The following is a 56,937-nucleotide window of genomic DNA, read 5'->3' on the forward strand; positions in this document are numbered from 1 at the left end:
CAGCCGTCCTCGCCGTCCTGCTGATCAACGGCTCCCTGACGGCATGGTGGTTCTTCCTGTTGGTCTCGCTGACCTTCTTCGTGGCGTCCGCGGGAGCGAGCTCGGCCTACCTGACGGTGAGCGAGGTCTTCCCCATGGAGACCCGAGCCCTGTCCATCTCGCTGTTCTTCGCGATCGGCACGGCCGTGGGCGGAATCACCGGCCCGCTGCTGTTCGGCCACCTGATTCACAGTGGCGATGTGGACCTGGTGGCCATCGGCTTCCTCGTCGGAGCGGCAGCCATGGCGCTGGGCGGGCTGGCCGAGGTCTTCTTCGGCGTCCGGGCCGAACAACAGTCCCTGGAGAACATCGCCCGGCCGCTCACCGCTGAGGAAGCCGAGGCAACCTGGCGCAACGAGCCCGCGCCACAGGACGCACGAGACCGTCTCCGCCCCGCGCATGTCCGGCAGGCCGCGCACGAGCGGGAACTGCGGATATCCGACCGCACCTCCCGCCGCCGGGAGCGGGAGCGCGCCGGAGCCCGCCGCTACCGCCCGGGCACCGGACCGGGCAGCACCCTGTACTCGCCGGGGATGGCCGGCACCGCGGGCACGGCAAGCCGTACGTCCGCCATGACCGAACAACGCCTCGACGACGAGATCGAACAGATCACCCACGCGCTCCAGGAGGCCGGCCCGATGAGCCGCGACCGACTCGAACAGGCCGTGGGCGGCCGTTCCTGGGGCCCCGGACGCTTCCGCGGTGCCCTGCGTGAATCCGTGCGGGAGTCCCGGGCCAGGAGCCTTGCGAACGGCAGCTATGCGCCGACGGCCGGACCCGGTCGGCCCGACAGCGCACTGGGCGACCCCACATGACCAGCGCGGTGACCGGAGCGGGCAGAAGGAAGGCAGCGATGAAATACGACGGATTCCTCGCCCATGTACGCGAGCGAGGCGAATACAACGACCAGGACGAAGCCGCGGACGTCACCAACGCCGTGCTGGAAGTACTGGCCCAACGGATCAGCCCGGGAGAGGTCAAGGACCTCGCATCCCAGCTGCCCGGCCCGCTGGGACAGGTTCTGGTCCATGCCACGCCGCAGCAGGCGCGGAGCTTCGGGATCGAAGAGTTCTACCGCCGGGTCGCCGAGCGCATCCATGCCCGGCCGCGTACGGCGCAGTGGGATGCCAGCGCGGTCCTGACCACCGTTGCCGACGCTGTCACCGGCGGAGAACTGAACCAGATCATCAGCCAACTCCCCTCCAGTTACGCGGTCCTGTTCGGCAAAGCCGACCTCGCGGACTGAGCCCGTGCGCCCAGAACGAAAGGCCCACGAGAATCAAAGACGTCGAGGAGGCTTTCGAGTGGCTCAAAGAACGGCGTAAGCAGTCGCACGCGCCACTGCGGGCCGTGGCCAGCACCGCCCGTCCCGGTCGCCACTCACAGCAGGAGGTCGAAGACGGCTCGAGCCTCGTCCCAGTGCTGGGTCTGTGGGTTTTTGAGGTCGGGGTGGAGGATCTTGAAGCTCTGGGCAAGGGCCAGGCTGAGTCCGCCGATGATGTCCGGATAGGCCGCCTCGGTCTCGTCATCGGGCGTGCGGTCCAGAGCGGGATGGGTGGCGAGCTGTTCCAGGATCGGCTTGAGTTCTACTTCCTGGTCGATCTTCCGGAAGTGGTGAATGCTCTCCTGCAGGCCTTTCGTGATCGGTAGGTCACAGGTCCGGATGATGTCGCGCCCGTTGGCCTTGGCAGTGGCTTGGGCGACGGTCAGCAGATCGTAGAGCTTGGCGTCGACGAAGTCGCTGTAGCGCTTGAGATCGTTCTTGTCGACGTCCAGCCCTGCGGCCGCACGGAAGAACCTCTCGAACCTGGCGATGGACATCACGGTCATGACGGCAACCTCCCGCTGCGGGTGCCGAGGTGACTCCCGGCCCCCTGGGCTTCTCAGTCAGCTTGGCCGACGGGGGCGCGCGAGCGCATGCGTATGTCGGGCCCAATCAGCCTCCCTGTATTGCCCTGCCAGGCCCAGGCGTCCGACCGGCCCGGGGTTGTCGCACGGGCGTGCGGACCGACAGAAGGGCGAACACCGCGTCGCGGAGCGCCCCATGCAACGGGTCTCCAGATGTCGCTGCCGATGGGGCCGTACGTCGCGGTGGGGAACATGCTGGAGAGGGCTGGGGAGAGGCCGGTGAACAGCCGCCAGGGCCGGTTGGAGCGGACCAGCCCGCCTACCTGCCGCCTCTACGCCGGGCAGGACGCAGTGCTGTGCCTCGCAGGCGTTCTGGATTTTCCCGCGTGGCAGGGCTCCGGCTCCCGGGCCGGACACCGAAGCGGTGTGGTCGGTGGCGCGGGGTGCGGTGCGTGCCGGGGGTGGGGCCTAGCGGGTCTTCGCGGTGGCGCACGCGATCGCGGCCCGGTGGTGGGAGCAGGCCCTGTGCTGGGAAGGCTGGGAGATTTGGCCGTACAGCCTGTACCCGCTGGCGGAGGCCAGCGTGTCACGCGGCGTCGACGTTACCTCGGCGGCGTCTATGGGCACCTGGGAGCACGGGGCAGCCGACGAGAGGGTCCAGTCATGCGGGTGTCGTCTCAGGGCATTACGGTCGTGGCTCTCCTGGCGGATCCGGACGCGCCGACGGAGATCGCGCAGCGCATGGCCCGGACACTTTCTGCTCGGCTCGCCGACAAGTCGGGCCAGGGACGACGGTTCGACGTCAAGGTGGTCAGTGAGCCTTTCACCGCAGGGACCGAGGACCCGCCCACCTTGATGCACCGGATCATGGACCGCGGGAGTGCGGAGAACTGGGACATCGTCGTGGCCCTCACCGACCTTCCGCTGCACTCACACGGGCGCAAGCTCGCTGTCAATCTGAATCACGAACACGGCTTGGCGCTGCTCTCTCTTCCTTCACTGGGGGGCCTGCGGCTGCAGACGAGGGCCCGGCGGGCCGTCGAAGAAGCCGTGCTTGGCTTGGCGGGTCGGCAAACCACTGAGGCTGATGGACCTCCGCGAAGTCAGCCGCTTCTGGGGCAGACCGACGATCTTCGGTACGTCGTCAGCGGGCCGCGCGGTTACCTGCGGGTGCTCGTCGGTATGGTCCGCGCCAACCGGCCGTGGCGGTTGGTGCCGGGCTTGTCGAAAGCCCTGGCGGCCGCACTCGCCACAGGAGCAGTCGCCACCGTGAACTCCACCGTCTGGAGCCTGGCTGAGACCCTGAGCGTGCCACGCCTCGTGATCGCCACGGTCGGATCTGTCGCGCTCATGATCGGCTGGCTGATCATAGACGCGGAGCTGTGGCATCAATCAGCAGAGAGCTCGCCGGAGGCGAGGCAGAGGGCGCGGCTCTACAACGCCTCGACGGTCGTGACCGTGGGTATCGGGGTGCTCGTCTGCTACGTGGGTTTGATGGTCATCAACTTGGTGTGGGCGCTCTTCATCCTCAACGACCAAGCGTTCGCTTCCGTGACACGAACCCCACTGCACGCCGAGGAGTTCTTGACGCTGTCCTGGTTCGTCGCTTCGGTCGCCACCGTGGGCGGCGCGCTGGGATCAGGCTTGGAGAGCGACGATGCGATCCGGGCAGCCGCCTACTCCAAGCGTGAACAGGAACGTCGTCACATGCTCCAAGGCCACGGTGACCAGCCCTCGAAGTGAACCGATACCGGCACAACCAGCAGCGCGATGTGCGCCGACGGGTCGATCATGGCGATGACGGGGCGGGTGTTGTCCCGGTAGGGCAGGTCCGTCGCCCCTTCTTGAGCCGGTACGCGGCCGCTGAGGCTGAACGGCCGGTGCTGGGGGTGTGATCGTCGGTCGCCGATGTATGCGAGAGCGTGCCGGTTTGTCGGTGGACGTTGGTCCGGGCGCGCGTCCGAGCGCGGTGCCGTCAGGAGGCGGTGGCGCGGCCGACGCGCCCTGGCAGGGCGTTCCGGCTAGCCCCACATGGGTGAGGTGGCTGCGGACCTTCAGGGAGGTCGTGCGATCCGGGCTCACGATCGAGGAGACGCGGCTGGAGCCCCTGCTCGCGCTGCGCACGGCTGCTGGGGTGGCGATCGTCATCGGGCCGGCGCTGTGGCTGGTTTCCCCTGTGTACGCCGCGTCCGCCGCCCTCGGTGCCTACTCCGCGGGTGCGGCCACCTTCCAGCGCACCTGGCGTCCGCGCAAGGTGATCGCGCTCGGCGCGGGCGCGGGTCTGGCGTTCAGCACCTTCGCGGGCTACCTGGCAGCGGGGCGACTCGTGACGTTCCTCCCACTGCTGACCGTATGGGCCTTTGCCGCGGGAATGGCGTGGGCCGTCGGATCGACCGCTGGGATCGTCGCAGCGACGACGGTCGGCAGCATGCTGGTGACCATCACCCTGCCCACGAGCGTCGGGCGAGCCCTGGAGCACGCCGGGGTCATCGCACTCGGGGGAGTGGCGCAGGCCGTGCTGATCTTGCTGTTCCCGGAACGGGACGTCGGCTCCGCTCGCGAGGAGCAACGGGTGCGGGCGGCCGTGGCTGCGGAAGATGACGGATCAGGACCCGCGCACCGGCATGGGTGACGGCTACGGCGACGGGGAACGCCACGTCTCCTGGAGCGGGAAGTGGTCTCCCGGCCGTGTCGAGCGCCGCCACACGTACACCGCTGTCGCCACGGCAGGAACCTGCGGGCCGTCCTGGCACCGAACTGGTCTTCGATGCCGGCTCTCCAAGCCTTCACCGTCCGGTCGCCGCCAGTGCGGTTCGTGTGCTCCCCTGCCTGATCTCCGTGCCCTGCCCGGACCGGGCTGAAGACCGATGCACCAGCCTCGCTTTTTGGTACTTTTGTTAATAACGCCTTAAATCTCGCTAGTCAGCAGGCGAACTATGAGGCCACGGGTGCCAACCCGATCGAGGACGACGAGTGCCAGACGGGGGCTGACTCTCCGTACAGTCATCGCCAGCAGTGTGGTCGCCTTGCTGCTCGGCGTGACTTTCGCCGTGCTCCTGCAGGCAGTGAGCGATGTCCGCTCGTCGACGGACGCGCGTAAGCACGTCCGGGCATCGCTCGTCCAGGCGGGTGCACTGGAGAAGACCATCCTCGACATCGAGACCGGCCAGCGGGGCTTTGTCATCACCCGACAGGAGCTGTTTCTGCAGCCATGGACGGCGGGGCGGGCCGCCTTCCCCGGGCAGGCCCGGGAACTCCTGCGGCTCTCCGACGCGCCTGGGCAGCAGGGCATCGCCAGGACGATCGTCCTGGACGGGCAGTCCTTCATCGATGACTATTCCGTTCCTCTCGTCGAATCCGTACGCCGGGGAGATCCCTCCGCGTCGAGCATCGCCACGACGCATGACGGGCGGCGGCGCATCGACTCGTTGAGGACCCTGTTCGACACCTACGACCAGGTTTCCCGAGTCACCCTCGCGGTACGTGAGGACGCCGCCGCCACCAGTCTCCGACAGGCCGCCGCCGGAGCAGCGGCGGGGCTCGCGGGGTCGGTGCTCCTCATCGCGGCCTTCACCTGGTACCAGTCACGCGCAATCGTCCGGCCCATCCGCAGAGCAGCAGGCGAGGCCCGCCGGCTGGCCGACGGCGACCTCACCACCCGCATGCCGGAAAGCGGGGCGGGGGAGATCCGCGACCTCGCAGTCGCGTTCAACACCATGGCGAGTTCACTGGAGACGAGCCTCGAACGCACGGAGATGGCTCGCGCACGCCTCGAACTTTTGTACGGATCCAGTGTGGCCGTAGGTACCACCCTCGACGTGGAGCGGACAGCGCAGGAACTGGCGCAGGTGGCAGCCGCCCGATTCGCCGACTACGTCACCGTCGACCTGGCGGAGCCGGTTCTCCAGGGCGACGAGCCATCGCCGGACGAGCTCACAGAGCTGCGCCGGGTGGCCGTGAGGGGCATCCGCGACGACGCCCCGCTCTACCCGCCCGGCTCGACCATCGCACTGGCTCCCGATACGCCCCACGCCCGCAGCCTCGCCAGTGGGCAGGCAATCAGTGAACCCGACCTGTGCACCGCGACCCACTGGCGCGCCCAGGACCCGGACGGCGCCAAGAAGCTGCTCGAATTCGGCATGCGCTCGTCGCTCTCGGTACCGCTGCGGGCCCGGGGCGTACTGATGGGAGTGGTCACCTTTTGGCGCTCGGAACGGTCCGACTCGTTCGAGGCCGATGAGCTGTCCTACGCGGAGGAAGTGGTCGCCAAGGGCGCCGTGGCCATCGACAACGCACGCCGCTACACCCGCGAACGCGCCACCGCGCTGGCCCTGCAACACAGCCTCCTGCCACAGCGGCTGCCCGGACAGGCGGCTCTGGAGGTCGCCTCCCGCTATCTGCCGGCCGGCTCGCGGGCAGGCGTCGGGGGCGACTGGTTCGACGTGATCCCGCTGTCCGGCACCCGGGTCGCCCTGGTCGTGGGTGATGTCGTCGGCCACGGCATCCATGCCGCCGCCACCATGGGGCGGCTGCGTACGGCGGTACGCACCCTGGCTGACGTCGACCTCCCGCCCGACGAGCTGCTCACCCACCTCGATGACCTGGTCATCCACCTCACCGGTGAGGAACAGGCCGGAATTGCCGAAGGCGACAAGGCGGCCGCCGGCGAACTCGGCGCGACCTGCCTGTACGCCATCTACGACCCCATCTCGCGGCTCTGTGTCCTGGCCTCCGCCGGCCATCCGATGCCCTTCGTCGTCGCGCCCGACGGCTGCGTCGAGTTGGTCACCGGCTCCACCGGGCCACCGCTCGGGGTCGGCAGTCTGCCCTTCGAGTCCATCGAGCTGGAACTGACCGCGGGCAGCGTGCTCGCCCTCTACACGGACGGCTTGATCGAGTCCCGCGACCATGACCTCGACCATGGGCTTGAGCGGCTGCGCCAGGCACTGTCCCTGCCCGCGGAGTCGCTGGAGATCACCTGCGACACCGTGATCAACTCCCTGCTTCCCGACCCCGAGCGGCCCGCCGACGACGTTGCCCTGCTCCTCGCCGGCACCCGTGCCATGTCCCCGGACCAGGTCGCCACCTGGGACATCCCCGCCGACAACGCGCGAGTGGTGGACGCCAGGGAACTGGCCGTCGGCCAGCTCGAAACGTGGGGGCTTCAGGAAGCGCAGTTCGTCACGGAGTTGGTGGTCAGCGAGCTGGTCACCAATGCCATCCGCTACGGGGCCGCCCCCATCCAACTGCGCTTGATCCGCGACCGCACCCTCATCTGCGAGGTCTCCGACGCCAGCAGCACCGCGCCCCATTTGCGGCGGGCGCGGGTCTTCGACGAGGGTGGCCGGGGCCTGCTCCTGGTTGCCCAGCTGACCCAGGGATGGGGCACCCGACAGACCACGACGGGCAAGGTCATCTGGTGCGAGCAGGTGCTGGGCGACGATTAACTCCCCTTATATGTAGGCAGTTTCGTCAAGTGGGCAGGCATGGCCGGCCTCTTCCGGGCGGGAGAGGCTGTGAGGTGGGATGCCGGTGGGGGCTGTCCGGGGTGTGCGAGACGTGGCGCCGAAGCGCGGTCAGCCTGATATGCGCGGGTTGGTTACCGCATGACCGAATGTGTTTCGCGAACGGATTCGCGCCCCCAAAATCGCTCCATCGCAACGATAGGTCGGCAGGCGTCGCATGCGACAGGTCGTGACACGGCGGTTGACGGCTCCTGCCTGCACCTGTCGCGGTCCATCGGACAGGGATGCGCGCCGGGCGCTCACGTCTGCCCGGCCCGCCTCACCAGCAATCGGCCCCCGAGCGTTCCCAACACCCGTCCGGTGCGGGCAAAGTGCCGGTCTCACCACTGATCCTGCGGCCGGGGCCGCCCGCGATGAACGTCCCAAGCCGCGTCGGATCGGGCAATTGCATGACCTGCTGTGCTCGGCCTTGGCTGCCGCGACCTTCGTCTCGGCCGGCCGCGTGCCGACCTGGCTTTATCCGCAAGAACGGACAGCACTTCGACAGTGGTCCAGGAGGTGTCTTGCCGTCGGAACTGGCTCGGAATATCCACGGGTTCTGACAGCGCCGGGCCTTCCTGGCGGGCCGAGCGCGGCGGTGGTCAACGCCAGTCGTCGATCACATACGCGTCGGGGTGGCTGTACCCGGGTTCGTTGGGCCTGTGCATGGTCACGCCCTGCAACCAGGTGCGGAACCCGCGGTCGATCATGAGCCGGTAGGCATCCGGGCGGCCCAGGTTCATGCCGGCGTCCAGTTGCCCCAGCCCGCGCTCGGCGGCCAGCCGCTCGCATGCGTCGAGCAGTCGCTCGAACCGGTCGGCGGCCTCCGGACCAGGGCGTACGGCGCCGAATTTGACGAAGCACACGTCCGCGCCGGCCTCCGACCCGGCTCCGCAGTGGCAGACGGCCAGGCCGTCGAGCTCGGAGCCGGCGCCATGGAGCAAGATGGTGTCACCGAGTCCCTGCGCGTGCGCGGCCACGATCTCGCGTTCCAGGCTCAGGCCCTCGTACACGGCTCCTGTCAGTTCGCGACAGAGGCTCAGCGCGTCGGGCCGCTCGGCGGCGGGCAGTTCGCCGTAGAGCACTCTGCCGGGGACCGCGGCACCGTCTGTGACCTGCTTCTTCATGATGGCTGTGAGGAATCGGGGCCAGAAGCCGTACCGGCGGTAGAGCTCAAGATGCTTGGGACTGTGCGCGAAGGTGAACAGGCCGAGGTGGCGGTTCCCCCAGGCGTCGAAGCAGTCCATGACCGGCTCCATCAGACGCCTGCCGATGCCCTTGTCCCACAGATCCGGACGTACGGTCAGCGGTCCGAAAAACCCGACGCTGCCCCAGTTGGCGGCGAAGTTCGATCCCACTACTTCGCCCTCGACCGTCGCCGCGAATGCCGCCTGCGGATCGGCCGCCCAGCGGGTGCGGACGTAGTCGACGGTCCCGAAAGGATCAGGGGCCCCCAGGAAGGTCCCGAAGGCGAGCCCGCAGATCTCATCGGCCCGATCCAGGTCTGCCTCATCCAGCGGGCGGACTGATACCGGGGTCGCGCCACTCTTGCGCTCTGCTGCTGGTGGGCCCATCACTCTCTCCCTTCTACCCCCGTTCCATCGCACCACGGAGGTGCGCTGCAGGCGAGGTGAACGGTCCCGCGACACCCCCCGAGGATCGAGAACCAAGCTGCTCTACCTTGCCTTTCCGCGGGAACGGCAGCAGGTGGTCGGCGCCGGCGACCACCATGGCCGCCTGGACCGTCCTCTCCGACTCCACGCAGCTTCTTGTCCGGCCTTGAAGGGGGCCGGGATCGCCCCCACCCCCGGCCGCTTGTCCACGAACTGGTCCGGCTTCCGGCGCTCCCAGGCAGAGGGGCTCTTGGCCTGCGGTTTCTTCGAGTGCTCTATCCTTCCTGCCCTGCGAGCGTGTCCAGGATTTCTGCGACAGGGATGGGATCCAGAGGGCCGACGTGTGACGCCTCGGGAAAGTCGTGCACGCGGAAGCTGTTGCCGGGCGTGAAAGCGTCGGCTTCCGCGATCATTCTGTCCTGGAGCGCGGTGGCGATCGTCCGGTCCCTGCCGAAACGCAGGTAGCTGCGGGGAATGCGTCCCCAGCTACCAGCCCGGCCGACCGCTCGGCCCGCATAAGCGGCGACGGGCTCGTCGGTCTGCATGCCGGCCAATAGCCGGCGGAATTCCGCGTCGGAGTAGTCCGCGCAGATCATCTCCTTGAGAAGGGCCAACTCACGGCTGTCACCTGTCCGGAAGTTCAGTCGTAGTACACCGAGCCGGTCCGGGTCACCCACCGTCAGCTCGACCGGGCTGACGGCGTTCGCGTTCTCGGGTGCCGCCGTGCAGGCGTCCGCTGTGGGCAGGGCGCGGCTGGGACAGAAGGCCGCCATGTAGCAAATGTGGTGGAGCAGGTGCGGGACGGCGTCGCCGACACGGCTGACCGATACGCCACCCAGGCTGTGCCCGACCAGCACCACCGGGCCGTTCCGTGCCGCCCGGCGCACGATGCCCGTTACGCGCGCCTCGTAGTCCTCCAGCCCGAGGCCCTTCAGCGGGGAAGGCTCGACCGCCATCGCTTTGAGGTCCTGCCGCTGATACGACTCCGGGACGAAAGCCTCCGCGCCATGCCGCGGCTGGTCCACCATGACGACGCGGTGACCGCGCAACGTCAGCTCCCGCGCGATCGGCATCCAGAACGCGCCGGCGCTGTGGGTACCGTGCACCAGCACGTAGGTGGTGAGCCCGTGACGCGGGTCCGCTGCGGCCGACGAGGTTCCGAGCCCGGTAGCCAGTGCCATGCCCCCCACCGCGAGTCCCAGGCCACGCAGTGCCGTCCGCCGGGTGGCACCTGTTCGTTCTTCGTTCGTCGGATTCATCATGAGCACGACGCTATGAAAGGCCCACTCGGCCCGCCAGCGGCCCAGCACCACCACAGAGGTAGACCCAACACCCCCTTCCAGTACAGCCGTTCCGCGTGGTCTGGAAGCGTGGAACTCCCGTGATCACGGACAGAGAGCCATCTCCGTTTCGGCATCGCGCCAGGTAGCGGCGAGCAATCCGGACAGCAGGTGATGATCACCTCAGACGGGCGGCTCTGAAATTGCGCTGCTGGTACCGCGAGGTCCCATTTTCTCGCGAACATTCATGAGACCTCGCACCGCGACTCGTTGCCCAAATGTCCTTGGACAGTGAAGCCAGTCGCCCCGTTATCCAATCGGGCGTTTGACACCGAACCTAGGCGTCCACACCTCGCGCCGCCCCGACCGGCCGGTACGGCCGATGGCCGGTAACGGCCGGTCGGGGCGGTTGTGCATCTGCCGGCCACCGCCATCAAGAAGGGCCCGGCTCTGTCCTTGATGAGCGGCGTGCTGTGGCCGCTACCGCCTACCTACCGTCTCTGCCCTGGGGGCGGGGCTGGCCTGTGGCTAGCGCAGATGCCGGGTGAAGAACCGGGCCGCGGCGTCCCCCGCGAACTGCGGGACGCCGGTGTGCCCACCGAGATTGGCCTCCAGGGACTTCTCGTTGGAGCCGAAGGCGTCAAACAGGTCCAGGGCCGCCTGCCGGTCGTTCCCTTCGTCGTCCCACTGCAGCAGGACATGCAGCGGAATGGTGACCTGTCGTGCCTCCTCGAATATGGCGCGAGGCACGAAACTCCCGGCGAACAGGACGGCGGCCGAAATACGCGGCTCGACCACCGCCAGCCGGGTGCCGATGGAGATCACTCCACCCGAGTACCCGACGGGGCCGCCGATCTCGGGCAGCGAGAGGAGGGCGTCCAGTGCGGCCTGCCATTCCGGGACGGCCTTTTCGACCAGCGGGAGGATGAGGGCGTCGACGATCTCGTCGCTGACAGGTTCGCCGGCCTCCATCGCCCGACGGAGGTCGGCGCGGGCCTGCTCGGCCGCGGGCCAACGGGGCCGGTCGCCGCTTCCGGGGAGCTCGATGGTCGCCGTGGCGAAGCCATCCGCTGCGGAGTGCCGGGCCCGGCCCGCCAGTCGGGGGTACAGCTTGCGCAGTCCGAGGGGAGGGTGGCCGAGGAGAATCAGCGGCGCCGGTGCGGATGCGGATCCGGGCGTCCACAGGATGCCGGGGATCTCACCGAGGGTGAATTCGCGCTCAATGACGCCGTCATCGAGGTGCTGCTCAGAAGTGAAATGCATGGTCGTGCCTTTCGGGAGTGCACTGGAACGGCGCTCCCGGACGACGACCTATCGCCCGACCGTGACCCCGGAGGAGAGCACCCATGTCGATACGTTCACGGGTACCACCTCCTTGTTCTCTCGCACGGCCTCCGGAAAGCTAGCAGCGGCCGCCGTGGTTCGCCAAACGGTTTCTTGCGGAGGCTCCGTGACCGGATGCCACGGAGCCACTCACCTAAAGACCCAGGCCGTGTGGTCAAGGGCCGCCTCGGGCCTGTGCGGTTGAGGTGTGGCGTAGGCCGGACAGGAAGAGGAGCCCTGTAGGGACCGGTTTGGCCCTGTCCTGGGACAGCTGCGGCGATGCCGCAGTCATGAGCCTCCGTAGTGGGCCGGGCGCGTCCCGGGCTCCCATGGCAGGTCACCCGGTCGCCAACACCAGCGCGGCCACCACGGCGACGGCTGCAACGGCGCGATCGCGAACTGCCCGATGTCGCCCGGGATGGACTCATGATCGGCATCAACTGGAGCGGGCCACGCCTGGTCGGCTGGAGCTTCACCCCCATGGAAGTTCTCAACCGGCTGGCTGCGGCCAGCTAGCCCACGGCATCGTTCGCCAGAGCGCGCAGTCGCCGCCAGCAGATGAGTGTGCATCCGAGGGCGAGGAAGGCTTCGTGGATGTCGTCGCGTATCTCCCAGCGGTTCCGTAGTCGGCGGCACCAGTACAGGTGGGCGAACGCGCGCTCCACGCCCGTGGTCATCGAACCCGCGGCACTGCTCGGCAAAGCCTCATAGGACGCGGCGTGCGCAGCGCATGGCCGGGCGCCTGGCCACACGACCCGTACATCACAGCAGTCGGCGCCACGTTCACTGCCGACGGCATCAGCCCGGGCCGGATGGTGTCCTTGGGCGCTGCCCACCCAGGCCAACACGCCACCCGGCGCGGGCAGTTGCGGATGTCCGCGATCGCAGCCTTGGGCCGCGGCCGCTGCACCGGACCGGTCGGCACCTCCTGGCACTGGAGCGACGACACCGGCTGGCGCTACGCCCTCACCGGCCCTTCCGGCCGCACGCTCCTGCACACCATCCGCTCGGTGACGTGGCTGCCGGTGTATGCCGCCCCGACAGCCCTCGCGGAGATTGCCGAACGTCTCACCGCGGGCAGGCGGCCCGGCGCGGCCGGGGGAGCGGGGCCCCTGGAGTGGGAGGGTGCCGCACAGATCCGGCAGAGAGTTGACGCGTTCCGCACGCCGTTCGAGGCCGGAAGATTGAGAACGAGCTCACGGGTGGTCGCACCGAGGTCTCTCGGCTCGTGAGCGGGCGGTTGCGGGTCAGCGGTGCGGGGTTGGTCTGGTTTGGGCTGCTGGGTGGGGTTTGCCGCGCCAGTCCAGTATCAGGACCGTGGCGTCGTCCTTGAGATTGCCGTAGCAGGCATCGCGCACCGCGGCGGTGAGGCTTCGGACGGCTTCTCGCGGGTGCAGCGCGCGGGTGTCGTGAATGACCGCGGCCAGGTCGACGGCGCCCGCACCGCGCTCCTGCATGCCGTCGGTGAGCAGAACCAGGCGGTCTCCGGGCAGCAGTTGGAGTTCCTGCAGGCGATAGGCGCTGGGGGCTGCCACGCCGAAGGGCAGGTTGACGGCGAGCTCGACCTCTTCCACGGCGCCTTCGCGGAGCCGCAGGGGGCGGGGGTGGCCGGCGTTGACCAGTTCACACAGGCCAGTGTCGAGGTCGACGCAGAACAGCTGTCCGGTGGCCAGGCCGCGGCTGTGGTCGAGCAGGGCCTGGTGGGCACGGTGGGCCTGCTTGAGGGCGTCACAGCCGCTGCGGCGGGCCTGGCGCAGCGCTCCGACCAGCAACGTGGCGAGCAGGGCGGAGTTGGTGTCGTGGCCCATGGCGTCGGTGATGGACAGGTGCAACGTGTCGCGGTCGAGCGTGTAGTCATAGGTGTCGCCGCCGATGTCGTCGGCCGGTATCAGCCCGGCGGCGAGGGTGAATTCGGCGGCCTCGCAGCAGGGGGCCGAGGGGAGGAGCTGGTGCTGGATCTCCGCGGCCAGGCTGGTCCGGGTGGTGCGCCGACCCAGGTGGTACAGGTCGGTGAAGCGGCGGTCCGTGACGATGATGTAGGCCAGCGCGTGGGCCGCGTGGCGGACCTGCCGCAGCACGGTGTCGTCGGCGGCCTGCAGGGTCACTTCCAGGACGCCGATGCGGTCGCCCCGGTTGGTGACCGGCGTGATGACGCGTCGGCCGCCCTGCTCGTCCGCTTCCACGTGCTGGCGCTGGCTCTGCAGGACGCGGTCGTAGACGCTTCCCTGCAACTCGATCGGCTCGCCGGGTTCCTCGGCGGCACCATCGGCCGCGATCAGACGTACCAGCCGCTCGCCGATCAGGTCGACGAACAGGAAAGAGACGCACTCCGCGCCGAACCGCTTCTGCAGGTCGTGCGCCACCACCTCGACGGACTCACCGGGCGGGGCGGCCTCAGCAGCGGCCAGCAGTTCGCCCAATTCGAGATCCTTGCTCTCCACAGCAACCTCCCATCGGTTGCCGCATCTTCTTCCCCACATCCCCGCAACATCACGTCCTGCGCCCGTTTTGCCTGGTCAAGACCGTCCAGCGGATACCTGGAACGTGAGGCGGCGTCACGTCGCGGCCGACTGCGTTTCCTCGAGCGCATGGGTTGATGCGACCGCTTTCGCCTTTGTCGTGAGCTTCCAGGCGGGGGTCGGGGCCAGCCGCATCGGCAGGTTGGATGCCCGTCCGGATTCCGTGCTTCGGCCGTGGGGGCGCGTCCGAGGTTCGATGTCCAGGCGAGGTTATCTGCGCCATGACACTCAAAAATCTATGTTGGCCGGAGTAGACATTGGGTGGTGGCCGTGGTTATGGTTCTCTCGTAGCCAGGTCGAGCAAGTCCGGCAGAGATGAACTGCCGGATGTAGTACACGTAGTTCGCAGGACGGTGCGGTGGTGGAGTTCCGGAGCCAAGCCTTGGCAGGACGGTGACGGGACTGACGGCCGGACCGGGCGGCCCGAGGAGTTGAGGGGCCGCCATAAGTAGGACGCAGTACACGCAGTTGCTTTTCCCGTAGGTGCAGTGGGCAGTACCAGCAGTGGTCAGTGGGTTCTCGGTAAAGGCGTCGGGCTGCGGGCGCGCGTGCCGGGAGGTTCGGCAGCGGGGTTCTAAGCCGGAGCGGTTGCAGGATGGGCGACGGGGCTGGCTGCCGGACAGAGTGGCGCTTTTTGAGGCCACCAGTAGTCGCGTTACAAGTGGTTCGCGTCAGTAGTGGTTCGTAGTTCCGAGGGAAGAACGGAGGAGCCCCGCGCCATCAGGATCGCCCGGGCGGAAGAGTGGAGTCCGGGTGCGACAGGACATCGATAGGTAGGTGGTCTCCGGTCACGCATACGCGATCCCCGTACTTCGCGCCCTCTCCCGGGCGGCCGTACGGACTCAAGTAGGCCGGTGCAGCACGAGGGCCGGCAGATGGTGTAGCAGTTCCTTCGGGGCCCTGGTGCCAGACGGCACCAGGGCCCCTCAATGCGTTGCACAGAGAGGTGAGATGACAGCAGACGACTCCTTCGGCCGTCTCGATGACGACGACTACCCCGCCTACACCATGGGGCGAGCCGCCGAGCTGCTCGGCACCACCCCCAGCTTCCTCCGCGCCGTCGGCCAAGCCCGGCTGATCACCCCGCTCCGCTCCGAAGGCGGCCACCGCCGCTACTCCCGATACCAGCTGCGGATCGCGGCCAGGGCGCGGGAGCTCGTCGACCAGGGCACTCCGATCGAGGCGGCCTGCCGCATCGTCATCCTCGAAGACCAGCTCGAAGAAGCCCAGCGCATCAACGCCGAGAGCCACCGCGCAGCCTCCGGGCCGTATCCGTCGACAGTGGCCTGAGGCGAGCGTGCCCGCCGGCCTCGGCGGACATACGCCCGCACGGCCCTACTTCGAGGTCGTCACTTGGCGATCCGGTAGATCGGCGCGCAGGACCTCGCGATGCCCGCGCCGGTGTGGTGCCGCTCGCGGTGTACGACGACGGCGGGGCGGACGGGGGCACCACCCGGGCGCGCGGCAGCCGGAGCGCGCCGCCGCTCCCGAGTTCGGTCACTGTTTTCGGTCACTGTTTCGATCGCCATGCCCGCCCGTCGCCTGCGGTGGCCGGAGAGTCCGCCGCAGGTCGCGTTGATCACGGTAGAGGCTCTGCCGCAGTAAATCCGACATTTACAGCGGCAGCCCTGCGGAAGTGTGGGCGTCACAGATTGCAACGACGCTTACCGACAGCTACTTGTCGGATGGCGGCAAGTTGTACGAGAACAGGGCTGAATCGCGCTCTGCGGCCGGAGCGAGTCAGGATCAGCGTCCGTTCATGCGCAGCACAGTGACAGCTCTGACCGTCGTGTAGCCACGCCATTCGAGTGATGCGGCGGCCGAGTAGCTGGTGAAGTCGACTGCCCATCCGCCGTCCTGTCGCTGCCCGAGTTCCAGCCGGTCAAGGTCGTCCGACACAGCGTGGGGGTCGAGCAGGCCGCGGATCGGTCGCCCGGGCTCGGGCGCGTAGTCGAGAGGATGAAGTGTCTCGCCCTCGGCCCCGCCGACGACGGCGAGTGCCCCGTTCTTTGGGACGAACTGTCCGAGGTGGTCGAGCAGATCACTCGCCTCTGGGTGGGTGTCGACTGCGATGTCGAGGAACTGGAGCGCGAAGGAGAGGACGTACGCAAAGGGCGCTTCGTCGATCCGACGAATCGCGTCGAAGCAGTACCGTGTCGCCGTCGCAAGCCATGGATGGTCTCGTACGGCTTCATCCCAGCGCGCGGCGCGATACGCCTGCGTCGCCACCGCGGCCGTGATTTGCAGCGATGTCTCCGAGGGATCCGCTTGCACCCAAAACGGGGCGCACGCCACGGGGTCGCTGATCGGGAGCGCGAACGGCAGCCCGCCATCGGGCAGAGTCACGGAGTCGAGCCAGTCGAGGAGGGCTGCCGTGTGCGGCAAAGTTGCAGGGCCGGCGTCAGCGAGCGCTTCGAGCGCGTGCTGGGCGCCTCCCGGCTGGCTCTCCGGTGTGCGAAGGTCCGGTTCGAGTCCCCATCCGTAGCCGCCATCAAGGTTTCGGTAGGCGTCGAGTCCGTGGATGATGGCCTGCCGAGCCGCGTCGCTGTCGGTGGTGACGGCCTCAAAGCGACGCTGATCGAGAACTCGTGCGTGCGAGGCCATGAACGCTCTCGCGCGATGCTGGCTGATGCTCATACGAGAACCCTGTCATCCGTCGGCTACGTCAGGCTTGGATGAAACGGCCAGCCGAGGGGAACGTGCCTGAAGCCAGAAAGGTCGAGCGTTGATCACGAAGGGCCGTAGTCTGCGGCCCTTGGTCCTGCGAGCGTGGGGCAGGGTGGCGACCATGTCCACGGCCTCAGCTTCAGCGGCACTCAGCACAGGGGGCTCTCGGCTTTGGTGAGTTCCAGGCTCGCCTGCCACAGGCGCAGTCGGTCCTCTCTGTCGTATGCCTGGGAATGGGCGCGTGCGTCGCGGGTGCGGTCGTAGAAGCGCCCCGTGGTGCCGGCGAGTGCCGGATCGGTGACGAGCCGGCGGGTGGCGGTCACTCCTTCTTCCAGCGTGTCGATGCTGTGTCCGATCTCGGTGAGGACGATCTTGGTCGGCATGTAGGTGGCGGGGTGGAGGCTGTTGACCGTGACCTCGTCGGCGGCCAGGCGTGCGGCGAGTTCGAAGCCGGACATGATCTGGGCGAGTTTGCTCTGACCGTAGGCTCGGAGGCCGTCGTAGTCGTGCTCCAGCATCAGATTCTCGAAGTCGAGCAAATGTTGGCCGATGGAGGCGACGTTGACGATGCGGGCCGGCGCTGACGCGCGCAGCTGTGGCAGGAGTTCGAGGGTGAGCAGGAAGCCGGCGAGGTAGTTGACGGCGAAGCGCAGCTCGTAGCCGTCGGCGCTGGTGCGGCGGGTGCGGCCGTCCGGTTGTCCGCTGCCGATGCCGGCGTTGTTCACCAGTACGTCGAGTCGGTCCACCGATGCGCGAATCTCAGTGGCCATGCGGCGGACCTGGTCGAGGTCGGCGAGGTCCGCGGTCACGGTTCGGGGCCTGGATACGCCGCGGGCCGTGAACTGGTCTGTGATGCGGTCGAGTTTGGCCTGGTTGCGGCCGTGCAGGATCAGATCGGCGCCGTCGGCTGCCAGGCGTTCGGCCAGGGCCAGGCCGAGGCCGTCGGTGGCGCCGGTGATGAGGATGGTGCGGGGAAGCGTCATTGCTGGTCTCCCAGGTCGATCGCTGTGTTGGTCGGGGGTTGTGCGGCCTGCGTGAGGGTGGCCGTGATGTCCTCGACGAGGTCGTCGCCCATGGGCTCGTGCGTGGCCAGGAGGCGGTACCACAAGGTGCCGAACACGATGTCCAGGACGGTGGACGCAGCTGGACGGGGCGGCAGGTCGCCCCGTGTGCGGGCCCGATCGAGGACGACCTGGAGCGCGTCGCGCCGGCGCTGCAGAAAGGCGCTGCGGAAGAGCTGGCCGAACTCCTCGTTGATCTGGGCCTCCGCCATCAAGACGCGCAGGATGTCGGCGACGCGCTGCTGGCGGCCGAGCCGGAAGGTGTCCTCCAGGAAGGCCTGTACGTCGTCGGCATAGGAGCCGTGGTCGGCGTTCGTGACGTACAGATCGGCTTTCACCGCGAGTGCTTCGAGGAGAACGTGGGCCCTGGAGGGCCACCAGCGGTAGATCGTCTGTTTGCCGCATCCGGCGCGGTGCGCGATTCCTTCGATCGTCAAGCCCGCATAGCCGACCTCGCCGACCAGTTCGAACGCCGCGACCAGGATCGCCATCCGGCTCTCCTCGCTGCGCTTGCGTCCAGGACGGGACTCCGAAGGGGGTTGCTTATCCATGACCATGGAGCCTACCTTAATTCGAGACGCAGCGGTTCGAAATGAGGAGATGTCATGTCCCAGCGCTTGGCGAAGTCGCCCAGAATGCCCGCAGGTCGCAGGCGGCTGCGGCACCGTGGACGCAAGTTCTGGCCCGTCACTCCCCCCGTGGTGACGGGCCAGTCCTTTCGTATGCCCCGTCGGGCCGGGGGAGGACCTCGCGCAGATCGGCGTACAGGCGCAGCCGTACGCCCGGCTGACCGGGGTCATGGCAAGCTGCCTCAGCTGGCGAGGTTGCCCACAGGCTGGCGATCGCGCCCGGACGGCGAACGCCGTCTCGTCGTCGTGGGCGGCAACGTCGACGACGACCAGGCCGGGTTGGGCGACATGTGCTGCGAGGATCGGTCTCACGTACCTCGGCGGCGGTCGTCAGGGGCGGCAGCCCCGCACCTTCCCAGCGGAGGGGTCAGCAGCTTGACGCGCCAGAGGTATCGACGTGACCGTGGCCGATCGCGACCAGCGCGCGGTCCAGGACCTCCTGGACCTGGCCGAGGGCCGAGATCGTGGTCACCAGGCCCTGAGCTTGGTAGTGGTCGACGACCGGCGCCGTTTCACTGCGATAGACCTCCAGTCGCTTACGAACGGTTGTCTCGCGGTCGTCATCTCGCTGGTACAGCTCACCCCCGCAGACGTCGCAGGCTCCGTCCACTTCAGGAGGGCTGTAGTGGACGTGGAAGATGTGTTCGCGGTCCTGACGGCACAGCCGTCGTCCAGCGATCCGCCTGACCACCTGGGCCTCGGGAATCTCCAGGTCTAGCACGGCATCCAGCCTCGACTTCGAGTCAGCCAGGATGCCGTCCAGTGCCTCCGCCTGGGCAAGATTGCGGGGGAAGCCGTCCAGCAGGAATCCGCGATCGGTGTCCGGGTGCGCAAGGCGTTCTTTGATCACTTCGATTGTGACCTCGTCCGGTGCCAGAAGGCCGGCGCGTATGTACGCGCGGGCGTTCTGCCCGAGCTCGGTGCCCTGGCCGATGTGCTCTCGGAACAGGTCACCGGTGGAGATGTGCTGGATCGACAGATGCGCGGCAAGGCGCGCTGCCTGCGTGCCCTTGCCAGCTCCGGGCGGCCCGATCAGGAGGATGCGCATCGATGAGGTGTCCCTTCGTCATGCGTGGCCATCAAGCCGTCTCTGTGACACACGATCGCCGCGCACCGATGTCATTGCCCATCCGGTAGGCCACCCCCTGGCGGTGGGGATAACCGCACCATGGGGCATCGCCGCGTTGAGGTTGATGCTCCTCCAGTCTCGTTCCCTGATTGTTCGTGACAGAGCCGGGTCCAGGCCGAAACGATGAGCACCGTTCCGGTGGCCGATCAGGGTTCAGAAACACGTACTGAGGGCACGCAGACTCACCGGTGACTCCGCTTCGAAGTGGCGCGGGGACCAAAAGCCAGCCACGGACCAAACACTCAATTAATGCTCAATGGGCGTTCTGCGGATGCTCGGAAAGCTCCTGGATCACCAGACGCTTCGCGGGGCGGAACGTCGATGATCCAGATGTTGCGCTGTCGGTCGGCCATGAATGCCGAAAGTGCGAGGAGGAGTGCTCCCGCTGCGACGATGAGAGCGACCAGGAGTGCGCCGTCGACGCCTTGAGCGTCTGCGAGCCTGCCGGAGACGGCTTGTCCGGCAGCTGTTCCGAGGGGGCCGCCAGCGCACAGGATGGTCATGGCGACCGCGGCCCGTTCGGCGGGGGCGAGACGTTCGGTCAGCGCATACAAGCTGATCATGTAGGGCGCGACGGTGAAGCTCGCGACCGCCACCGCGGCGGGGAGGGACACCAGTTGGGCGCCGATGAAGAGGACCAGCATGCCCGCGCAGAGGATCGCAGCGAACGAGACGTAGCGGGCGCGCAGAGAGAACTTCTGCGGGAGCCAGGCGCAGGCGGCGCCGGCAAGGGCGCTGCCGATGCCGAACTCGGCGTAGACGAGTCCGGAAGCCGCCACGAGGACCGTCGCCGAGGCCGAGACCAGATGGCCATACTCATTTCCGCGATTAGCACCGGCGTCCCGAAAGCACTGACCGAGATCATTACCCCTGTCGAGCGACGCGACCGGCCAACCGTGGGCTTACGACGATGCACGGGCCGGACGCGAGATCGACGTAGCACTCGACGCGGACATCGACGCTCTGCGTGACCTCCTGCTCGACAAGCTTGGCGGTCGCCCCGTCGAAGCGGTGTTCGTCGTCGATCAGCACCCGCTGGCCTTCGGCGAGGACGGCGACGTTCGCTGTGTTCCAGGCGACGCCGAGGGCTTCGGCAACGCGAGCGATGGTTAGGTGCTGGACGACGATCGCTTCCAGGGCCCACCTCAGCCCGCGCCGAGACAGCTTCGCCCTGGGCTCGGCGGCGAGGGAGGTGTCTTGACGCCACACGTGGCCGCAGCTGGTGCAGCGGTAGCGACGCACCATGACCAGTAGTGTCGTTGGTCGCCCAGCCCATTGGCTCGTGGGCCAACTTGCGAGTCACGGTGTCTCGTGGGACGCCCTCGCAGCCGCATCGAAGGCAGCGCCGGTCCGGCTCGACGACTCGGCACGCGAGTACAGCACGGTCGGCTTCGAGCCGTTGACCGGTGGCTTCGAGGCCGAGTTCGTTGAGCCGGGTGAACGTGGTCAGGTCGGGATTGGCGAAGAAGTCAGACAAGTCGGATGCGCTTGGTTGGCTGCGACCTTTGAGTCACCCCGCCGCCGGCTGAACCGAGTCTGGGTCGCGCACGAGTACTCGGACGCGGTGGTCACGCTGAGCGGCCTGTTCGAGGAGGTATACGCGAGCAGATCAGTCACGAGCGGTACTCCACGGTCGATTCGGGGCTCAGGCGGCGGTCGTACCGTCGGCGATCGTGGCGGCGAGCTCGCGGGCGCAGTGGTGAGCGCTGGCCATGGATTCCTCGTGCCTCGGCAGCAGCGCGGCCAGAGCCGGGGCGTGGGGCACCATCGTCAGCTCGGGGATCACGGTGGTGACGTCGAGGCCGAGCATGTCCTCACGGCCGAGCACGGCCTCGAGAGTGGGCACGACGTAGTCCAAGCCGTGCTTGGGTGCGCCGGGACCGTAGCCGCCGCCCCGCGCCGAAATCACCACCGCTGGACGACCGGCAGCCGGCGAGGGAGCCTCGAAGTCCATGGTGCGGCCGAAGACCATGATCTGGTCCAGCCACGCCTTGAACACCGACGGCATCGTCAGGTTGTACATCGGGACGGTGAAGAGATAGGCGCTCGCGCCGAGGAACTCCTCGATCAACGCGTCCTGCATCGCGGCCGCCTCGGCCTCCTCGGGCGTGTACTGAGCGGGGGCGGTGGCGCGGGCGGTGATGCCGGCCGCGGATAGATGAGGCACGGGCGAAGTAGCCAGGTCGCGGTGAGCGACGTCGCCGCTCCAGCCCTCGAGGAAGGACTGCGCGACCTGGCGTGAGACCGAGGCCTCGCCGAGCGAGGAGGAGTCGATGTGAAGCAGGTACGACATGAGTTGGGTCCTTTCGGAGTGGTTGCGAGCGCGCTCCAGTGATCCGAGAGCGGGCGCGCACGAGGGGCTGTTGTCGTGGATTGGCGTGTGGTCGCCCCGAGGGTGTTACATACTGGTAGTGCGGTTGCACACCAGATGAGAGGTTGTCGAGATGGCGTCAGCGCGACAGATCGCAGGTCCATGCCAGACATGGCCGGAGAACAGCGCCTTCATTCGCGAGGTACTTGACCGCATCGGCGACAAGTGGACCGTGCTGATCATCAGCACCCTGAACGCCGGTCCGTTGCGCTACTCCGACTTGCAGGCGAGCATCCCGGGGATCTCTCAGCGGATGCTGACCCAGACACTCAAGCACCTCGAGCGCGATGGGCTGATCACCCGGACCGCATACCCCGAGGTCCCTCCAAGGGTGGAGTACGAGCTCACCAAGCTGGGCCGGTCGCTGATGGAAGCGGTCATCGCGATGGCCGGCTGGGCCGCCGCCCACCACCGCGAGATCGCCGCCAACCGGGCGGCCAGCGAGCTGACCGGAGTCGGCCGAAGCAAGGCCGCAGTCAGCGCGTAGACGAACCGCGGCGGCCGTGGTGGCTCACCGCTCCGCAGCGCCGGGCGCGTCGCCCGCGGCCGTCTCGTCGAGAGCCTCAGCGCCGCCTGTCTCGTCGATGGGGTCGATGTGGCAGACCCCGGTGTCGGTCTCGCACAACCCGCCGGCAGGGACCGCCACGATCTGGAGGCACCCCTTCGGCTCGCTCACGACGCACGCTCGCTCGGGACAGGCCCGGCCACCTGCTCCAGCAGCTGGCCGTAGACCGGAACCTTCTGGGCACCCGGGGCAGCGACCCGGTGGTCCAGCACAACGAACGGGACACCGGTCGCGCCCAGCTCCACACCTTCGGTCCGGTCAGCGCGTACGCGGTCGGCGTACTCACCGCTCGCGAGGATCGCGTGCACTCGCCGGCCGTCCAGCCCGACCGACTCCGCGACCCCGGCCAGGGCGTCAGGGGCGTAAGGGTTGAGGGCGCCGACGAAGAAGCCGTCCTGGACCGTCGAGAAGAACTCGAAGCCCAGCCCCTCGTCGTTGGCGTACTGCACCACGCGGTGCAGGTCGGAGGTGTTGGCACTGAGACGGTCCAGCGTGAACTCGAGGCCCTCCTTGCGGGCGATCGCCTGGATCTGCCGCTCTGCTGCCATGAAGTGGGCGGCGGTTCCGCCGTGGGCACGAATGAAGGCTTCCTCGATCGTCTCCGGCTGCTTCGGCGCGGCCGGGTTCAGCTCGAAGGACCGCATCACGACCTTGAACCGATCCGCGTCCGGGCGCTGCTCGATCGCGGTCCGGAGCCGGTGCTTAGCGACATAGCACCACGGGCAACCCAGATCGGACCAGACCTCGATGACGACCTGAGCCCCCTCGGGGTGCGTTTCCTGCTCAACCATCTTCCTTCTTCACCTCACTAGTAGTGCGTAACACCATCATGAGTGAGTAAGGGAGAGCTTACAAAAGGCACTTTCAAGTGCGTGGGCATCGCCCGATGGGTGTTCGAACGAGGTCAGTGACCAGCCGTACACGAAGCATGGATTCCGCGGTGACGCGATGTCCGTCGAGCACACGAAGTACGGAATCGGCACGGTGCTCGAAGTCCAGGGTGCGGGGCCGCGCGCCTTCGTCCTCGTGTCCTTCGGCGCAAAGAGAGACATCAAGCGGCTGCATGGCTGTGCCGGTTGTTGGGGATGTCGTTTGTCGCTGAGTTGCGATGTCACTTGGAGCCATGCGGCTTGATCGATGTCGCCGAGTTTTAGTGTCGCTCGGATGTTTGGTTGTCATCTCTGTGCGTCGGGCTCCGAGCCATACGATGCTGATCGTGACGCGCTTCGATGAGGTCAGGGCATCGTTCTGGAAACACGACGACTACGGAGTCCAGCCGCCCTTGACGGATGAGATGGTTCAAGATGCCGAACGCCTTCTCGGCATCTCGCTTCCTGCCTCGCTACTGACGCTTTTGCGGGTGCAGAACGGCGGTGCGGTGGCGGATCGCTGGAACCCGTTTCCCACTCGGGTGCCGACATCGTGGAGCGAGAACCACGTGCCGTTCGGTGACCTGATGGGGATCGGCCGACGCGAGCGGATGACATCGCTTCTGGACACGCCATATCTGGTTGAGGAGTGGGACCTTCCGGCGCCGATTGTCCTTCTCTCCGGCGACGGGCACTGCTGGGTCGCGCTCGACTACCGGGCCTGCGGCCGGCAAGGCGATCCCTCGGTCACGTGGTTCGACACCGATGCGGAAAGCGACCTCGTCCTCGCTCCGGACTTCGAGTCGTTCATCGAAGGGCTCACATCAACCGATGGGCTCGACTCGAGCGTTCAGCTGGTCTGAGGCTGCTGGCCAGGGGCCTGTCCGGCTCTGGCTTTGGTCTGGGCCAGGCGGTAGGAGTCCGTGCCGGTCTCGATGATGGCCGCGTCGAAGGTGAGCCGGTCGACGATGGCCGTGCAGAGCCTCGGATCACTGAACGTCTTCGTCCATCCGCCGAAGCTCTCGTTGGAGGCGATGGCGACGCTGTTCTTCTCCTCGCGCTCGGTCAGGACCTGGAACAGCAGCTCGGCGCCCCTGCGATCAAGCTCCAATACCCTAATTCGTCAATACAGAGGAGATCGACGCGTCCGTAGCGGGCGATCGTCTTGGTCAGCAGCCGCTCGTCCGCCGCCTCGACGAGCTCGTTCACCAGTTTCGTGGCGAGGGTGTAGCGGACGCGGTAGCCCTTCATCGCGGCCTCCGTGCCCAGCGCGATCAGCAGATGCGATTTGCCGGTGCCGGAGTCGCCGATCAGGCAGAGGGGCTGTCCCTTCCTGACCCACTCGCAGGTCGCGAGGGTGTTGATCGTGGCCGCGTCGACGTTGGGGTTGGCGTCGAAGTCGAACGCCCGCAGTGACTTCTCGCGCGGGAACGCGGCGGCCTTGATGCGCCGTTCCGAGCGGCGGCGGGCCCTATTGTCGCACTCGGCCAGCAGCAGTTCGGCGAGGAATCCCTTGTAGGACATCTGATCGCGCTTCGCCGCCTCGGCGAGGTCGGGGAACTGGCCCCGGATAGTGGGCAGCCGCGCATCCGGCATGCCTGATCGATGGCGGTGTCCGCGGCCTGTTCGGTCAGGCCGTGCTGGCGTTGGGCACTCACGTCGCTTCTCCCTCGGTGGCAGGGGCACCGCCTGGGCGGCGGTGTCGTAACAACTGGTCGTAAGGGGCCACCGAGGGCAGCGGCCGGGTGTCGGACGGCAGGTGCGCCATCCGCCAGTCGGACAGGAAGGTGACCGTCGCCCGCTGCCGCCCAGACGGCTCGGGCAAAGAGACGTGGGCGGGAGCGGAGGCCGCCAGTTCGTCGGCCTCAGCGGCCTTGCGGGCCTCCAGGGCGACCGCGTCCGCGGTCAACGCGCCGGCCCGCAGGGCCGTCGCCAGCCCGGCGACGATGTGTTCGTGGCTCATGTGACGCCCCAGCAGCAGGACCTCGATCAGGGCCTTGGTGCCGTCCTTGTCGCCGTGGGCCGCCCGGGCTGCCGCCCACCAGTCGTCATGGACCGGCGTGAACTTCCCTGCGGACTTGGCCTGTTCGAGGGCAGTGGCGCCGGGTAAGGCACCGGGCTTGCGGATCAGTGCCTCCAGATAGTGGTCCAGCTCCAGGCGCAAGCCGGCTTTCGTGCTCAGCCGCTCGTGGCGGGCGACCTCGGTGCCCTGGTCGTAGACGATGAGGTGATTGGCATGCAGCATCACCCGCACCGTCCTGCCGATCAGCCGGACCGGAACCGAGTAGCGGTTGGTCTGGACGGCGATCTGGCTGTAGCGGTCCACCCGCGGCGTGAACAGCCGCCCGGTTTCGAACAGCTCGGTCGGCAACGGCTTCAGCAACGGCGCCTCGACGGCGAAGTACTCGCCCACCGTCCTCGCCCGCGAACGGATCCTGCGGCCTTCGTCCTGAAGATCCCACCGGTCGACCATCTCGTTCAGCTCGGCCAGCGAGGCGACCTCGGGAACGGGGACGAAGTGGTTGCGCCGGAAGTACCCGATCTGCCCCTCGACACCACCCTTCTCATGGGCGCCTTCAAGTCCTGGCCTGCAGTAAAAGCTCTCAATGCCCCAGTGCGTGCGAAACGCGGTCCACCGCTCGCTCTCCTGGCGCAGCCGGGCGAACCCGAGCACCTGGGCGACCGCGGCCTTCAGGTTGTCGTAACGGACCTTGCCGCGAGGGGCACCGCCCAGCACGGACAGCGCGTGGACGTGGCCCTCGAAGAACGCTTCCTGGCCGCAGGACGCGAACACTCTTCTCTGCACTTCGGTATTCGCGGTGTGCTTCGGATTCTCTGATGGGGTGTGACCGCCGTGAGCTTCGACGGGTCCGACGAAATCGAGCTGCGGCCCACCGGGTGAGAAGGCACCATGGCATGGTGCCTGACCTGCTGTGGGATGACGTCAAGAACTTCTTCGACCCCGACTTGATGGGTTCGCTGCCGGACGTGAGTATCGATGGCACCTCCGTCGATGACTGGCAGGCGGTGCTCGACTTGGTGCGCTCGCGGGGTTGGGCGTGCGAGTACTCCGAAGACGGTGCCGTGGTGCGGCTTCCGCGGGCCGAGGTGATGTTGGCTCGGGGCGTTGAGGCCAGTGTGATGTTGAGGATCTGGCCAGTACCGGGAGTAATGGCAATCTTTCGCCCCTATGTGGCCGACTCGATCGACTTCGACGTGGACCTTCGGGAGCTCCAGGGCCAGGTGCAACTGAACGTGTTGTGCGGCTTCCTGCGGGCGATCGGACGTTCCTTGGACAAATCTGTAGTGCTCGCGCCGGAGACTGACCCCGGGCACCCGGTGCTCGGCTTCGATGTCGGGGCGGACCGTGTGGTGTTGCTGGCTGACCCGCACTTCACCTGGGAGCGGTCCCCGTCGTGCTGAACCCGGCGTCGTCCGCAGGCCGGGAGTCGGCGGGGCGGCGAACTGCATAGGCTGCAGCGGTGATCGTCCGATGCGTCAAAATCATCCAGCCCGGGACCTCGACGGTAGTGAGCGAGCATCCAGGCGTGCGGATCGGCGAGGAGTACCCGGTCCTCGAAGTGTCCGCCGCCCGGCCCCACGTCCTGTTCCGCCCTCCTGACCGCAGTGCGCGGCGAGACGAGATCGACTCCCCTGGACTGTGGGACTCGGCCATGTTCGAGATCGTGTCCGATCGGATGCCGACCTGTTGGGTCACCGCACTGAACAACGGCAGGCTGACCCTGGCACCGCAGGAGTGGCAGCGACCCGGTTTCTGGGAGGACTTCTTCGATCACCTGCCGGACGCGGTCGCCGAATATGACCGGCTCAAGGCCCAGATCATCGCGGAGGCGTGAGGACCTAACCAAGGGCAGCGACCCCGTCCTCACCTCGGCCGACCTGGGCTCGCAGACGTTCGGCCTGCTGTTTCTTGTCGGCGATGTGCCGCAGGCTCTCCTGCAGGCCGGCGACCTCGCCGAGCCACTGCATCCGCTGGGCCTCTCCCAGGCGCTGGCGGGTGTTGGTCTCGATCTCCAGCAGCCGGGGCTCCTGGGCCAGGTCCAGCCGGAGTATGGGGCACCTGACACAGGCGTTTTCATGCTGGCAAGGGGTCCCGTAGGGCCGGTCGCAGGTGCCGAGTGCGACCTTGCGCAAGCTGAAGTGGTCACGGAAGTCCCGCCACTCGGTGTCGCTGGGCTCGCGGTACTCCTCGCTGGGCCGGTGCGTTCGACGCTGGTCGACGAACTGCCGGTAGCGGCGGATCACTTCCTCGGGATAGACAGCGACGTAAGCCTGAGTGGTGTTGAGATCAAGATGACCAAGGAGCTTCGCGGCAATGTGGATCGGCAGGCCGCCGTTGACGGTCTCCGTCGAGAAGATTCTGCGGAAGTCGTGCGGCGTGAACCTCAGCGGTGTCCCGTCGACGTCGACGATGCCGGCCCGCAGTGCAAGCTCGGTGAGGAACTCGCGGATCCGGTTGGGGGAGATGACCTGCAGCCGGTGCTGGGAAGGACATTGGAACAGGTGCGGCATCGGTGGGCCGAAGACCCGCTCGTAGCCGTCGTACCGGGTCAGCAGCGGCACCCGCTCGCCCGTGCCCTTGATGCGGCGAATGATCCGGGCGAGCACCGCGACCAGGTCCGGGTCGGCGGGGATGACGCGCTCACGGTCGGTCTTGGACGGGCTGATCTGCAGCAGCGGCACCGTCTCCCCAGTCGGCGCCTGGTACTGACGCAGACTCAGGTGGGTGAGCTCCAGCAGTTCCTCGATCCTGGCCCCGGTGCGTCGCAGAACCTCGATGCTCGCCCAGGTCCAGAACGCGTTGTTCTCCTCGCATTCGGCATCGAACCGCGGCCCCGGTTCACCGACGGGGGCGAGGAACAGCGCGGTGGGACGCCAATGGCTGCCGTCCCTGCCAGTGCGTCGATACTGCGAGCCCTCAACGGTGAACTCCTCACCAGGCTTCGCGGAGCGGGCTGCCTGCAGCAGCAGCGTGGCACGTTGCAGCCGGGCCTCGGCAGCGCGGACGAGCTGCGGCAGGACGGGGACCAGGGTGCGGGTGCGCTGCTGCATCCGCGCCTGCCTGTGCCGGGTCTCCTTGATGTAGCCGCGGATGTCGGCCTCGCTGATCGGGCAGGGTGCCGCCCAGGCCGCCCAGCGGACAGGGTCCTCCATCGACCACTGCGAGAGGTCCAGGTAGAAGGAGCGGACGGCCAGGAACACAGCGTGGGCGGTGCGGCGCGGTCGCCCGTCGGGCAGGACCCGGACGCGTTGCTTCCACGCCTGGGCGACCTCGTCAGGCAGGTTGAGCGAGGAGATCGTGGGGTGGTGGCGTTGCAGGTCGCCCCAGAACAGGTCGGCCAGCAGCTGGGCGTGGTTGACCAGGGAGCCGTAGTCCAGGACGGCGGATCGCTCGGCAAGGTAGTGGACGAGCACGTCGCGGACCGCGCCGTTGGCAATCGGATGGCGGTCGATCAGCTCGGCGGGGGTGAGCTGGCCGCGGGCCTGGGCCTCACGCAAGGTCGGTGGCGAGTCCTTCAGACCGCCGACGGCATGAAGGATGTCGTAGGCGAGGGGCAGGGCCGTCACTGTGCGGCCGTTGTCGCGACGGGCCCGGGCGTAGTCGGTGAGGTCCTCCAGGTCGAAGGTCAGCAGGTCCTTGCCGGTGACGATGCTCATGCGCGTGAGCACGTTCAGGGCCTCGGTTGCGTGCCCGTCGCAGCGCTGTCCGCCGACTATCCGTCCCAGTTCGGCGAACAGCGCCGGCTGGTTGTGGCGACGGTAGGCGTCGTAGACGCCCAGGAGGCGGCTGCCGAAGAGCCAGCCGTAGGAGGGCCGGATCGCCTGCAGGACGATCAGGGTGCCGAGGCCGGTGGTGAACCGCGATCGGGTGCCCGCACTGAGCCCCTGCGGTCCCCAGCCAGAACCCAGGTCGTCGGAGCCGCTCAGCAGCCAGCGGTCCTGCCAGGTGTCGGCGGGGAATCCCTCCAGCCAGTCGAAGATGCGCGTCAGTGAGAGCTGCTGGCGCCACCGGTTGCGAACAGTCGGCTCGCTCAGCAAGGTCTCGGCCAGGAGGGCGAGTTCGTCACGAGGCACTGTCGCATGCTTGCTGCTGCCGGTCGTGCTCCTCGGTTCGGGGAGCGCGGTGTTGAGGAGGGCGGGGTCGCGTGTGCTGATGGGGGTTCGGGCGACGCGGCCGTGTCGGGTCATCAGCGGTTCCCGAATACGTCGACGAGGTCGTCGGGGTCATAGGTCCAGCCGGTCAGCGGATGCGGCGGCAGCTTGGGGCGCGTGTAGTGCCCGTGGACCTTGGCGATGACCTCGTCGATCCTGGGCCGCAGGTAGGTGCTGGTCGTGGTGATCCGCCGGTGGCGCATCACCTGCTGGGCGTCGACCAGGGTGATGGCCGGGTCCTCGATCAGGTGCAGACACAGGGTGTGTCGCAGATCGTGCAACGTGATGTTCGCCCCGATCCGGGCGTTGATCCGGTTCAGCACCGCCCGCAGAGCCGTGTAAGTAAGCGGGCGCGTCGGTCCGCGCAGGGTCCACCACACCGGCTCGTCCGGGGCGGGCCGGTGACCGTCCTGGGCCAGCTCACCGAGGTAGAGGGCCAGCCAGGCGAAGGCTTCCGGGGAGGCCGGGCATGCTTCCTTCGCCCCGCCCAGGCCCTTGGTCTGCACGTAGATCCGGCCCTCACCCGGGTGGACATCGCCGATCGTCATGCCCAGCATCTCGGCGGCCCGTGCGCCGCTGGACAAGAACATGGAGAACAGTGCCCGATTGCGGTGGCAGCCAAGCGAGGTGAACAGGTCCTCGACGACATCGTCGGGGACCGCCCGGGGCTCGCGGTCGACCTGCTTCTGCCGGTAAGCGCCTCGGCGGTGCAGCCGGAAAGGCTCCAGCGGGTTGTGATGCGCCTCCAGCCGGCGCCCGTCACGGGACTGCGGTGGCACCGGGGAGACCAGCGGACCCAGCCCGGTCTGCAGATGGTGGTCGTAGAACGCCGACAGCACCGACACCGCATGGTTGATGGTCGCCGGGGCATAGCCCGACTTCAGGTACGGCTTGCCGGTGCGCGCGTTCAGCGACCCCGGCACGGGTGCGTCCGGGTGACGCCTGTCCCGCGCCGGGTTGTGGCATGTGCGGAGCCAGAGGACGAAGTCGCGTACGTCCACGCGCTTCGCACGGCTCCATTCGACGTCCACTGCGGCGAGGAACCGGAACCAGCGCAGCAGGTCAAAGGCATAGGACCGGCAGGAAGCCGGAGTGTTGCCGCAAGCCAGCAGCTCCCGAAGAAACTCGCTTGCCGGTGTGATCGGCCGCCCGGCGCCATCGAGCACCACCCAGGGCAGCGTGGCGGCAGTGGTCGCCTCCACGCCGCCGACCCGTGTAACCACCAGGCCCGACACTTCGCGTTCGGGTATCACTACACCGTGATCCATCGCATCTCCGTCTCATCGGGCACATCCCGAACGGAGACTCCTCGCCCTCACCAAGCCGACACGTAGGACACGCCGATAGTGCGGTCAACGGGTCGGTGGACCGCCTTGCCGGAGTACGACAGCCGGAAGGAGAACAGATAGCAGCGGGTCACCACGCCGGCGAGCACGATGTGCACGTCCCCGAAGTCCACCTCTGCCTCGGTGCCCGGCAGATGGGTCTGCGGCACGAACACCTCCGACGGCCCCCGGCCCGCCTCCTGGCGGATCTCCCCGCGACGCGTGGCGATGTAGCCGCGGACCATCTGATACGAGATCCCCGTCGCCGCGTACTCGTCCAGCAGCCGGTCGAAGACCCGCTTAGCGGTGTGCCGCTGCTTCGGAGGCGCGTCCAGATCCCTGCGAAGCATCTCGTCGAGCAGCGGCTTGTAGGGATCCAGCCTGGTCGGACGCGGAGGCAGCTTCTTGCGGGGCTCGGGCCAGACCAGGTCCAGCGCCTTGCGGACCGTCTGCCATGTCACCCCGTACTTGCGCTGCAGAGCACGCATCGACATCCCGGCGCGGTGGTCCCGGCGGATCGCCGCGTACAGATCGGCCTTGGATTTCGACAGGCGCACCGGGGCCCCCAACGGGAGAAGCACAGCCATCGTCCCGCCACAAGGCCCCGGCATAGAAGACGAGGTCGCCGGGCTTCAGCGCGCCGGTGCCGAGACTTGCGGCCAGCCGCTGTCCGACGCCGGCCTGGCCGGATGCGGTGCGCGGCAAGCGGATGCCGGTCTTGGCGAACGCGTACGTGGTCAGGCCTGAGCAGTCGAAGCCCTTGATGGTTGCGCCGCTCTTGCCGCTGGGCGAGCAGCAGACCCCGTACGACTTTCCGCTCGCGTTGCCGCCGCCCCACGCGTACGGGACACCCCGCTGGGAGAGCGCGGCCTCGATGACGGTGCGGACCTTCCCCGACACGTTCTTCAGGTCCGGGTCCTTGGCGGCCGCCGTGTACTGGTCGATCCACCCGAACACGTTGGCGACGTACTCATTGGAGTGGTTGTACTGCAGGATCGCGGCCTTGAGTTGGGAACGCTTCGTCAGGTCACGGCCATTGCCGCACAGGTAGATCGCGGCGCCGAGCGCGGCGTCGTCGGCGTTGTGCGGGTCGGCGACCTTGTCTACGTTGGCATCCTCCCCGACGCCCTCCCAGGTGGAGGGCAGGAACTGGAAGGGGCCCACGGCGCGCTCCCCGTTCGAGGTGCCGTCCCATTTGCCGCCGTCGGTGTCCGGGAAGGTGCTGGTGTTGCCCCCGGCCCCGGAACCGTTGAGGAGCACCCCATAGATCTTGGGGCGGATGTCACCGTTACTGGCGATGTTCCGGCCCACGGCATGGTTGGACTCGACCTTGGCGATCCCGGCGAGGACCGGCCAGCGCATGCCCTGGCACTTCGGCACATGCTTGCCGACCTGTTGGACGGCCTTCTTGTAGGCGCTCAGCATCCGTGGCGGGATGTCCGCGGCACTGCCGCCCTCGGCGATCCCTCCGTCGTCCTGTGCACCTGCCTTCAGCGCGACGTACGCGCTGATCGCGTTCCCGACCGGTGCGGCACAGCACACCGCGGCGAACATCAACAGCACCACCACACACCCCCACCGCGCCATCCGGCGCCGGGCCGGCCTCACTCGTCCTCACCGTCCTGCGGCTGCTGGGCCTGCTCCCGGTGCTCGCGCCCGTCGTCGAGCGAACTGCCCAGCCGCCCCGCGGTGCCTGAGGTTTACTCCGCATCGGGCTGCACGAGAACGGGACACAGGGTGGCGCAGGCCGGCGTCAAGCCCGCAGCGGCAGGGGCGGATTGGGTCACAGGATGCGAACGTTGGCGCCGTACCCAGGGCCCAGTTCGAGGACGTCCTCGCCGAGTTCCACACCGTCGAGTGCCCAGGGCAGGATCTGCCGCTCCATGAACCGCGCCGATCTCAGCGAACTGCACAACGCGCGGTGTGCCTTGTTCATTGGCATGCGCCAACGCCAACTCCGGGCGCACCGCCGCCCGCTGACATCGGCGTGCCAGCGTGATGTCAGGACCCTGCCCTATGTTCCAGCTGGCCCGGCACCTCGACGCCGGGCTCATCCGACGGGCCCATCGCGTCACCTCGCGATGGGGCTCGACATCGGGACCGTCGCCAAACTGGCCGAGCGGGTCGCGTGTGTCGACGGCGCCCCCGAGGACCGTCCGGATGTGCTCGGCTACGGGCGTATGACGAGCCCATGGTCATCACCCACACCTCGGGCACCACCAGTGTGCCCAAACTGGTGCTGCACTCGGGGCCATCCGGGTCTCCCATGGCGAGCGATCTTGACCGTTTGCCAAAAGGCCAACTCCGTCACCGAATGCCTCGACCATCGCGCGGGCCCACTGCTGCAGGGCAGCTTCTCCGACGAGATCGGCCGTGAACTCTTCAGCGTGACCGCCGAATTGTCGAGATCGGCAGGCTGGACGGCATTTGACGTCGGGCAGCACGACACCGCCCAGCGGCACTTCATCCAGGCTCTCCGCCTCGCCCGCGCCTGCGGCGACGTCCAGCTGGGCTGCTATGTCCTCACCACCATGGCGATGCAGTCTCTGATGCGTGGGTTCGCGTCCGAGGCCGTGGACATGGCCCAGGGCGCCTTCGAACGGGCCAAGGGTCAGGCCGTCCCCCGCGTGCTGGCGTTCACCAAAGCTCATCGAAGCCCGAGCCCATGCCCGCGAGAACGACTCCCGCGCCGCGTCGCGAGCCTTGAAAGCCTCCGAGGACCTCCTGGGGCAGGCGAAAGAGGACAGCGGCGACGAGCCCGCGTGGATCGACTTCTATCACCACGCCCGCCTCTCGGCGGATGCCGCCGAGGTCTTCCGAGACCTGAAGAACCCCAAGATGGCCCTGACCTGGAACCAGCAGGCCGCCGCCATGCCAACCGGGGCGTTCACCCGCTCTGTGGGCATGCGGCTCGCCATCGTCGGCACGGCTCACCTGCAGGCGCGCGACCAGGACCACGGCCTGGAGCTCGGCAACCGGTCCGTCGACATCCTCGCCCGCGTCCAGTCCTCCCGGGCCAAGGACTATGTCCGCGAGTTCAACACCGCACTCGCCCCCTGGCGACGCGAGCCGGCCGTGCGCGAGTTCATCCACCGGACCCGCAAGGAACTCGGCGTCGCCGCCTGAAGAACCCGTCGCGTCAGGTGCGAGGCGGGCGGAAGGCTACGACGTTGTCCGGAGCATCCTCAGCAGTCGGCTCCGGCTCACCCTGCACGGCATCGGGCCGTGCTACCGGCCGGCGAACCAGAGACCGAGGCGGCGGGGAGGTGGCGGGCGGGGTGTTGTTACGGGACCTGCTGGTAGGTGACCGTGGCAGCAGGGCACTGCTCGGCGAAGGCGGGGGCGACAGCGGCCGTCCGCGCTCAGGTGGAGCTTGGCGGTGAACCCGCCGCGCGAACGGCCCCGCCCACACCTCCTGGACCGCCTCCACCAGGTGGGCGAGCAGACTCTGCAACGGCGTCTCGCCTGAACTCCATCGAGGCGCAGTTCGAGATCTTCCGGGAGATCTGACAGGCGGCTGCCGCCGCACCCTGCCGGCCGACCGCCTCTTTCCCGGGTGGCTCTGCCCGGCGTCCTGCGGCACCGCGGGTGCCGGACGCGGGCAGCGCCGATCGGGACTACTGAGGGGTGAGTGTGAAGGACTGGGCAGCACCGCCGGAGCAGGTCCACTGCTGGAGCCGGGCGCCGTCGGTGGTGGAGACATCGGTGACGTCCAGGCACTGGGCGGGATTGCTGCGTGGCGTCAGGGTGTACGTGCCGCCTGCCTGAGGAACCGCCTTCCACTGCTGATTGGTACCGCCGCCGTAGGCCCAGAGCTGGATCTTCGCTCCGTTGCCGGCGCCCGTCCCGCCGGTGACGTCCCAGACGGCGTTGGCCGCGTTGCGGCTGACGACCTTGTAGTAGCCGCTGTCGGTGGGCTGGAACTGCCACTGCTGGTTGGTGCTCCCGGACACGCAGGTCCCCTGCTGGACGGCGGCGCCGTTGGCAGTCGAACCAGCCGCGTCGTCAACGCACTTGCCGCTGTTGGCGTTGGTGACCGTGTACCACTTCGTCGGGTCCACAGGCCCGCTGGTGCCCCCGCCGACGTCGGGCCAGATGTACGTGCCCACCGTCTTGGCGGGCAGCGTGCTGCTGACCTGCTGGCCGGCGGCCCGCAGCGTGAACGGCTGGTTGGAAGCTGTCTGGTTGACCACGACGGTCACCAGGCTGCCGTCGGGGTTGAGGAAGGCGACGTTGGTGACATTGCCGCTGGTGCCGTTGTTCGTCTGGACCCGGGTAGCGCCGCGTGCGATGAACTTCGAGAACTGGCCGACGATGTAGTACTCCGGCAGTGCCCAGTACGTGTCCGGGTTGCTCGGCGACTGGATGAACATGGTCGGGTCGGGTGCACCGGACCACTGCTCCGGGCTGCGGTTCTGATCGAGCATGGTGACCCAGTCCTGGTACATGATCGACTGGTTGCGGAAGTACTGGACGATCCGGTCCGCGCCGGCGGTGCCCCACACGGCACGCTCGGTCATGGCCACGTCCTTGGTCGGGTAGCTCGACTTGACCTGTCCCATGGCGGTCGGATCCCCGCCGTAGTCGTGGAAGGCGACGCCGTCGACCGAGTTGAACGCGCTGCTGGGTGAGCCGGGGTTGCCGAGGACCCCGGCGGTGTAGGCCGGGCCGTCGCCGAAGTTGTGGTCGTAGGCCCAGATCTTGGTGGCCGAGGCGCCGTTGCCGTTCAGCTCGCCGCGCAGTGCGGTGGCGATCCTGCGTTCCTGGTCGGCGGTGAGCGTCATGCCCGGGTAGTCCGGCGGCGAGAACAGCGGTTCGTTCTGCATCGTGACGGCGTACAGCGGCAGTCCCTGGCCCGCGTATGCCGTGACGGCCTTGCGCAAGTAAGTTGCGAGCACCGGGATGTTCGCGTCGGGAAGCGTGCCGCCGATCAGGCTGTTGTTGTTCTTCATCCAGGCCGGGGGGCTCCACACACTGCCGAACAACAGCAGGTTGGGGTTGATCGCCTTCGCTTCCTTGAGGACCGAGATGATCTTGTAGTCGATGTCCTTCTGGATGGAGAACCGCGACAGGCTCGGATCGGCCGCGCCGTCGTCGTAGGTGTAGAACTGCCGCGAGGTGAAGTCGCTCGAACCCAGCGGGATCCGGGCGATGTTGAACCCGGCACCGTTGACCGGGTCGACAAGCTTGCGCAGCGCTGCGGTACGCGCGGAAGCACTCATCCGGGACAGATTGTAGATCGTGGACTCCTCCAGCGAGGAGCCGACGCCCAGGACGGACTGGTAACGGGTGGCCGTGTCAGCGGTGATGGTGGCCGTGCCCGACACGGTGACCGCGGTGAGGTCGGACTGCCGCGACAACTGATACCGGGTGGAGGCCAGCCCCGTCGCCGGGTTGGTGAACCAGTTCGCGTTGGCCGGGCCGAATCCCGAGGCCGTCGACTCGGAGCTGAAGTACACCTGAACGGGAGCGCCGGCCGCTTGGGCCGACGGTGCGTTCACCGCGGTCAGAGCGACGGGTGCGAGCAGCGCGCCGACCGCCGTCGCCGTCAGCGCGAGCGTGGCCCGACGGCTGCGCACCACGGGACCGGCGGTCCGGGAGCGCGGTCGCCACCAGAATGGGTGTCTCAGAGGCACGGGAACTCCTGATCGGGTGAGGGATGTCGCCTGCCGCCCGGTGTGAGCCGGTGGGACTCGCTCGTCCGACTCTGGGCGTGCGGTGCGGGCGCTGGATCGGGGGGCGTTCCTAAGGCGGGAGGCTGACGCGACTGTGGTGGACGATCAGTGGGGTGACACAAGGGATTCACGGCTTTTTACAAGCCGTGAACTTAGAGGGGTGCTGAAGTACCGTCAACCCTCGCGTCTCAATGGGCGCATCAGGTGTGGTGTCTCGGGACCGGTCGGTCGCTGTCTCCGTGCGTCGTGACAACCTGGCACGCAGAAGGCCCGACCGGACCGACCTGGTCCGGAGCCGAGCCGATGGCAAAGGGGCCAGCACGGGTGACAGAACCGATGCGCTTCCATCTCAACTGCCGAGGAAAAGTTCTCCAAGTGGATCGGCTCGTATGCGATCGAGGCAGCAGAGGTCGTATTGACGGAGCGGACCGGTGCCGGCGACCACGTGCTCATGAGCTGGCCCGAGGACGCCTGGTGTCAGCCCGCCGCGGTGTCGGGGTGCCGTACGAGCTTCCTGAGCGCGGCTTCGAATTCGTAGCGGGACTGCTGGGCAGCCTTGGCGTGCTCGGTGACCGCGGCCTGGGCGAGCGCGGCAAGGCGACGCCACTCGAGCTGCTGGGCGTCCCATGCGGCCCGCTGTTCGTCGCCTCCGCGCTCCGCGCCCAGCCGCAAGGGGCCCGGCACCTCCATGAACTCGCCGACGGCGGCGGCGTCGACTAGGCCATCCGAAGCGCTGTCCATACCGCCTGAGCAGCGTTTGACTGCTGAAGAGCCAGGCGGTACGGACGGCTGAGGAACACCGTCGGCAGACAGAAACAGGATGTACAGCGATGACCGTCGTGGCGAGCGCCGTTCGCACTGCGCTTGATGCCGCCTCCGGCCCGGCTGCCTTGCTGGTCGCAGCTAGCCGGGCTCCCAACAACTTGCCCACGGCGGTCGGGCGTGGGCAAGGAGCAGGTGCACCGCGTAGAGAAGGCCGCCGAGCGGGCGCGCATCTGCACCCGGGCCCAAGCCCGGAGCCGGATCCGGGCGCGGACATGATCGGCGCCGACGAGGTGCGCGAGGGCGCCTACCGGCTCTCCCGCGCCGCAGGCGACCCGGCCCCGGGGCACGACGGCCCTCGCGGGGCCGGACCCGGACGGGAACGCGCATGAGATCTCAAGAACCAGGGCGCGCGGCCGGGGAGCCCGGCGGCGGGGTCGACTTCCCGCCCGTGGAGAACGGGCTCGACTATCTGCTCAGCGTCGTCGAGCACCTCGCCCGACCGCCGCAGGATATGACCCCCCGTCACCTGAAGTACGCAGTTCTGCATCTCCAGGCCGCCACCGAGGTGCTGTTGAAGTCCGTCTCCAGCGCGAGCACTGGACGCTGGTCCTCCAGAACCTGGATGTGGCCCGGGCAAGCAAGAACAAGAAGATGACCCAGGCTCTCTTCGACTGTGGCGATTTCGTCTGACAAATCCGCGAGCGATCACCAGGTGGATGATGCGCTGAACTGAGGATCTAGCGATCGTTTGAGGATCTTTTGTTGTGGTGGGACACGGCTCTGAGCTGGTGTTACCTAGGATCTTCGGGATTCCGAGTTGCTCTGACGTGCAGATCTAGTGATCCTTTCGGAATGCAGTGATCGGCTCGGGATTTTCTATGGCTGCGCGTGGTTCGGGTGGCTAGGTTTGCGCTCGTCAGGGGTTGTTCTGCCGGATCGTGCCTGTGACCAGCTACGACGAGAAGCAAGGGCCATGCTGGGGGCGGGCCGTTTACGCGCCCGACCGGCGGGCCGATGGCTCCCGCCTGCCGAAGCTCGCCGTGTCCAGCTCACTGTCCGAACTGCGTGGGCGGTGAGGGCATTCGACGAGGCGGGGCGCATCTTCGCCAAGGGTGCTTGGCGCCGTCCGGCGCGCCTGGGTGGGCGTCGGAGCGCGGTGGGATTACGTCGATACAGGGCCCGCGGAGCCGTCTGATGAGTCCATGGATGTTCTGCAGGCGGTGATACGGGGCGCGTTCGTCCCGCTGGCACGGTTGGCCGTGCGCCGGTCGGCGGACTCTGGGGGCGTTGCCAGGGGGCAACGCTCGCTAGTCGAGCATCCTGCGGAAGTCGAAGGTGCGCCATCGTTCGGGCCGCATGTGGATCTCGATGTTGTCGGCCGAGGACCCTTCCGTCGCGTTCACGTAGTCGGTGGCGGCGTCGCCCATGTAGCGGGCGGCCATGTCGAGGCGCTCCTGTTTCGAGGTGGGCCTGATGTCGGACACCGGACCTTCCACCGTCACGTATCGGTAGTCCTCGACTTCGGCCACCTGCGCGCACAATGCGAACCGGCCCGCTTCCTCGATGAGCCGGGCCTTGCGCGCGACGGGGGCCGTGATCACCTTGACGAACCCGCCCTGCTGGTACTCGTACCAGATCGGGGTGGTCAGGGGGCCACGTTCCGGCTCGGCCGTGACGCTCAGGATTCCGACATACGGTTCTGCCTAGTCAGTCAGTTTGGGCAGATAACGATCAATCCATTTCCGCACTGCAGCACGTGACCGGTTCATGACCGTGATCCGCTCCCGGCACACGCCTTACCACTTTCGTAACGCAGGCATGTGAAACAGACGCCTCGCGGCGGTCTCGGCATCGGCCGCCCGCCCGAGCGCGACCTGAACTGCATCGTGGACGCCAAGGTTGTGTCCGGCACCGCCTCCATGCTCCGGGCATTCCGCGCAACGCCGCTCGCCCGAACCTGACGGCAGTCAGCTGCTGTTCGAGCCCTTCAAGGCGTTCCTCATCACCGCGTACCAGCAGTCCGTTCGGCGATCACTCCGCTCAGCGCTCGGACTTCGTGAATTGCCTCAGTGCGGTCGGCGACTTCCTGGTGCCGACGGTTGACGCTGAGTACATTCGGGCCGACTTTGACCGCGGCTTGTTGGGCGGAGCGATCCCTTGCCGCTGCCTCCGCTCTCTCGCCCGCGCCCGGGTGGCGCGGGCAGCAGTGGCAGCCCTGCGGATCGCGTCGCGCAGGGCCGCGTTGCTGAGGTGTGTACGGGCGGTCAGCTGCCGGCACGACGTCCGGGGCGGCACAACTGACCGTTCTACGGCGCTCGGGGTGTGTCGGACCTCGGGCTGTTGCCTCCTCGGGGCCGTCTTCCTCCGGTTCCGGGAGCCCGCGGGGCCGGTAGGTCGGCCACGGCTTCTCGGAATTGGTCGGGGACGACGCTCGTTGGGGGTTCGCAGGCGGAGTCCGTGCACGCCGGCGCGGCTCGACCGGAGCTGCGCTTGAGCTGTCAACTGAGTGAGTTCGGGTCTACGGAAGTGGATACTTGTCGGGGGTTGCCAGCGAGAGATCGCGGAGCTGCCCCAGGGGGCTTCACGTTTTCAGATCGTGTAGATCGTCCGCCCGGCGCGGCAGTTGATGCCGCGACAGAGCGGGCACGGAACCCGTTATCCGGAGCCTGATCGTGCGTGCCTGAGGGCGCAGTGCGAACGGGGGCCATACGTCGGGGCCGCAGGCGCGGGAGCCGAGGCCGTGCTGGGCCGCGTCGATGATCAGGTGACTGGTCGTCGAGTCGGGGAGCTCGAAGGGGTGCCGGGCCTCGGTGATCTGATGAGGGGTGTGGCGGCTGAGGGTGAAGCCTGGGCGCCGGCCCTGGGTGTCTGGCAGGGCGGTGATGCGCAGCACGCGCTCCGCACCGCTGGTCAGCGTCAGGTGCCGTAGTCCGGAACGGTGCCCGGTTTCCTGGGGGCGCGCGTAGTCGACCGAGAGATCACCGACCGGGGCGGCGAAGAGTCCCGTGCGTGCCGCGTGGAGGCTGTCAGGGTAGGACTCGAACGGGCCCAGCCCGAACCACTCGGCACCGTCGACGGGAGCCGTGCCGTCGGGCAGGCCGAAGTGCACACCGATCCTCGGCCACACGGTCCGCCAGCCGCTCGACGGTTCGATCTCCACGCGCAGTTCGAGTTCGTCCCCCTCGACCGACCAGACGGTCTCCACCGTCACGGACAGGGCGGAGTGCGCGGCGGAGACCTTGTCGACGGTGCGCAGGGCGTCGGCCGCGTGCTCCACGGTGACCCTCCGTGCGGTGAGCCGGTCCAGGCCGTCCCCGCGCCACAGGTCGGCGCTGGACACCCCGGCGACACTGTCGTCGCTGCCTTCGAGGCGGTCTCCCGGGGCCTCGTCGTTGTCCGTAGGGGCGCGGAACAGTTCCAGCCGCGGTCCGGTCACGGCGCGACCGGCGAGACGGGTGAGCGACCCGTCGGCGAACTCGGCGATGCCGAGGGTGAGGGTGCCGTCGCCCGGCCGCCAGTCGGCGCGCGGACGGGCGCGGGGGACCGGCCGCCGCACCGAGTGGTCGTACTGCGCGGTCGCCACGACATGCCCCTCCGCCGCCCAGGCGGTGCCCGTCGCCAGTACCGCGTCGATCGTGAGCCAGGTCTCGGCGTCCGGGGACACCGTGACCCGGGGAAGCGTCACCCGACCCGACTCGCCCGCCGCGACCACGGGGACATCCAGTTCGCCCGAGTCCACGGACACTCCGTCGTGCTCGACCCGCCAGCAAAACCGCAGATCCGACGTGTCGGCCGAGTGCCGCAGGTTCGTGATCGCGGCCTTCTCGCCGTCGAAGGCGAAGCGAAGCGGCTGCACGACCGCCTTGAACTCGTGGAGGCTGGGCGTGGGGACGTCGTCGCTCAACAGCATGCCGTCCATCACGAAGTTGCCGTCGTGCACGACCTCGCCGAAGTCGCCGCCGTAGGCGTAGTACGGAGTTCCGTCCGGGGCCGTCGCCAGGAGGCCGTGGTCCCGCCACTCCCAGACGAAGCCGCCGTGCAGCCGCGGATACTCGTGTACGAGCGCCTCGTACTGGTCGAACGCGCCCGGCCCGTTGCCCATCGCGTGGGCGTACTCGCACAACAGGAACGGTTTGCCGCGCTGACGGGCACTCTGCGCCGGGGTGCAGTCCAGGAGGGTGGACGAGGCGTCGTCGGTGCAGACCCGCTCGGTCTCCGGGACCGTCGGGTACATGCGTGAGTAGACGTCCGTGTACTCGCCGGTGTGGTCGCCCTCGTAGTGCACAGGCCGTTCGGCGTCCCGGGCGTGGACCCATGCCGACATCGCGGCGAGGTTGCTGCCGGAGCCCGCCTCGTTGCCGAGCGACCAGATGACAACGCTGGGATGGTTCTTGTCCCGCTCGACGGTCCGCTGGATGCGGTCGAGGTAGGCCGGGCGCCACGCCGGGTCGTCGCTCGGGTTGCCGACCCAGCCGATCTTGTCGAAGCCGTGGGTCTCCAGGTCGCACTCCAGGACGACCCAGAACCCGAGTTCGTCGGCGAGGTCGAGGAGCCGGGGGTGCGGAGGATAGTGGCTGGTGCGGATGGCGTTCACGTTGAACCGCTTCATCCGGGCGAGGTCCTCGCGCGCGTGCCGCTCGTCGAAGACCCGGCCGCGCTCGGGATGCGCCTCGTGACGGTTCACCCCGTGGAAGACCACCCGGCGGCCGTTGACCAGGAATTGGTCGCCGCGGATTTCGACCGTGCGGAAACCCACCCGCAGGGCGATGCTCTCCGTCGCCGAGGAGACCGTGGCCTCGTACAGGCGCGGCTCCTCCGCCGACCAGGGCTCCACCCCGGCCACGTCCAGCGGGGCCACCTCGGCCGCGGTCGCCCAGACCCGCTCGACGCCGAGTTCGGGGATCCGCAGGGTGACGGGGAAGGCCGACGCGTCGGCGGTGACCTCCGGGTCGATCCGGCCCAGCCCGGCGGCGTAACCGGTCCTGAGCCAGACGTCCTCGATGCCCCCGGCCGGCCGGGCGAGAAGGGTGACGTCGCGGAAGATCCCCGGCAGCCACCACTGGTCCTGGTCCTCGAGATAGCTCGCCGCGGACCACTGGTACACCCGCACCGCGACGACGTTGTCACCCGGACGCACCGCGTCCGTCACATCGAACTCGTGGGCGAGCCGGCTGCCACTGGCGCCGCCGGTCTCCACGCCGTTGACCCACACCGTGAAGAGCGACTCGACCCCGTCGAACCGCAGCACGATCCGCTCGGCGCCCGACCAGCCGTCGGGAAGGCCGAAGTGGCGGCGATAGTCGCCCGTGGGGTTCTCGTCCGGGACGTGGGGCGGATCGATCGGGAACGGGAACTGGATGTTCGTGTAGGCGGGCCTGCCGTAGGCGCCGTCCCCCTCCAGCACCCAGTGCGCGGGCACCGCCAGGGTGTCCCAGCCGTCGTCGGAGAAGTCGTCGGCTACGAAGTCCGTCGCGACCGACGCCGTGGGGGACAGCCGGAAGCGCCAAGTCCCGTTGAGGGAGAGGGCAGGGGCGTCGGAGTGCAGCCACGAGCGCGCCCGGCGCAGTGCGCCGCGCCCCGGTGCCGGGTCCGAAACATACGCGGAGAGCTCGGAGAGCAAGAGGTCACGTCTTTCTTCGTGGAGGCGCGGCGGACGTCGCCCGTGCCGTGACGGAGGTGGGGGTCGGTGACGGTCGGTTCGTACGGCGGGGCGGTTCTGGTCGGCGTACATGGCCGGTGGCGGGCCTGGGAGCAGGTCGCGCTCCGTGCGTACGGCTGCCGACAGTTGGAGCGGTTACTGGTGTCGGTCCCGGCCGGCTGGTACGACCCGAGCCGGTTGTCCGCATCGGTCGTGTCCGGTTCGTACGTCTGCCGGCGGTAATTGGTGTTGGTCTCGCTCGGCTCGTACGTCCTGCGGCGTGACCGTGTGCTGGTCACGGCCGGGTTGTACGTCTGCCGGCGGGACGCGGTGTTGGACTCGATCGGCTCGTCCAGCCCGCGGCGGGTCCGTGTGTCGGTCGCGTCCGGTCCGTGCCATCCGCCGCGGGACCAGGTGACGGTCACGGTCGGCTCGTGGGGGCGGTGGGGTGCTGCCTCAGCACGACCGTGCGGATCTCCCAGGGCGCGAGGACGAGTTCGAGGCGGCCCTGCGCCGGCGTGGTGGAGAGCGGCCGGCCGAGCAGGTCGACCGTGGTGGCCTCGGTGAAGTCACCCGTGAGACGGGCGGTCGATCCGGTGTCGCTCAGCGCGGCTAGCCGGACCTCGATGCCGTCCCCGACTCCGTGCCCGTGCCCGTCGGCGAGGGCCCGGCGGATGCTGGAGACGAACACGTCCTTGCCGTCGACCCGTACGCCGCTCACGTCGGCCGGCAGGGTGCCCCCGGCGGGTGCGGTACCCCGCGTGACGAGCACGTCGTTGCGGAACTCCTCGGCGAGGGCGACCGCGTCCGCCCCCTGCCATCCGGTGGCCGAGGGCAGGACGGCGAGCCGGTTCTCGATGCGCATACCGAGGTCCTGCGCGCCCGGGGCGGGGATCTCGCTTGCCGCGGGCTCGTCGCGCAGGGGGTGGATGTTGACGCTGATCGAGCCGATCGCGCGCAGCAGCGTGAGGGCCAGCGCCGAGCCGTCGTCGACGAGTTCGTACTCGCCGGAGTGGTCGAGGAGGACGGTGGCCGGCCCTGCCGACACGAAGGTGCTCGCTGGGAAGGTCGGCAGCGGGTACTCGCCCCAGCCGCCCTCCGCCGTGAGTCCGCGCTCGGTGACGGCGAACTGCCCGGCGGAGGCGGACGTGGTCACGGGCCGGGGCAGCGGCACGTGGAAGCGCAGCCGGTGGTCGGCGGACCGGTTGAGGAAGGCGGTCGAGATCCGTACGAACGGCTCGCCCGTGCGCAGCTCCACCAGCATCTCCACCGGGGTCGGGACGGTGGTGCCGCCGCGCACGTCACGGTCGGCGGCGAGCGCGGCGGGCCACTCGTAGACGCGGGTGACGCGCAGCCGGGCACGCAGCGGCCCGCTCTCGACGAGCTCGACGGTGATCTGGGCCGGGGCCGACACCAGCTTGTCCCGGGCCGGGGGAGCGTAGTTGTAGCTGTCGCCGCGGTCACCGCCGTCGACCAGGCGGCCGACCCCTGACAGGACGGTGCCGTCCGCGCCGGTCACGGTCAGGGTGCCGTCGTCGGCGACGACGACCTCGACCAGGCCGTTGGACAGTGCGTCCGCCGACGGTGTCACGGTGGCCGTGGCCGGTGCGAGTTGTGAGGCCCAGGCGGTGTCCTGGCCGGCTGCCGAGACCCGGACAGAGGTCAGCCCGGAGGCGGGCACGTGCACGGGCACCAGCGCGGTCGCCCGCGCCTGGGCCAGCGTTCGCACCTGCCACTCGCCCGGATGCGCGGCCGCTGCGGCGGCGACCTCGCGACGCAGGACCAGCAGGTCGAACGGCCCGCTGGCCGGTACCTCGGCGAGGTGGAACACCAGTGAGCCCGGGGTGAGTTCGTAGCGGTCGATCAGCAGTCCGAACAGTTCCCGACGGTGGATACGGCGCAGTACGCGTTCGAGCTGCGAGGCGTCCATGCGCTCGTCGCTGAGCACGGTCGGGTCCTCGGAGATCAGCTGCACGGGATGCGTCGATCCGTCGGCGCCGGTGGCGACGAGCGCGGTCCCGGCAACCGGAGCCAGGACATCCACCTCGACCAGCGCCGTGCGCGGCGCCGGCAGCGGATTGGTCACCAGGTAGGCGTCGCTCGGCACCCGGGCGGCGGGCTCGGCGAGCGCCGCGTCCCGCACGGCACGGGCTGTCTGCGCGGCCTCGGCGAGCCGCGCCGCGACCTGGTCGCAGGTCTCGTCGGAGCCGGAACCGACCACCGAGTCGTGCGCGGTGGACTCGATGATCTTGTGCCAGGCGAGGGAGAGGAAGGCCGAGTCGTCGCGTCGCGACCACAGCGCGTTCACGCGCTCGGCGTGGTCGACCGTCCGCTCGGCGACGGCCATCCGCTGCTTGAGCCCGAGCCGCACGGACAGCACGCCCGGCAGGATGTTGCCCCGCACATGGCTGCGCAGCTCACCGGTGACGACGGAGGTCACCTCGTCGCGTACATGCCCCCGGATGTACTCGTCGAGCGTCGCGACGGTGATCGGCAGCTCCGTGCCGGACGCCTTGCGGAGCCAGGCCGCCAGCTGCGGGTCGGGCGCGTTGTGGTCGGTGCCCGCCATGGCCAGCACCGGGTCGCCGCCCCACCGCTCGGCCGTCATCTGCGCGTACTCGCCGAGCGCGCGGCCGATCTGGTCGGGCACCAGGAGGACGTCCAGACCGTTGTCGTAGCCGTCGAAGAGGAACTCGGTGCGCACCTCGGAGCCGTCCGGGGCGCGCCAGTAGAAGGCGTGCCCCTCGACCGAGCCGGGCACCCCGCGCCACAGCGCCGCGTGCTCGATCCCGGCGCGCGCCAGGATCTGCGGCATCTGCGCGACGTGGCCGAACATGTCCGGCAGATAGCCGATGGGCATCGCGCCGCCGAGCCGCTCCGCCGCGGCCCACCCCATCTGGAGGTTGCGCACGATGGTCTCGCCGGAACACAGGAACTCGTCGAGCAGGATCAGCCAGGGGCCGATCGCCAGCCGGCCCTCGCGGACCAGGGCCACGACCCGGTCGCGGTTCTCCGGACGCATCTCCAGGTAGTCCTCGACCGCTGCCATCTGACCGTCGACGGTGAACCGGAAGTCCGGGTTCGCCTCCGCCGTCTCCAGCACGGTGTCGAGGGCGGTCACGAGCCGGTGCCGGAAGACCTGGAAGGGCTCGTACCACTCCCGGTCCCAGTGGAAGTGGGGGACGAATACTGCGGAGTTGGGCATGGGGGGGCGGACCTTCTGTACGGAGTGGGGGACGGCGGCGGTCACTTGAGGGAGCCGGCGGCGAGCCCGCTGCGCCAGAACCGCTGGAGGACGATGAACAGGATGATCACGGGCACGATCGACACCAGCGAGCCCATGATCACGGACTCCTGGAGGAGCGGGGTGCGGGCGGTCTGGCCGTTCCAGGTGAAGAGGCCGAGCGTGATCGGGAAGAGCTCCTCCTTCTGGAGCATCACCATCGGGAGGAAGAAGTTGTTCCAGATGCCGACGAACTGGAACAGGAAGATGGTCACCAGCGCCGGGGACATCAGCCTGAACGAGACCGAGAAGAACGTGCGGAACTCGCCGGCACCGTCGAGGCGCGCGGACTCGATGAGTTCCTGCGGCACAGCGGCGTTCGCGAAGATCCTCGCGAGATAGACGCCGAACGGGCTGACGATGCTGGGCAGGAACACCGCGAAGTAGGTGTTGACGAGTCCGACCTCGGAGAACAGCAGGAACAGCGGCAGCGCCAGCGCGGTGCTGGGGACCAGCACGCCGCCGAGAATCACCGAGAACAGGAACTCCCGGCCGCGGAAGCGGAACTTGGCGAGCGCGTAGCCGCACAGCGCCGAGATGAGGGTACCCACGGCCGCGCCCAGCACGGCGTAGACGACCGTGTTGAGGATCCATCGGGCGAAGATGCCGTCGTTGAAGGTGATCAGGGTGTGCAGGTTGTCGAACAACTGGAAGTTCGAGAACGCCAGGCCGCTGGTGGAGGCGAGATCGCCCTGCGGTTTGGTCGCCGCGACGATCAGGAAGTACAGCGGCAGCATGAAGTAGATCGCCAGCACGAGCATCAGGGCCATGATGGCCGTACGGCTCACGCGGTTTTCCTGGTCACGGGGTTGCTTGTTCACAGTCCCGCCCTCTTGGAGGTCAGTCGCATGAACCCGAAGCTCAAGACGAAGGTGATGACGGCGACGACCACCGAAATGGCTGCGGCCTGCTGGTAGTTGTTCCCGATGGCCACGGTGTACGCCAGCATGTTCGGGGTGAACGTGCTGGAGATGTTCGAGGAGATCTGGCGCAGCACGGCCGGCTCGGAGTACAGCTGGAGTGTGCCGATGATCGAGAACACCGTGGTCATGACGATGGACGGGGCGATGATCGGAACCTTGATGCGCCAGGCGATGGCCCAGTTGCCGGCCCCGTCGATCCTCGCGGCCTCGTAGAGTTCCTGCGGGATGGACTGCAGCGCCGAGAACATGATCAGCATGTTGTAGCCGGTCCACAGCCAGGTCGAGATGTTCGCCGCCGACCACAGCACGGCACCCGGGCCCAGGAAGTCCGGCTTCAGGCCGATGCCGTTCAACAGGTCGACGATGGGGCTGAGTTGCGGCGAGTAGAGATACGACCACATGATCGCGGCGATGACGCCGGGCACCGCGTACGGCATGAACGCGGCGGTGCGGAAGAACCCCTTGAGCTTCAGCAGGTGGGTGTCGAGGAGCAGCGCCATGACCAGCGCGGTGAACAGCATCACGGGCACCTGCACGATGCCGAACAGGCCGATACGGCCGATGCTGTTCCAGAACTCGTCGTTCTGGAACACCTCGACGTACTGCTCGAAACCGCCGAACGTCGTGTACGAGGTGCCGTACTGACCGCCGGAGCGGCGGACCACGCGGAAGCTCTGCCAGAGCGCGTAGCCGATGGGCACCAAGTAGAAGAGGACGAACGGCAGGAAGAAGGGTGTCAGGAACGCGGCGATGGTGCCGGCCCGGGGGCCGCCGACGTCCAGACGCGGACGGCGGCGGCCCCGGGGCGGTGGTGACACCGCGTCGGTGGGGCGGGTGGCGATGTCGGTCATTCCGTGGTCACTTGCCCGCCGTGGCCGGGATCGCCAGGTCGTCCATCGACTTCAGCGCGGAGGCCTGAGCAGCGGCAAGCGCGTCGGTCAGCTTGCCGTCCCCGGCCACCGCCTTGGACATCGCGTCCTGCAGTGCCAGGTTCACCGTCTTCTGGGTGGGACCCCAGCTGAAGTCGGTGTCGACCTTCTTGGACGACGCGGCGAAGACGTCGAAGATCTTCTCGTTGTTGTAGTACGGCACGCCCTTGGACAGCGCCGGCATGTCCAGCCCGTCGGTGGACGCCGGGTACAGGCCGCCCAGGTCGTTCGCCATCGCGAGTGCGTCGGGGTCGGTGTTCAGCCACGTGTTGAACTCGGCAGCCTCATAGAGATGCTTGCCGCCCTTCATGAACGCGACGGTCGAGCCGCCCCAGTCGCCGGAGTTGCCGTCCGCACCCCAGGTCGGCATCGGGACGATCGACCACTTGCCGGCCTGGTCGGGAAGGTTGTCACGCATCCCCGTGTAGCCCCAGGCCGCCCCGATCTGGGTGGCCATCTGGTCGTTCTGGTAGGCGGCGAACATCTGCGTCGACCCGTTGGCGAGGTCGGTACGCACGAGCTTGTCGTCGATCAGCTTCTGCCAGTAGTCGGCGACCTGCTTGCTCTTGTCCGACTCCACGGTGACGTGCCACTTGTCGTCGGAGTAGCTGTACATGTTCGCGTTGTTCTGCCAGAGGAGCCCGTTGAACCATTCGGCGTTGTTCGGGTCGAAGAACGTCATGGTGAGCTTCGGGTCCGCCTTGTGCAGCTTCTCCGCGGCGGTGGTGTACTCGTCCCAGGTCGTCGGAATCGGGACGTCGTACTTCTTGAAGATGTCGGTGCGTACGTACATCGCCATCGGGCCCGTGTCCTGCGGAAGGGCGAACACCCCTTCGCCGCCGAAGCTGGCCTGCGACCAGGTCCACGGAACGAACTTCGACTTGGCGTCGGCGGCCGTCTTGCAGGCCGACGCGTCAACGAAGGCGTCCTGGGAGCGCAGGGTGGGCAACTGGTCGTAGCCGACCTGGGCGAGGTCCGGCGCCGTACCGGCCTTGAGGGCGTTGCCGATCGCGCCGTACTGGTCGTTGGAGATGTTCTTCGACTCGACCTGGATGTCGGGATGTTCCTTGTTCCACAGGTCGACGACCTTGTCCATGCCGTTGACGGTGTTCCAGTACTGGAGGGTGACCTTGCCCTTGGAGGGCTCACAGGAGGCGGCGGACGCGTTGTCGGACGACGAGTCGGACGACGAACACCCGGCGAGGACGACCACGCCGGCGGCCGCGGCTGCGATGACGAGGCGAGTACGTGTGACTGTGCTGCTCATATCTTCCGTTCCAGAGAACGACTAGCGACGGTGCTAGGCGGGGTCGACGTTGACACCTGGAGGCGGATGCCTTCTGGTTGGAATGTGATTCCGTGAGCGGTACCGTGAGCGCTCACGGGAGCGGTAACGGGGCGCTGATGAGAGGGCTTGTCGTGAAGTGATTGGGATTTTGCGCTTCGGTTGGGTCGAGTGTCAAGGCTCCGGAGCCAGGGGAGCGCCGGGGAGCACGATCAACCGTTCGCACGCGTGGTCGCACCACAATGGCGGCCCGGGGCATACTCAGTGACCCTTGCGACGCGCGCGCGTCGACAATAGGCGGAGGTGAACGATGGCGTCGTCCGGGACCGGACCCCGCCGGGTGACGATCGACGATGTGGCCCGCAGCGCCGGGGTGTCCCGGCAGACGGTGTCCCGTGCGCTCAACGACAAGGACGAGATCGGTGTCGCCACCAAGCAGCGCGTCCTCGATGCCGCCCTCGCGTTGGGATACCGGCCGAGCCGGTTCGCTCGAGGGCTCGTCCGCCAGGACACGATCAGCGTCGGGCTGGTGATCCCCGATCTGCTCAACCCCTTCTTCACCGAGGTCGCCGCCGCCTCGCTGGACGAGGCACGGGCCCGCGGCTGGCATGTCGTCGTGTGCGAAACCAGTGATCGCGTCGAGGAGGAGCGGGGCACCCTGGAGGCGATCGCCTCGCAGGTGGACGCTGTCGTGGGGTACATGAGCCTGGCCGAGGAGGAGATCGACCGGCTGACCCGGGGGATGCCGGTTGTACTCATCGACCGGGAGCACCGCACGGAGCGGTTCAGCGCGATCCGGATCGACGGAGAGCAGGGCGTTGCCTCCGCGATCCGCCATCTGGCCGAGTCGGGGCACCGGCGGATCGGCATGCTCGATCACGCGGGTCGGTCCGAGCCGAGCAACCGGCACGACTGGTTCGCCGCCGCGATGGACGCCTGCGGACTCGACTCCGACGCGGTGTGCCGCGCCGACCAGAGCGTGGAGGGTGGGGAGGGCGCGCTGAAGGACCTGCTCGCCCAGCACCCCGACGTCACCGCCGTGTTCACGTTCAACGACATCATCGCCATCGGCGCACTGCGTGCCGCCCGCCGGCTCGGACGCCAGGTCCCCCAGGACCTCGCCGTTATCGGCTTCGACGGCCTTCAGCTCGGATCCCTGATCGAACCGCCACTGTCCACCGTCGCCCTCGACACCCGGGAGCTCGGCGCGCTCGCCGTCGAACAGGCGGCGCGGCTGCTGACCCACAGCGGCGGACTCAGCCGGGACGAGATGGTGGTCCACGGAAAACTGCGGTTGCGGGAGTCGGCGTAGGGTCGGCCGGCGCTCTCAGCCGGTAGGGCGCGTTTCGCAATGCGTGCACCGATCGGTAGGAATGCGGCTGGGACCACAACTTGATCGCACTCGGCGACTTCAATAGCAACCGTGCCGGGCCAGGAAAGCTGTTGGACGTGGCAGTGGGTGATCTGGCGGGTGGCGAGGTCGAGGAGGGCTTCGTGGCTCGCCTTCGAGGACGAAGCCGGTTTCTCGATGACACCGCCGACCGCCCGCACCTGGTCCCCGCCGCGGCCGCACTCCCGTCGTGCGCGTGCGGGGCCGCTCCCGCCGATGACCAGCCGTCGTCGCCCTGGCCTGCTACAAACCCGGCGAACGCTCCCGGCTGATCTACCGGCCCTGCCCGGACGCCCAGTTCGAAGGACGCAAAAGCTTCTCCAAGCGGGACAGGGCGAAGAACGGGATACGGCCTGGCCGCATGTTCGGTATCTAGCGCATCTGTTGTATCCCGTTTACCTTTTGCTCGACGGCGCAGGGGACTGTGTGCCGTGCCGCCAGTTACCCACCGGTTTCGTGCCACCCAGGAGATCAACGTGCCTACCACCCGAAGAGACTTCGCCAAGACCTCGGCCGGCGCGGGAATCGCCCTCATAGGTGCCGCAGGTGTGCTGTCCACCGCCAGTTCGTATGCGTACGCCGCCGAGACGGCCGAGGACGCCAAGAGCAGGGGCCAGAATCTCGACGCCACTGAGCAGGTCTCGCAGGCGCACCAGAGCAAGACCGGGTACGGACCGCTGATCGACGACCCCGACGGGCTGCTCGCGCTCCCCGCCGGGTTCTCCTACAAGGTGGTCACCCGCGCCGGTGTCACCAAGCTGGACTCCGGTGAGTTCACGCCGAACAAGAACGACGGCACGGCCACCTTCAAGGGCACTCGCGGTTCCACGCTACTGGTCGTCAACCACGAGATCCGCGACTCCCGCACAGACCCCCCGCACCCCGTCCCGCTCACCCCGGGACTCGTCTACGACCCCAGTGCCCCCGGCGGCTGCACGGTTGTGGAGGTCTCCAAGGACGGCGAGTGCGTGGCCGAATGGGTCGGCGTCGCGGGCACCCAGCAGAACTGCGCGGGCGGCCGCAGCCCCTGGGGCACCTGGCTGACCTGCGAGGAGAACACCGCCAAGGCCGGCCAGAACGGCATGACCAAGGACCACGGGTACGTCTTCGAGGTCGACCCGTACGACCGCCGCGCCAACCAGAACCCCAAGCCGATCAAGGCGCTGGGCCGCTACGACCACGAGGCCGTCGTCGTGGACACCAAGCGCGGTCACCTGTACCTCACCGAGGACGCCTCGGGCCCCAACGGCCTGTGGTACCGCTGGACTCCGCCGAAGGGCTTCAAGCACGGCCGGGGCCAGCTGCGGACCCTCTCCGACACCGCCGGTGTGCTGGAAGCCTTCAAGTGCTTCGACTCCAAGGGCCAGTACGTCGACGACCTGTCCCGCGCCACCAAGGCCGGCACCAAGTACACCGTCAAGTGGGTGCCGGTTGCCGACCGTGACGCCAAGACCGTCCCGGTGCGCCAGCAGTTCACCGGGTCGCAGGTCACCCGCGCCCGCAAGCTCGAAGGCATGTGGTGGGCCGACGGCGGCGCCTACGTCGTCTCGTCCTTCGCGCGCGAGGAGAGCCCGGTCCAGCACGACGGACAGGTGTGGTACTACGACCCCGCCCGCGGCACGCTGACTCTCAAGCTGATCTTTGGCGTCAACCCGGAGCCGGACGCGAACGACGGCGTCCTCGACGGTCCGGACAACATCACGGTCTCCCCGTACGGCGGTGTGGTCATCGCGGAGGACGGCGAAGGCATCCAGCACCTGTTCGGCGCCACGGAGGACGGGAAGACCTACCCGATCGCCCGGAACGAGCTGAACGACGGCACCGCGGAGGACCCGAACTACAGCGAGTTCGCCGGTGTCGTCTTCTCCCCGGACGGCACGACGCTGTACGCGAGCATCCAGAACCCCGGCATCCTTTACGCCATCAAGGGGCCCTGGCGCTACCAGCGCTGACCCCACGCTCCGCCTGCCTCCAGGACTTACTCGGTCGACCCGTCAAGGCTCCTGCGTTCCCCGAGGAAACCGGGACGAGCTGATGTCCCCGCCTGACTCCAGTGGTGCCCGGCTGCCCTCGGTAGCCAGGACACCACATGGGCGACGTTGCCGAGCGCGTTGCCGTGGCCACCGGGTCTGGCCGGACGGAGCCGTAGCGTGCGGGATCGAACCGTACCGCTCGGCGGTCACGGTGATGGTTCGAGGGCGATGCCGTCTGGTGCGTCCGCGGTCAGCAGCGAGAGCGCTGCCTCGGCGGTCGCCTCGTCGATGTCGTCGTTGTAGAAAGCGTCGCGGATAGCGGCCCGACCATCGCTGTCGCCCGTGTCGTACCGCAGCGCACCGACCGCGGCCGGGTCCGCCGAGAGGCCGCTCGCCACCAGTTCTCCGACGTTCTCCGGCATGCCGATGTACTGCGCCGTCGGCATCTCATTGACCAGGGCGAACGCCGCTGCGTGCGTGAGTGCGGCGAACAGTTCCGGCGCCTGTCCTGACTTCCCCGTCGAGCCTGAGGCGGCACGGCCACAAGCGGAATAGGTCGCCGTATTTACGACGCAAGTGCTGAGGTTTTCGCTTCTGGGTGCAGCACCCACGAGAGTCGTCGAGGCTGCCGTGCCGAGAGCCGCTGCACGCGACCACTTGGGCACCCTCGTCCCCCAAGTGCCAGGACCTGATGACGCATATGTGTCGGGGTTCGATCACCGGTCATCGGCATCTAGTCCGAGGGCAGGCGGTTCAGCGGGGCCGGATCGGCGATGTACGCGGCGATGCCGGCGTCGTGATAACCGAACATGCGACCTCGTACACATGCATCGTCTGCCGGTGTGCTGGCACCCCAGCAGACGGTTCTTGACTCGGACGGGGAGGCGAGCGGCTTTCGCTGCCGCACGGAAGGAAACCGCGATCCCAGCTCCTCCAGCTGCAGGATGGTGAGTAGGGCGGGTGGCGGCCCGCACCGGGTGCCTGCTCGGCCGGCTCGATGCCCTCGATCATCCGCAGGGCGATCTCGCCCGGGTCGACCTGCGCGCACAGACCGAACAACCGCGGTGCCCCGGACAACGACCGCACCAAATGTGTGATCTTGGCGAGCTGTTCGTCCCGGACCGGGGCCGGCACGTAGGTGCCCTGGACGGTCTCCTCACGTCGTCCCTGCGCGTCCGGGCCCGGGTGCAGTCGGTAGAGGGCCCACACGCTGCCCTGCGTCGACCACACCAGATGCCCGGCGATGTGCCGGATCGGAACCCTCACCGCACACCCCCGCCCTGCCCGGCCAGTGCGAGCAGCTGCTGCACACCCGACACCGGAACCACCGGTGCTGGGGGAGCAGCCGGCTGAGTGAGCTGCCGCGTGGACGAGCGCGTGGCGGAGGGACTCCGGTGCGGTACCCCGGTGGCCTGCTGCACGGCCGCGCGAGCCGGTGCGGCTGACGCAGCGGGCGCGGGCGTGTCCTCGATCGTGAAACCGCCGAGCAGGGGACGGGACCCGCGGTCGCGGGCGGCCCGCCCGCCGATCCGCCCTCCGCGGGGCTGCCAGCCCAGCAGCACCCAGCCCAGGGCCGCCTGCATCGGGGCACGCCCTCGGATCTTCGGACGGCGTACGGCCCAGATCGTCAGCAACCAGGCCACGAGCGGTACCGGCCCCATCCACGACCACCAGCCGATGGTCTTGATGAGAAGGAAGCCGCCGAGGACGGCAACCGCGATCTGCGCGGGTGTGTAGGGGCCGAGGGGAATCTTCCAGTCGGCGACCTTGCCCAGCACCCAGGGGTGGCGGCGGGCGGAGGTGTAGAAGCGGCCCATCCGGCCGGCGGCCGCGGTCACAGCCAGCCCCCAGCGCCGGGGGAGTGGTCACGGGAGGCAGGGAGCTCGGTCTGGACGATGCCCGGGACGGCGGGTGCGCCCTTGGAGGGGTTCTTCACCTCGTCCTCGAACATGTTCGCGAGGCTGTTGCGCGAGTCGTAGAGCCCCAGCGCGATCACCATCAACAGCAGGGCGCCGATCCCTGCCTTCAACGAGAACTTTTGGATCATGATGACGACGACGAGGACGAGCAGACCGGCCTGCAGGCCCTTGGTCGCCCAGTTCTTGAACATGTTGATCCAGCTGTTGCCGAGGTCGTCCAGCTGCCCGGCGAGCATCAGGCTGTGCACCGTGTTCACCGCACACCGCCGTCCTGGACCGTGCCGGACTCCAGTGCCGCGACTTCCCACCGGCCCGAGCGGGCCTTGAGTGCGAGCTCGTACGCCAGCGGCCACCGGCCGTCGGCGTCCTGGGCCTCCACCTGGACGAGGACACGCACCTTCGTGCCGTCGGCCGGCACGTGTTCGGCGGCCGCGGCCTCCTCGACGGCGGACACCTGCTGGACGGAGACCGCCGTGTACGGGGCGGGGGAGACCGGCGACAGCGTCACGCCGGGAGCGAGGTAGCGGCTTACCTCCCCGGCACCGGTCAGGTACGCGGCGAAGAACTCCCCGACGGCGGACGACAGATCACCCTCCGGGACGCTCACGCCGTACGGCGCCTTCGCCACCTCGGCCCGGCCCGGTCCGGCCACCACGCCGGGCGCGCCCGTCACCGCGAACGAGGCGCCGGCGCCACCGGCGGCCACCGGCACGGCGTAGTAACGCAACCGTCCGTCGGCGTACTGCGCAGCCACCGTCACCGACCACGTGCCGCCGGTGCGCTGCGCACTGCGCACCGCCGTCACCAACTGAGGCTTCGACTGCGCGCCCGCGGCCGTGTCGGGCAGTTCGACGTCGGGCGCGAGTGACTGCGCCAGCCGCGCCTGCGCACTCGTCGCGTCGTCCGTGCTGCTGCGCAACCACGCGCTGACGAACAGCTGCGCATAGCCGCCCGGGTCGGCGGCGGTAGCCGTAGTGCGCAGGGCGGTGGGCTTGGCGGGGGTGGCCGCCTCGACTGTGGTCGGGGTGGAGGCGACGGCGACACACAGGGCGATCGGACCGGCCGCGATGACGGTCCAGACCGCCAGACGCGAGAGGCGCACGCGGCGCCGCATCGCCTCCAGCCGGGCGCCGGCCGCCATCGGAGCAGCCTCGCTCTCCGAGGCCTGCTTGGCAGGGGACATGGTCAAACTCCCAGGTCAGGACGAATGTTGCTGACCTTGAGAAAACCCGCCGACCCCGACCCGACCACCGACCATGAAGGCCCGACCACGGTCACGAACGGGCCACGAAGTCCATGGTTGGGGTCATGGTCGGCCCGACCACAGACCCGACCACGGGTTCGCCGCGAACATCCGAGCGGTCCCCGGGACCGGCAAACGGCGCGGCACCGGACCGCTGCGCGACCACCCGCCGTGCGGCCACTGGACCCCGCGAACCGATGCGCAGACACAGGCCTCCCGGGCCACGATCGGCACCCTGCGCATGCGGCACCCGGACCTGCGCACCAGATAGATCACAAGATCCAGGACGGACTTCGCAGCCGCACCGCGCACGGCGACTGCGCACGATCCTCGACCGGTTGCGCAGCCCGATTGCGCAACCACCGGTCGGGGCTGCGCAATCGGGATCTCGAAGCGACTGCGCACCGGGCTGAGGCGCGTGGTCGGCCCGACCACGAGCCCGACCACGGCACCTTGATAGCTGCGTTGCCGGATCGTGACCGATGGTCGGGGCTCGTGGCCGCCGGTCTGGTCGGGGTCGGCGGGTGAGCTGACGGCATGGAACACACGCACAACTGCGCACCCAGGCCCGCAGCCTGCCCCATCCCGGCGGGCGTGGAGCGCTGCCTTGGACACCACGCGCGGCTCGCCTCGGAGACACCGCGGTGAGCCGCTTCGGGGCGGGGGTTCGCCGGGGTGTGATGGCGGGCGATCAGTTCACGCAGATCGCCAACGGTCTGTTCCGCGATGCTCGGCTGTCGTTCAAGGCGAAGGGGATCTTCGGGTACGTCAGCACGCACCGGAACGGCTGGCAGATCACCCTCGGCCACCTCGTCGCCGTGGGCCCCGACGGACGCGAGGCGATCCGTGCCGGCCTGAAGGAACTGGAACGGTACGGCTACCTGATCCGCGAACGCCTGCGCCGCCCGAACGGCACACTCGGCGACGTCGTCTACTCGATCACCGACCGCCCCGCCACCCTCGACATCGCCCTGTTGGAAGCCACCCCTGCCCTCGCG

The 56,937-nt window shown here is 68.4% G+C and carries 50 protein-coding genes and 6 pseudogenes (2 of these 56 cut by a window edge); 19 read left to right on the forward strand and 37 right to left on the reverse strand.

What is annotated here, in order from left to right; translation table 11 throughout:
• Both ACFWM2_RS06890 and ACFWM2_RS06895 read left to right on the forward strand, forming a co-directional pair.
• A protein-coding gene (locus tag ACFWM2_RS06890; protein ID WP_383273763.1) for an MFS transporter crosses the window boundary here: on the forward strand, positions 1-854 show its 3' end. 1,069 nt of this gene lie to the left of the window's left edge; the window shows 854 of its 1,923 coding nt (coding positions 1,070-1,923); its start codon lies off the left edge, out of view; the stop codon is at positions 852-854.
• A gap of 38 nt (positions 855-892) precedes the next feature.
• Positions 893-1,285: a DUF2267 domain-containing protein gene (locus ACFWM2_RS06895; RefSeq protein ID WP_383273765.1), complete on the forward strand. Its 393-nt coding sequence runs from the start codon at positions 893-895 to the stop codon at positions 1,283-1,285.
• 134 nt (positions 1,286-1,419) lie between these two features.
• Here the strand turns inward: ACFWM2_RS06895 and ACFWM2_RS06900 are convergent, their stop codons facing one another.
• Positions 1,420-1,869, reverse strand: coding sequence for a DUF1931 family protein (locus ACFWM2_RS06900; protein WP_383273767.1), 450 nt, complete (start codon positions 1,867-1,869; stop codon positions 1,420-1,422).
• A gap of 681 nt (positions 1,870-2,550) precedes the next feature.
• On the opposite strand from ACFWM2_RS06900, the gene ACFWM2_RS06905 reads away from it, so the two are divergent.
• From ACFWM2_RS06905 to ACFWM2_RS06915, 3 genes and pseudogenes are all read left to right on the forward strand, one after another.
• Positions 2,551-3,630 carry a hypothetical protein gene (locus ACFWM2_RS06905; protein WP_383273769.1) on the forward strand — a complete coding sequence of 360 codons (1,080 nt, stop codon included), beginning with the start codon at positions 2,551-2,553 and terminating at the stop codon, positions 3,628-3,630.
• A gap of 292 nt (positions 3,631-3,922) precedes the next feature.
• A pseudogene (locus ACFWM2_RS06910) lies at positions 3,923-4,483 on the forward strand (FUSC family protein); the annotation flags it as partial.
• A 442-nt stretch (positions 4,484-4,925) separates the two neighbouring features.
• Positions 4,926-7,334 (forward strand): SpoIIE family protein phosphatase, encoded by a 2,409-nt coding sequence (locus ACFWM2_RS06915; protein ID WP_383273771.1) that lies wholly within the window; start codon positions 4,926-4,928, stop codon positions 7,332-7,334.
• A 659-nt stretch (positions 7,335-7,993) separates the two neighbouring features.
• Here the strand turns inward: ACFWM2_RS06915 and ACFWM2_RS06920 are convergent.
• The 4 genes from ACFWM2_RS06920 to ACFWM2_RS06935 all read right to left on the reverse strand — a co-directional run bounded on the left by ACFWM2_RS06920 (position 7,994) and on the right by ACFWM2_RS06935 (position 12,284).
• Positions 7,994-8,965, reverse strand: coding sequence for a GNAT family N-acetyltransferase (locus tag ACFWM2_RS06920; protein WP_383273773.1), 972 nt, complete (start codon positions 8,963-8,965; stop codon positions 7,994-7,996).
• Between the two features lie 314 nt (positions 8,966-9,279).
• A complete protein-coding gene (locus ACFWM2_RS06925) occupies positions 9,280-10,185 on the reverse strand; it encodes an alpha/beta hydrolase (RefSeq protein WP_383274231.1) in 906 nt (301 codons plus the stop codon).
• Positions 10,186-10,812: 627 nt separating this feature from the next.
• Positions 10,813-11,547, reverse strand: a complete 735-nt coding sequence (locus ACFWM2_RS06930; RefSeq protein ID WP_383273775.1) for a dienelactone hydrolase family protein — start codon at positions 11,545-11,547, stop codon at positions 10,813-10,815.
• A gap of 572 nt (positions 11,548-12,119) precedes the next feature.
• Positions 12,120-12,284: a hypothetical protein gene (locus ACFWM2_RS06935; RefSeq protein ID WP_383274259.1), complete on the reverse strand. Its 165-nt coding sequence runs from the start codon at positions 12,282-12,284 to the stop codon at positions 12,120-12,122.
• A 42-nt stretch (positions 12,285-12,326) separates the two neighbouring features.
• On the opposite strand from ACFWM2_RS06935, the gene ACFWM2_RS06940 reads away from it, so the two are divergent.
• Entirely contained in the window at positions 12,327-12,839 is a 513-nt protein-coding gene (locus ACFWM2_RS06940; RefSeq protein WP_383273777.1) for a hypothetical protein, read from the forward strand.
• A 15-nt stretch (positions 12,840-12,854) separates the two neighbouring features.
• Here ACFWM2_RS06940 and ACFWM2_RS06945 read toward each other — a convergent pair whose 3' ends face one another.
• Positions 12,855-14,048 carry a PP2C family protein-serine/threonine phosphatase gene (locus ACFWM2_RS06945; protein WP_383273779.1) on the reverse strand — a complete coding sequence of 398 codons (1,194 nt, stop codon included), beginning with the start codon at positions 14,046-14,048 and terminating at the stop codon, positions 12,855-12,857.
• 1,029 nt (positions 14,049-15,077) lie between these two features.
• On the opposite strand from ACFWM2_RS06945, the gene ACFWM2_RS06950 reads away from it, so the two are divergent.
• Positions 15,078-15,416 carry a MerR family transcriptional regulator gene (locus tag ACFWM2_RS06950; protein WP_383273781.1) on the forward strand — a complete coding sequence of 113 codons (339 nt, stop codon included), beginning with the start codon at positions 15,078-15,080 and terminating at the stop codon, positions 15,414-15,416.
• Between the two features lie 59 nt (positions 15,417-15,475).
• Here ACFWM2_RS06950 and ACFWM2_RS06955 read toward each other — a convergent pair whose 3' ends face one another.
• The 9 genes and pseudogenes from ACFWM2_RS06955 to ACFWM2_RS06995 all read right to left on the reverse strand — a co-directional run bounded on the left by ACFWM2_RS06955 (position 15,476) and on the right by ACFWM2_RS06995 (position 21,905).
• Positions 15,476-15,655, reverse strand: a complete 180-nt coding sequence (locus ACFWM2_RS06955; RefSeq protein WP_383273783.1) for a hypothetical protein — start codon at positions 15,653-15,655, stop codon at positions 15,476-15,478.
• 217 nt (positions 15,656-15,872) lie between these two features.
• Positions 15,873-16,763, reverse strand: coding sequence for a hypothetical protein (locus ACFWM2_RS06960; protein WP_383273785.1), 891 nt, complete (start codon positions 16,761-16,763; stop codon positions 15,873-15,875).
• A gap of 179 nt (positions 16,764-16,942) precedes the next feature.
• Positions 16,943-17,776, reverse strand: a complete 834-nt coding sequence (locus tag ACFWM2_RS06965) for an SDR family NAD(P)-dependent oxidoreductase (protein WP_383273787.1) — start codon at positions 17,774-17,776, stop codon at positions 16,943-16,945.
• A complete protein-coding gene (locus ACFWM2_RS06970; protein ID WP_383273789.1) occupies positions 17,773-18,405 on the reverse strand; it encodes a TetR/AcrR family transcriptional regulator in 633 nt (210 codons plus the stop codon). Before ACFWM2_RS06970 ends, ACFWM2_RS06965 begins: the two co-directional genes overlap by 4 nt.
• Before the next feature lie 136 nt (positions 18,406-18,541).
• Positions 18,542-18,795 (reverse strand): annotated as a pseudogene (locus tag ACFWM2_RS06975) (DUF6207 family protein).
• Between the two features lie 55 nt (positions 18,796-18,850).
• The gene (locus tag ACFWM2_RS06980; protein ID WP_383273791.1) at positions 18,851-19,531 is read right to left on the reverse strand and encodes an adenylate kinase; all 681 of its coding nucleotides are present in this window, start codon (positions 19,529-19,531) and stop codon (positions 18,851-18,853) included.
• A gap of 323 nt (positions 19,532-19,854) precedes the next feature.
• The gene (locus tag ACFWM2_RS06985) at positions 19,855-20,391 is read right to left on the reverse strand and encodes an MFS transporter (RefSeq protein WP_383273793.1); all 537 of its coding nucleotides are present in this window, start codon (positions 20,389-20,391) and stop codon (positions 19,855-19,857) included.
• Between the two features lie 148 nt (positions 20,392-20,539).
• Positions 20,540-21,089: pseudogene (locus tag ACFWM2_RS06990) on the reverse strand (ISL3 family transposase); the annotation flags it as partial.
• Between the two features lie 168 nt (positions 21,090-21,257).
• A complete protein-coding gene (locus tag ACFWM2_RS06995; RefSeq protein ID WP_383273795.1) occupies positions 21,258-21,905 on the reverse strand; it encodes an FMN-dependent NADH-azoreductase in 648 nt (215 codons plus the stop codon).
• 151 nt (positions 21,906-22,056) lie between these two features.
• Here ACFWM2_RS06995 and ACFWM2_RS07000 point away from each other — a divergent pair, with 151 nt between their 5' ends.
• Entirely contained in the window at positions 22,057-22,470 is a 414-nt protein-coding gene (locus ACFWM2_RS07000) for a winged helix-turn-helix transcriptional regulator (RefSeq protein ID WP_383273797.1), read from the forward strand.
• 24 nt (positions 22,471-22,494) lie between these two features.
• On the opposite strand, the gene ACFWM2_RS07005 is transcribed toward ACFWM2_RS07000, so the two are convergent.
• Both ACFWM2_RS07005 and ACFWM2_RS07010 read right to left on the reverse strand, forming a co-directional pair.
• Positions 22,495-22,659 (reverse strand): hypothetical protein, encoded by a 165-nt coding sequence (locus ACFWM2_RS07005; RefSeq protein WP_383273799.1) that lies wholly within the window; start codon positions 22,657-22,659, stop codon positions 22,495-22,497.
• Positions 22,656-23,339: a DsbA family oxidoreductase gene (locus tag ACFWM2_RS07010; protein ID WP_383273801.1), complete on the reverse strand. Its 684-nt coding sequence runs from the start codon at positions 23,337-23,339 to the stop codon at positions 22,656-22,658. The genes ACFWM2_RS07005 and ACFWM2_RS07010 overlap by 4 nt, the downstream gene beginning before the upstream one ends.
• Before the next feature lie 157 nt (positions 23,340-23,496).
• On the opposite strand from ACFWM2_RS07010, the gene ACFWM2_RS07015 reads away from it, so the two are divergent.
• On the forward strand, positions 23,497-23,682 hold the full coding sequence (locus ACFWM2_RS07015) for a hypothetical protein (RefSeq protein WP_383273803.1): 186 nt from the start codon (positions 23,497-23,499) through the stop codon (positions 23,680-23,682).
• Between the two features lie 82 nt (positions 23,683-23,764).
• Positions 23,765-24,280 (forward strand): SMI1/KNR4 family protein, encoded by a 516-nt coding sequence (locus ACFWM2_RS07020; RefSeq protein WP_383273805.1) that lies wholly within the window; start codon positions 23,765-23,767, stop codon positions 24,278-24,280.
• Here ACFWM2_RS07020 and istB read toward each other — a convergent pair.
• Together istB and ACFWM2_RS07030 are read right to left on the reverse strand one after the other, a co-directional pair.
• A pseudogene (gene istB / locus ACFWM2_RS07025) lies at positions 24,268-25,006 on the reverse strand (IS21-like element helper ATPase IstB). The gene ACFWM2_RS07020 and the pseudogene istB overlap by 13 nt on opposite strands.
• Before the next feature lie 65 nt (positions 25,007-25,071).
• Positions 25,072-26,223 carry a hypothetical protein gene (locus ACFWM2_RS07030; protein ID WP_383273807.1) on the reverse strand — a complete coding sequence of 384 codons (1,152 nt, stop codon included), beginning with the start codon at positions 26,221-26,223 and terminating at the stop codon, positions 25,072-25,074.
• A gap of 113 nt (positions 26,224-26,336) precedes the next feature.
• On the opposite strand from ACFWM2_RS07030, the gene ACFWM2_RS07035 reads away from it, so the two are divergent.
• Both ACFWM2_RS07035 and ACFWM2_RS07040 read left to right on the forward strand, forming a co-directional pair.
• A complete protein-coding gene (locus ACFWM2_RS07035) occupies positions 26,337-26,840 on the forward strand; it encodes a hypothetical protein (RefSeq protein WP_383274234.1) in 504 nt (167 codons plus the stop codon).
• A gap of 107 nt (positions 26,841-26,947) precedes the next feature.
• A complete protein-coding gene (locus ACFWM2_RS07040) occupies positions 26,948-27,274 on the forward strand; it encodes a hypothetical protein (protein WP_383273809.1) in 327 nt (108 codons plus the stop codon).
• Positions 27,275-27,278: 4 nt separating this feature from the next.
• Here the strand turns inward: ACFWM2_RS07040 and ACFWM2_RS07045 are convergent, their stop codons facing one another.
• From ACFWM2_RS07045 to ACFWM2_RS07065, 5 genes are all read right to left on the reverse strand, one after another.
• Positions 27,279-29,627 (reverse strand): tyrosine-type recombinase/integrase, encoded by a 2,349-nt coding sequence (locus ACFWM2_RS07045; protein WP_383273811.1) that lies wholly within the window; start codon positions 29,625-29,627, stop codon positions 27,279-27,281.
• Positions 29,627-30,859, reverse strand: a complete 1,233-nt coding sequence (locus ACFWM2_RS07050) for a tyrosine-type recombinase/integrase (protein WP_383273813.1) — start codon at positions 30,857-30,859, stop codon at positions 29,627-29,629. Before ACFWM2_RS07050 ends, ACFWM2_RS07045 begins: the two co-directional genes overlap by 1 nt.
• A gap of 47 nt (positions 30,860-30,906) precedes the next feature.
• Entirely contained in the window at positions 30,907-31,266 is a 360-nt protein-coding gene (locus ACFWM2_RS07055) for a hypothetical protein (protein WP_383273815.1), read from the reverse strand.
• Positions 31,217-32,485, reverse strand: a complete 1,269-nt coding sequence (locus ACFWM2_RS07060) for an NlpC/P60 family protein (RefSeq protein WP_383273817.1) — start codon at positions 32,483-32,485, stop codon at positions 31,217-31,219. Before ACFWM2_RS07060 ends, ACFWM2_RS07055 begins: the two co-directional genes overlap by 50 nt.
• Positions 32,486-32,699: 214 nt before the next feature.
• A complete protein-coding gene (locus ACFWM2_RS07065; protein WP_383273819.1) occupies positions 32,700-32,858 on the reverse strand; it encodes a hypothetical protein in 159 nt (52 codons plus the stop codon).
• 761 nt (positions 32,859-33,619) lie between these two features.
• Here ACFWM2_RS07065 and ACFWM2_RS07070 point away from each other — a divergent pair.
• A complete protein-coding gene (locus ACFWM2_RS07070; RefSeq protein ID WP_383273821.1) occupies positions 33,620-34,042 on the forward strand; it encodes a hypothetical protein in 423 nt (140 codons plus the stop codon).
• 491 nt (positions 34,043-34,533) lie between these two features.
• Here the strand turns inward: ACFWM2_RS07070 and ACFWM2_RS07075 are convergent, their stop codons facing one another.
• Together ACFWM2_RS07075 and ACFWM2_RS07080 are read right to left on the reverse strand one after the other, a co-directional pair.
• Entirely contained in the window at positions 34,534-36,498 is a 1,965-nt protein-coding gene (locus ACFWM2_RS07075) for an RICIN domain-containing protein (protein ID WP_383273823.1), read from the reverse strand.
• Positions 36,499-37,068: 570 nt separating this feature from the next.
• Positions 37,069-37,332 (reverse strand): hypothetical protein, encoded by a 264-nt coding sequence (locus ACFWM2_RS07080; protein WP_383273825.1) that lies wholly within the window; start codon positions 37,330-37,332, stop codon positions 37,069-37,071.
• Positions 37,333-37,741: 409 nt separating this feature from the next.
• Between ACFWM2_RS07080 and ACFWM2_RS07085 the strand changes: the two genes are divergently transcribed.
• Positions 37,742-38,011 (forward strand): hypothetical protein, encoded by a 270-nt coding sequence (locus ACFWM2_RS07085; RefSeq protein WP_383273827.1) that lies wholly within the window; start codon positions 37,742-37,744, stop codon positions 38,009-38,011.
• Between the two features lie 652 nt (positions 38,012-38,663).
• On the opposite strand, the gene ACFWM2_RS07090 is transcribed toward ACFWM2_RS07085, so the two are convergent.
• Positions 38,664-39,041, reverse strand: coding sequence for a pyridoxamine 5'-phosphate oxidase family protein (locus ACFWM2_RS07090; protein ID WP_383274237.1), 378 nt, complete (start codon positions 39,039-39,041; stop codon positions 38,664-38,666).
• 135 nt (positions 39,042-39,176) lie between these two features.
• On the opposite strand from ACFWM2_RS07090, the gene ACFWM2_RS07095 reads away from it, so the two are divergent.
• A complete protein-coding gene (locus ACFWM2_RS07095; protein ID WP_383273829.1) occupies positions 39,177-39,317 on the forward strand; it encodes a hypothetical protein in 141 nt (46 codons plus the stop codon).
• Between the two features lie 620 nt (positions 39,318-39,937).
• On the opposite strand, the gene ACFWM2_RS07100 is transcribed toward ACFWM2_RS07095, so the two are convergent.
• The 5 genes from ACFWM2_RS07100 to ACFWM2_RS07120 all read right to left on the reverse strand — a co-directional run bounded on the left by ACFWM2_RS07100 (position 39,938) and on the right by ACFWM2_RS07120 (position 49,396).
• The gene (locus ACFWM2_RS07100) at positions 39,938-42,976 is read right to left on the reverse strand and encodes a glycoside hydrolase family 2 TIM barrel-domain containing protein (protein ID WP_383273831.1); all 3,039 of its coding nucleotides are present in this window, start codon (positions 42,974-42,976) and stop codon (positions 39,938-39,940) included.
• Positions 42,977-43,415: 439 nt separating this feature from the next.
• Positions 43,416-46,199 (reverse strand): glycosyl hydrolase-related protein, encoded by a 2,784-nt coding sequence (locus ACFWM2_RS07105; protein WP_383273833.1) that lies wholly within the window; start codon positions 46,197-46,199, stop codon positions 43,416-43,418.
• A 41-nt stretch (positions 46,200-46,240) separates the two neighbouring features.
• Positions 46,241-47,047 (reverse strand): carbohydrate ABC transporter permease, encoded by an 807-nt coding sequence (locus ACFWM2_RS07110; RefSeq protein WP_383274241.1) that lies wholly within the window; start codon positions 47,045-47,047, stop codon positions 46,241-46,243.
• Between the two features lie 47 nt (positions 47,048-47,094).
• Positions 47,095-48,051, reverse strand: coding sequence for a carbohydrate ABC transporter permease (locus ACFWM2_RS07115; RefSeq protein WP_383273835.1), 957 nt, complete (start codon positions 48,049-48,051; stop codon positions 47,095-47,097).
• 7 nt (positions 48,052-48,058) lie between these two features.
• Positions 48,059-49,396 (reverse strand): ABC transporter substrate-binding protein, encoded by a 1,338-nt coding sequence (locus ACFWM2_RS07120; protein ID WP_383273837.1) that lies wholly within the window; start codon positions 49,394-49,396, stop codon positions 48,059-48,061.
• 328 nt (positions 49,397-49,724) lie between these two features.
• On the opposite strand from ACFWM2_RS07120, the gene ACFWM2_RS07125 reads away from it, so the two are divergent.
• From ACFWM2_RS07125 to ACFWM2_RS07135, 3 genes and pseudogenes are all read left to right on the forward strand, one after another.
• Positions 49,725-50,726 (forward strand): LacI family DNA-binding transcriptional regulator, encoded by a 1,002-nt coding sequence (locus ACFWM2_RS07125; protein ID WP_383273839.1) that lies wholly within the window; start codon positions 49,725-49,727, stop codon positions 50,724-50,726.
• A gap of 216 nt (positions 50,727-50,942) precedes the next feature.
• A pseudogene (locus ACFWM2_RS07130) lies at positions 50,943-51,135 on the forward strand (DDE endonuclease); the annotation flags it as partial.
• A gap of 145 nt (positions 51,136-51,280) precedes the next feature.
• Positions 51,281-52,756, forward strand: a complete 1,476-nt coding sequence (locus ACFWM2_RS07135) for an alkaline phosphatase PhoX (protein WP_383273841.1) — start codon at positions 51,281-51,283, stop codon at positions 52,754-52,756.
• A gap of 227 nt (positions 52,757-52,983) precedes the next feature.
• On the opposite strand, the gene ACFWM2_RS07140 is transcribed toward ACFWM2_RS07135, so the two are convergent.
• The 5 genes and pseudogenes from ACFWM2_RS07140 to ACFWM2_RS07160 all read right to left on the reverse strand — a co-directional run bounded on the left by ACFWM2_RS07140 (position 52,984) and on the right by ACFWM2_RS07160 (position 55,879).
• Complete coding sequence (locus tag ACFWM2_RS07140; RefSeq protein ID WP_383273843.1) at positions 52,984-53,223, reverse strand: hypothetical protein; 240 nt, start codon at positions 53,221-53,223, stop codon at positions 52,984-52,986.
• Between the two features lie 511 nt (positions 53,224-53,734).
• Positions 53,735-54,043, reverse strand: a pseudogene (locus tag ACFWM2_RS07145) (ATP/GTP-binding protein); the annotation flags it as partial.
• On the reverse strand, positions 54,040-54,615 hold the full coding sequence (locus ACFWM2_RS07150) for a hypothetical protein (RefSeq protein ID WP_383273845.1): 576 nt from the start codon (positions 54,613-54,615) through the stop codon (positions 54,040-54,042). The pseudogene ACFWM2_RS07145 and the gene ACFWM2_RS07150, both read right to left, overlap by 4 nt.
• Positions 54,612-54,953, reverse strand: coding sequence for a hypothetical protein (locus ACFWM2_RS07155; protein WP_383273847.1), 342 nt, complete (start codon positions 54,951-54,953; stop codon positions 54,612-54,614). Before ACFWM2_RS07155 ends, ACFWM2_RS07150 begins: the two co-directional genes overlap by 4 nt.
• Positions 54,950-55,879, reverse strand: a complete 930-nt coding sequence (locus ACFWM2_RS07160; protein WP_383273849.1) for a conjugal transfer protein — start codon at positions 55,877-55,879, stop codon at positions 54,950-54,952. Before ACFWM2_RS07160 ends, ACFWM2_RS07155 begins: the two co-directional genes overlap by 4 nt.
• A 704-nt stretch (positions 55,880-56,583) precedes the next feature.
• Between ACFWM2_RS07160 and ACFWM2_RS07165 the strand changes: the two genes are divergently transcribed.
• Positions 56,584-56,937 carry the start of a hypothetical protein gene (locus ACFWM2_RS07165; protein WP_383273851.1) on the forward strand. Its footprint extends 864 nt past the window's final position, so 354 of the gene's 1,218 nt are visible here — the first part of the coding sequence; it begins with the start codon at positions 56,584-56,586; its stop codon lies beyond the right edge, outside the window.

It is taken from the genome of Streptomyces sp. NPDC058371 (assembly GCF_042723265.1).
Classification (GTDB): Bacteria; Actinomycetota; Actinomycetes; order Streptomycetales; family Streptomycetaceae; genus Streptomyces.

Coding starts and splice junctions, on each gene's coding strand:
- ACFWM2_RS06895 (WP_383273765.1), top strand. CDS start 893: ATGAAATACGACGGATTCCTCGCCCATGTACGCGAGCGAGGCGAATAC.
- ACFWM2_RS06900 (WP_383273767.1), bottom strand. CDS start 1,869: ATGACCGTGATGTCCATCGCCAGGTTCGAGAGGTTCTTCCGTGCGGCC.
- ACFWM2_RS06905 (WP_383273769.1), top strand. CDS start 2,551: ATGCGGGTGTCGTCTCAGGGCATTACGGTCGTGGCTCTCCTGGCGGAT.
- ACFWM2_RS06920 (WP_383273773.1), bottom strand. CDS start 8,965: ATGGGCCCACCAGCAGCAGAGCGCAAGAGTGGCGCGACCCCGGTATCA.
- ACFWM2_RS06925 (WP_383274231.1), bottom strand. CDS start 10,185: ATGGCACTGGCTACCGGGCTCGGAACCTCGTCGGCCGCAGCGGACCCG.
- ACFWM2_RS06930 (WP_383273775.1), bottom strand. CDS start 11,547: ATGCATTTCACTTCTGAGCAGCACCTCGATGACGGCGTCATTGAGCGC.
- ACFWM2_RS06935 (WP_383274259.1), bottom strand. CDS start 12,284: ATGACCACGGGCGTGGAGCGCGCGTTCGCCCACCTGTACTGGTGCCGC.
- ACFWM2_RS06950 (WP_383273781.1), top strand. CDS start 15,078: ATGACAGCAGACGACTCCTTCGGCCGTCTCGATGACGACGACTACCCC.
- ACFWM2_RS06955 (WP_383273783.1), bottom strand. CDS start 15,655: ATGGCGATCGAAACAGTGACCGAAAACAGTGACCGAACTCGGGAGCGG.
- ACFWM2_RS06960 (WP_383273785.1), bottom strand. CDS start 16,763: ATGAGCATCAGCCAGCATCGCGCGAGAGCGTTCATGGCCTCGCACGCA.
- ACFWM2_RS06965 (WP_383273787.1), bottom strand. CDS start 17,776: ATGACGCTTCCCCGCACCATCCTCATCACCGGCGCCACCGACGGCCTC.
- ACFWM2_RS06970 (WP_383273789.1), bottom strand. CDS start 18,405: ATGGATAAGCAACCCCCTTCGGAGTCCCGTCCTGGACGCAAGCGCAGC.
- ACFWM2_RS06980 (WP_383273791.1), bottom strand. CDS start 19,531: ATGCGCATCCTCCTGATCGGGCCGCCCGGAGCTGGCAAGGGCACGCAG.
- ACFWM2_RS06995 (WP_383273795.1), bottom strand. CDS start 21,905: ATGTCGTACCTGCTTCACATCGACTCCTCCTCGCTCGGCGAGGCCTCG.
- ACFWM2_RS07000 (WP_383273797.1), top strand. CDS start 22,057: ATGGCGTCAGCGCGACAGATCGCAGGTCCATGCCAGACATGGCCGGAG.
- ACFWM2_RS07010 (WP_383273801.1), bottom strand. CDS start 23,339: ATGGTTGAGCAGGAAACGCACCCCGAGGGGGCTCAGGTCGTCATCGAG.
- ACFWM2_RS07015 (WP_383273803.1), top strand. CDS start 23,497: ATGTCCGTCGAGCACACGAAGTACGGAATCGGCACGGTGCTCGAAGTC.
- ACFWM2_RS07045 (WP_383273811.1), bottom strand. CDS start 29,627: ATGACCCGACACGGCCGCGTCGCCCGAACCCCCATCAGCACACGCGAC.
- ACFWM2_RS07050 (WP_383273813.1), bottom strand. CDS start 30,859: ATGGATCACGGTGTAGTGATACCCGAACGCGAAGTGTCGGGCCTGGTG.
- ACFWM2_RS07055 (WP_383273815.1), bottom strand. CDS start 31,266: ATGCTTCGCAGGGATCTGGACGCGCCTCCGAAGCAGCGGCACACCGCT.
- ACFWM2_RS07065 (WP_383273819.1), bottom strand. CDS start 32,858: ATGCCAATGAACAAGGCACACCGCGCGTTGTGCAGTTCGCTGAGATCG.
- ACFWM2_RS07080 (WP_383273825.1), bottom strand. CDS start 37,332: ATGGACAGCGCTTCGGATGGCCTAGTCGACGCCGCCGCCGTCGGCGAG.
- ACFWM2_RS07085 (WP_383273827.1), top strand. CDS start 37,742: ATGAGATCTCAAGAACCAGGGCGCGCGGCCGGGGAGCCCGGCGGCGGG.
- ACFWM2_RS07105 (WP_383273833.1), bottom strand. CDS start 46,199: ATGCCCAACTCCGCAGTATTCGTCCCCCACTTCCACTGGGACCGGGAG.
- ACFWM2_RS07110 (WP_383274241.1), bottom strand. CDS start 47,047: ATGGCCCTGATGCTCGTGCTGGCGATCTACTTCATGCTGCCGCTGTAC.
- ACFWM2_RS07115 (WP_383273835.1), bottom strand. CDS start 48,051: ATGACCGACATCGCCACCCGCCCCACCGACGCGGTGTCACCACCGCCC.
- ACFWM2_RS07120 (WP_383273837.1), bottom strand. CDS start 49,396: ATGAGCAGCACAGTCACACGTACTCGCCTCGTCATCGCAGCCGCGGCC.
- ACFWM2_RS07125 (WP_383273839.1), top strand. CDS start 49,725: ATGGCGTCGTCCGGGACCGGACCCCGCCGGGTGACGATCGACGATGTG.
- ACFWM2_RS07140 (WP_383273843.1), bottom strand. CDS start 53,223: ATGCCGACGGCGCAGTACATCGGCATGCCGGAGAACGTCGGAGAACTG.
- ACFWM2_RS07160 (WP_383273849.1), bottom strand. CDS start 55,879: ATGTCCCCTGCCAAGCAGGCCTCGGAGAGCGAGGCTGCTCCGATGGCG.